Origin of the sequence: Paenibacillus cisolokensis (genome assembly GCF_018403665.1) — a bacterium.
Classification (GTDB): domain Bacteria; phylum Bacillota; class Bacilli; order Paenibacillales; family Paenibacillaceae; genus Paenibacillus_AH; species Paenibacillus_AH cisolokensis.
This window is the reverse complement of sequence record NZ_BOVJ01000019.1, coordinates 1-43,722: the sequence shown is the minus strand read 5'-3', so window position 1 is coordinate 43,722 and position 43,722 is coordinate 1. Positions and strand designations below refer to the sequence as shown.

44 protein-coding genes and 4 pseudogenes are annotated in these 43,722 nt (G+C 55.5%); 43 read left to right on the top strand and 5 right to left on the bottom strand.

Annotated elements, in window-relative coordinates; translation table 11 throughout:
- Window positions 1–204 precede the first annotated feature (204 nt).
- The 3 genes from PACILC2_RS03000 to PACILC2_RS02990 are packed head-to-tail and all read right to left on the bottom strand — an operon-like array spanning window position 205 to window position 2,520.
- Window positions 205–942, bottom strand: a complete 738-nt coding sequence (locus tag PACILC2_RS03000) for an RluA family pseudouridine synthase (protein ID WP_213527390.1) — start codon at window positions 940–942, stop codon at window positions 205–207.
- Window positions 939–1,808 carry a class I SAM-dependent methyltransferase gene (locus tag PACILC2_RS02995; protein WP_062492832.1) on the bottom strand — a complete coding sequence of 290 codons (870 nt, stop codon included), beginning with the start codon at window positions 1,806–1,808 and terminating at the stop codon, window positions 939–941. The genes PACILC2_RS03000 and PACILC2_RS02995 overlap by 4 nt, the downstream gene beginning before the upstream one ends.
- Window positions 1,795–2,520, bottom strand: a complete 726-nt coding sequence (locus PACILC2_RS02990; protein ID WP_062492833.1) for a response regulator — start codon at window positions 2,518–2,520, stop codon at window positions 1,795–1,797. Before PACILC2_RS02990 ends, PACILC2_RS02995 begins: the two co-directional genes overlap by 14 nt.
- Window positions 2,521–2,596: 76 nt before the next feature.
- Here PACILC2_RS02990 and PACILC2_RS02985 point away from each other — a divergent pair, with 76 nt between their 5' ends.
- From PACILC2_RS02985 to PACILC2_RS02975, 3 genes are all read left to right on the top strand, one after another.
- Complete coding sequence (locus PACILC2_RS02985; protein WP_213527388.1) at window positions 2,597–3,772, top strand: 7TM-DISM domain-containing protein; 1,176 nt, start codon at window positions 2,597–2,599, stop codon at window positions 3,770–3,772.
- Window positions 3,721–4,686, top strand: a complete 966-nt coding sequence (locus PACILC2_RS02980; RefSeq protein ID WP_213527386.1) for a sensor histidine kinase — start codon at window positions 3,721–3,723, stop codon at window positions 4,684–4,686. The genes PACILC2_RS02985 and PACILC2_RS02980 overlap by 52 nt, the downstream gene beginning before the upstream one ends.
- Window positions 4,687–4,759: 73 nt before the next feature.
- Window positions 4,760–4,999, top strand: a complete 240-nt coding sequence (locus PACILC2_RS02975) for a hypothetical protein (RefSeq protein ID WP_213527384.1) — start codon at window positions 4,760–4,762, stop codon at window positions 4,997–4,999.
- A 64-nt stretch (window positions 5,000–5,063) separates the two neighbouring features.
- On the opposite strand, the gene PACILC2_RS02970 is transcribed toward PACILC2_RS02975, so the two are convergent.
- Complete coding sequence (locus tag PACILC2_RS02970) at window positions 5,064–5,381, bottom strand: helix-turn-helix domain-containing protein (protein WP_307860326.1); 318 nt, start codon at window positions 5,379–5,381, stop codon at window positions 5,064–5,066.
- Window positions 5,382–5,536: 155 nt separating this feature from the next.
- Between PACILC2_RS02970 and PACILC2_RS02965 the strand changes: the two genes are divergently transcribed.
- The 35 genes and pseudogenes from PACILC2_RS02965 (at window position 5,537) to PACILC2_RS02820 (ending at window position 35,678) form a co-directional block, all read left to right on the top strand.
- Complete coding sequence (locus PACILC2_RS02965) at window positions 5,537–5,710, top strand: hypothetical protein (protein WP_213527380.1); 174 nt, start codon at window positions 5,537–5,539, stop codon at window positions 5,708–5,710.
- Window positions 5,711–5,836: 126 nt separating this feature from the next.
- Window positions 5,837–7,327 (top strand): L-arabinose isomerase, encoded by a 1,491-nt coding sequence (gene araA / locus PACILC2_RS02960; protein WP_213527378.1) that lies wholly within the window; start codon window positions 5,837–5,839, stop codon window positions 7,325–7,327.
- Between the two features lie 241 nt (window positions 7,328–7,568).
- Window positions 7,569–7,844, top strand: a complete 276-nt coding sequence (locus PACILC2_RS02955) for a GntR family transcriptional regulator (RefSeq protein ID WP_213527376.1) — start codon at window positions 7,569–7,571, stop codon at window positions 7,842–7,844.
- A complete protein-coding gene (locus tag PACILC2_RS02950; RefSeq protein ID WP_213527374.1) occupies window positions 7,832–8,320 on the top strand; it encodes a GntR family transcriptional regulator in 489 nt (162 codons plus the stop codon). Before PACILC2_RS02955 ends, PACILC2_RS02950 begins: the two co-directional genes overlap by 13 nt.
- A 99-nt stretch (window positions 8,321–8,419) precedes the next feature.
- Window positions 8,420–9,928: a xylulokinase gene (xylB, locus tag PACILC2_RS02945; protein WP_213527372.1), complete on the top strand. Its 1,509-nt coding sequence runs from the start codon at window positions 8,420–8,422 to the stop codon at window positions 9,926–9,928.
- A gap of 14 nt (window positions 9,929–9,942) precedes the next feature.
- Window positions 9,943–10,527 carry a glucose-6-phosphate isomerase family protein gene (locus PACILC2_RS02940; protein ID WP_213527370.1) on the top strand — a complete coding sequence of 195 codons (585 nt, stop codon included), beginning with the start codon at window positions 9,943–9,945 and terminating at the stop codon, window positions 10,525–10,527.
- Between the two features lie 2 nt (window positions 10,528–10,529).
- A complete protein-coding gene (locus tag PACILC2_RS02935; RefSeq protein WP_213527368.1) occupies window positions 10,530–11,216 on the top strand; it encodes an HAD family hydrolase in 687 nt (228 codons plus the stop codon).
- On the top strand, window positions 11,201–12,136 hold the full coding sequence (locus PACILC2_RS02930; RefSeq protein ID WP_213527366.1) for a phosphoglycerate dehydrogenase: 936 nt from the start codon (window positions 11,201–11,203) through the stop codon (window positions 12,134–12,136). The genes PACILC2_RS02935 and PACILC2_RS02930 overlap by 16 nt, the downstream gene beginning before the upstream one ends.
- Window positions 12,137–12,236: 100 nt before the next feature.
- Window positions 12,237–13,172 (top strand): shikimate dehydrogenase family protein, encoded by a 936-nt coding sequence (locus PACILC2_RS02925; RefSeq protein WP_213527364.1) that lies wholly within the window; start codon window positions 12,237–12,239, stop codon window positions 13,170–13,172.
- A gap of 32 nt (window positions 13,173–13,204) precedes the next feature.
- A complete protein-coding gene (locus PACILC2_RS02920) occupies window positions 13,205–14,233 on the top strand; it encodes a zinc-dependent alcohol dehydrogenase (protein ID WP_213527362.1) in 1,029 nt (342 codons plus the stop codon).
- A gap of 34 nt (window positions 14,234–14,267) precedes the next feature.
- Window positions 14,268–15,086 (top strand): substrate-binding domain-containing protein, encoded by an 819-nt coding sequence (locus tag PACILC2_RS02915; protein WP_213527360.1) that lies wholly within the window; start codon window positions 14,268–14,270, stop codon window positions 15,084–15,086.
- On the top strand, window positions 15,029–15,313 hold the full coding sequence (locus PACILC2_RS02910; RefSeq protein WP_213527358.1) for a type 1 periplasmic-binding domain-containing protein: 285 nt from the start codon (window positions 15,029–15,031) through the stop codon (window positions 15,311–15,313). The genes PACILC2_RS02915 and PACILC2_RS02910 overlap by 58 nt, the downstream gene beginning before the upstream one ends.
- A gap of 58 nt (window positions 15,314–15,371) precedes the next feature.
- Window positions 15,372–16,409 (top strand): Gfo/Idh/MocA family oxidoreductase, encoded by a 1,038-nt coding sequence (locus PACILC2_RS02905; RefSeq protein WP_280515257.1) that lies wholly within the window; start codon window positions 15,372–15,374, stop codon window positions 16,407–16,409.
- Window positions 16,409–17,902, top strand: a complete 1,494-nt coding sequence (locus PACILC2_RS02900) for a sugar ABC transporter ATP-binding protein (protein WP_213527354.1) — start codon at window positions 16,409–16,411, stop codon at window positions 17,900–17,902. Before PACILC2_RS02905 ends, PACILC2_RS02900 begins: the two co-directional genes overlap by 1 nt.
- A 1-nt stretch (window position 17,903) precedes the next feature.
- Window positions 17,904–18,032, top strand: coding sequence for a hypothetical protein (locus PACILC2_RS27775; RefSeq protein WP_280515256.1), 129 nt, complete (start codon window positions 17,904–17,906; stop codon window positions 18,030–18,032).
- Between the two features lie 64 nt (window positions 18,033–18,096).
- On the top strand, window positions 18,097–18,921 hold the full coding sequence (locus PACILC2_RS02895) for an ABC transporter permease (RefSeq protein ID WP_213527352.1): 825 nt from the start codon (window positions 18,097–18,099) through the stop codon (window positions 18,919–18,921).
- A 334-nt stretch (window positions 18,922–19,255) separates the two neighbouring features.
- The gene (locus PACILC2_RS02890) at window positions 19,256–20,311 is read left to right on the top strand and encodes a FecCD family ABC transporter permease (protein ID WP_213527350.1); all 1,056 of its coding nucleotides are present in this window, start codon (window positions 19,256–19,258) and stop codon (window positions 20,309–20,311) included.
- A gap of 59 nt (window positions 20,312–20,370) precedes the next feature.
- A pseudogene (locus PACILC2_RS02885) lies at window positions 20,371–21,338 on the top strand (FecCD family ABC transporter permease).
- A gap of 408 nt (window positions 21,339–21,746) precedes the next feature.
- Window positions 21,747–22,043: an ABC transporter permease family protein gene (locus PACILC2_RS26255; RefSeq protein ID WP_244863190.1), complete on the top strand. Its 297-nt coding sequence runs from the start codon at window positions 21,747–21,749 to the stop codon at window positions 22,041–22,043.
- Window positions 21,998–22,708: an ABC transporter permease gene (locus PACILC2_RS02880; RefSeq protein ID WP_244863189.1), complete on the top strand. Its 711-nt coding sequence runs from the start codon at window positions 21,998–22,000 to the stop codon at window positions 22,706–22,708. Before PACILC2_RS26255 ends, PACILC2_RS02880 begins: the two co-directional genes overlap by 46 nt.
- A 16-nt stretch (window positions 22,709–22,724) precedes the next feature.
- Window positions 22,725–22,949, top strand: coding sequence for a hypothetical protein (locus PACILC2_RS28390; protein ID WP_307860324.1), 225 nt, complete (start codon window positions 22,725–22,727; stop codon window positions 22,947–22,949).
- A complete protein-coding gene (locus tag PACILC2_RS28385; protein ID WP_307860322.1) occupies window positions 22,946–23,326 on the top strand; it encodes an ABC transporter permease family protein in 381 nt (126 codons plus the stop codon). The genes PACILC2_RS28390 and PACILC2_RS28385 overlap by 4 nt, the downstream gene beginning before the upstream one ends.
- Window positions 23,317–23,610 carry an ABC transporter permease family protein gene (locus PACILC2_RS28380; RefSeq protein WP_307860321.1) on the top strand — a complete coding sequence of 98 codons (294 nt, stop codon included), beginning with the start codon at window positions 23,317–23,319 and terminating at the stop codon, window positions 23,608–23,610. Before PACILC2_RS28385 ends, PACILC2_RS28380 begins: the two co-directional genes overlap by 10 nt.
- Window positions 23,611–23,661: 51 nt before the next feature.
- Window positions 23,662–25,398 carry a type 2 periplasmic-binding domain-containing protein gene (locus PACILC2_RS02870; protein ID WP_213527348.1) on the top strand — a complete coding sequence of 579 codons (1,737 nt, stop codon included), beginning with the start codon at window positions 23,662–23,664 and terminating at the stop codon, window positions 25,396–25,398.
- A gap of 102 nt (window positions 25,399–25,500) precedes the next feature.
- The gene (locus tag PACILC2_RS02865) at window positions 25,501–27,000 is read left to right on the top strand and encodes a response regulator (RefSeq protein ID WP_213527346.1); all 1,500 of its coding nucleotides are present in this window, start codon (window positions 25,501–25,503) and stop codon (window positions 26,998–27,000) included.
- Window positions 26,967–27,122: pseudogene (locus tag PACILC2_RS29135) on the top strand (helix-turn-helix domain-containing protein); the annotation flags it as partial. The gene PACILC2_RS02865 and the pseudogene PACILC2_RS29135, both read left to right, overlap by 34 nt.
- Window positions 27,100–28,478, top strand: a pseudogene (locus PACILC2_RS02855) (cache domain-containing sensor histidine kinase); the annotation flags it as partial. The pseudogenes PACILC2_RS29135 and PACILC2_RS02855, both read left to right, overlap by 23 nt.
- Entirely contained in the window at window positions 28,464–28,928 is a 465-nt protein-coding gene (locus PACILC2_RS02850; RefSeq protein WP_372447027.1) for a sensor histidine kinase, read from the top strand. The pseudogene PACILC2_RS02855 and the gene PACILC2_RS02850, both read left to right, overlap by 15 nt.
- 80 nt (window positions 28,929–29,008) lie before the next feature.
- Window positions 29,009–29,815 carry an ADP-ribosylglycohydrolase family protein gene (locus tag PACILC2_RS28375; RefSeq protein WP_307860320.1) on the top strand — a complete coding sequence of 269 codons (807 nt, stop codon included), beginning with the start codon at window positions 29,009–29,011 and terminating at the stop codon, window positions 29,813–29,815.
- On the top strand, window positions 29,776–30,417 hold the full coding sequence (locus tag PACILC2_RS28370) for an ADP-ribosylglycohydrolase family protein (RefSeq protein ID WP_307860319.1): 642 nt from the start codon (window positions 29,776–29,778) through the stop codon (window positions 30,415–30,417). The genes PACILC2_RS28375 and PACILC2_RS28370 overlap by 40 nt, the downstream gene beginning before the upstream one ends.
- 4 nt (window positions 30,418–30,421) lie before the next feature.
- Entirely contained in the window at window positions 30,422–31,312 is an 891-nt protein-coding gene (locus tag PACILC2_RS02840) for an AraC family transcriptional regulator (protein ID WP_235593141.1), read from the top strand.
- Window positions 31,313–31,344: 32 nt separating this feature from the next.
- A complete protein-coding gene (locus PACILC2_RS02835) occupies window positions 31,345–33,504 on the top strand; it encodes an ADP-ribosylglycohydrolase family protein (RefSeq protein WP_244863188.1) in 2,160 nt (719 codons plus the stop codon).
- 118 nt (window positions 33,505–33,622) lie between these two features.
- Window positions 33,623–34,198 (top strand): S-layer homology domain-containing protein, encoded by a 576-nt coding sequence (locus tag PACILC2_RS02830; protein WP_213527340.1) that lies wholly within the window; start codon window positions 33,623–33,625, stop codon window positions 34,196–34,198.
- Window positions 34,153–34,947 carry a bifunctional metallophosphatase/5'-nucleotidase gene (locus tag PACILC2_RS02825; protein ID WP_213527338.1) on the top strand — a complete coding sequence of 265 codons (795 nt, stop codon included), beginning with the start codon at window positions 34,153–34,155 and terminating at the stop codon, window positions 34,945–34,947. The genes PACILC2_RS02830 and PACILC2_RS02825 overlap by 46 nt, the downstream gene beginning before the upstream one ends.
- Window positions 34,944–35,678, top strand: coding sequence for a bifunctional metallophosphatase/5'-nucleotidase (locus PACILC2_RS02820; RefSeq protein ID WP_213527336.1), 735 nt, complete (start codon window positions 34,944–34,946; stop codon window positions 35,676–35,678). Before PACILC2_RS02825 ends, PACILC2_RS02820 begins: the two co-directional genes overlap by 4 nt.
- A 149-nt stretch (window positions 35,679–35,827) precedes the next feature.
- Here the strand turns inward: PACILC2_RS02820 and PACILC2_RS02815 are convergent, their stop codons facing one another.
- The gene (locus tag PACILC2_RS02815) at window positions 35,828–37,711 is read right to left on the bottom strand and encodes a GH39 family glycosyl hydrolase (RefSeq protein ID WP_213527334.1); all 1,884 of its coding nucleotides are present in this window, start codon (window positions 37,709–37,711) and stop codon (window positions 35,828–35,830) included.
- 220 nt (window positions 37,712–37,931) lie between these two features.
- On the opposite strand from PACILC2_RS02815, the pseudogene PACILC2_RS02810 reads away from it, so the two are divergent.
- The 5 genes and pseudogenes from PACILC2_RS02810 to PACILC2_RS02795 all read left to right on the top strand — a co-directional run.
- Window positions 37,932–39,173: pseudogene (locus PACILC2_RS02810) on the top strand (sensor histidine kinase); the annotation flags it as partial.
- 38 nt (window positions 39,174–39,211) lie between these two features.
- The gene (locus PACILC2_RS29130; protein WP_372447025.1) at window positions 39,212–39,730 is read left to right on the top strand and encodes a sensor histidine kinase; all 519 of its coding nucleotides are present in this window, start codon (window positions 39,212–39,214) and stop codon (window positions 39,728–39,730) included.
- Window positions 39,723–41,318 (top strand): response regulator, encoded by a 1,596-nt coding sequence (locus tag PACILC2_RS02805; RefSeq protein ID WP_213527330.1) that lies wholly within the window; start codon window positions 39,723–39,725, stop codon window positions 41,316–41,318. The genes PACILC2_RS29130 and PACILC2_RS02805 overlap by 8 nt, the downstream gene beginning before the upstream one ends.
- Window positions 41,319–41,360: 42 nt before the next feature.
- Complete coding sequence (locus tag PACILC2_RS02800; protein ID WP_213527328.1) at window positions 41,361–42,458, top strand: Gfo/Idh/MocA family protein; 1,098 nt, start codon at window positions 41,361–41,363, stop codon at window positions 42,456–42,458.
- A 93-nt stretch (window positions 42,459–42,551) separates the two neighbouring features.
- Window positions 42,552–43,604: a zinc-binding dehydrogenase gene (locus PACILC2_RS02795; protein WP_213527326.1), complete on the top strand. Its 1,053-nt coding sequence runs from the start codon at window positions 42,552–42,554 to the stop codon at window positions 43,602–43,604.
- The last annotated feature ends 118 nt before the right edge of the window (window positions 43,605–43,722 follow it).

Below are 43,722 nucleotides of genomic sequence, written 5' to 3'. Positions count from 1 at the left end.
CTGCACTTTTGCAGCATTGCTTTGCCTATCCATGCGCTGTCCATGCTCTATCCATGCTCTGTCCATGCTCTGTCCATGCTCTGTCCATGCTCTGTCCATGCGCTGTCCATGCTCTGTCCATGCGCTGTCCAGGCAGCTCAGGCGGCCCAGGCGGCGATTTACTGCGCTATCACTTTCCTGGCCGTTCTTTTTTATATTCCGCGGTTATTCCGCCGCCTCCGTTTCGGCCATTGCCGCCGCTGCCGCGAGCTGCTCTTCCGGCCATAGGCGCCATGGAGCCGCATGGGCGGGAGGAAGGGAGCGAAACGTCATCCACTGCTTGGTGACCGGGTGGGCGACGGCGACCATGGCCGACCATAGCGCTATCGTCCGGCCATCCTCCGGCTTGCTGCCGCCGTACTTGACGTCGCCGGCAAGCGGGCAGCCGATGGCGGCCATCTGCGCGCGGATTTGATGCGGCCGTCCGGTATGGAGCGTGACGGCGACGAGCGTCAAGCCGTTCGCCTGACCGGCCGTCCGGTAAGTCAGGACGGCTTCCTTGGCGCCGGGCGCCGGCCCCGGGAGCGCCGTTACCCGGTTGCGCGCCGCATCCTTGAGCAAATAATGGGTCAGCCTGGCGGATGCCGGCTTTGGCGAGCCGTGGACAACGGCGATGTACGATTTGCCGAACGCCCGTGTCCGTACGGCGTCGGAGAGCCGCGAAGCGGCTTTCGACGTTTTCGCGAACAGCATGGCGCCGCCGGCCGGGCGGTCGAGACGGTGGACGAGTCCGAGATACACGTTGCCCGGCTTGTTGTAGCGACGTTTCAGGTCTTCGCGAAGCAGGGTAAGCATGTCGGGATCGCCGGAATCGTCCCCTTGCGACGGAATGCCGGGAGGCTTGACGACCGCCAGCAAATGGTTGTCCTCGTATAGAATAGGAATTTCCGGCCGCATCGTCATCGCTTTGCTTCCCAACGCCCGAGAATGCCGCACGGAAGCGTCAGGCCGGAGGCTGTCACCGGCAAGCCGATTTCGCCCGCGGTAATGCTGCCGCCGAATCTCCGCTGCATCGTAAGGTGCAGCATATTGTGCAGGACGATCGGCGACAGGCCGGTCGTATACGAATTGATGAGCACGAACAGCGGACGGTCCGATATAATGGACATGCACGATTGCAAAAACGGGTACAGGCTCTGCTCCAGCTTCCACATTTCGCCGCCCGGGCCGCGTCCGTACGAGGGAGGGTCCATAATGAGCGCGTCGTATTTGTTGCCGCGGCGCTGTTCCCGTTGTACGAACTTGAATACATCGTCCGTAATGAAGCGGACGGGGCGGGATTCGAGCCCGGACAGCCGGACGTTGTCTTTCGCCCACTGCACCATTCCTTTGGCGGCGTCGACATGGCATACTTCCGCGCCTGCGGCGGCGGCCGCAACGGTAGCGCCGCCGGTGTAGGCGAACAGATTGAGCAGGCGGATCGGCCTGCCTGCGTTCCGGATCTTGTCCATCATCCATTGCCAATTAACGGCCTGTTCCGGGAACAGGCCGGTATGCTTGAAGTTGGTCGGCTTGATGTAAAATTTCAAGTCGCCGTAAGAGATGGTCCAGCGCTCGGGCAAGGCGGTCCGGAACTGCCACCTGCCTCCTCCCGAGGAGCTGCGGTGGTAATGGCCGTCAGCCTGTTTCCAGCGTTCCGTCTCGCGTTCGATCGGCCAGATGATTTGCGGATCGGGGCGGCGCAAAATGTAGCTGCCCCACCGTTCCAGCTTTTCCCCTCCTCCGGTGTCGAGCAATTCGTAGTCGTTCCAGTCTTTAGCGATGTACATGCGATGCGATTCCTTCCTTGGCGTTAAATTTGTATCCGACACCCCGCACATTGACGATCCACTTCGGATTTGCCGGGTTGTTTTCGATTTTTTTGCGCAGATTGCTGATATGAACCATCAACGTCCGAGTATCGCCCATACTGTCAGTTCCCCAGACTTCCCGGTAAAGCAGATCCAATTCGAATACGCGGTTCGGGGTTTTGGCCAGAAAAGCGAGCAGGTCGAATTCCTTGGCCGACAGGGCGACCGGTTTGCCGTTCACTTCGACTGTCCGGCCCGCCAGATCGATGACCAGCCCGTCGAACCGAATCGTTTCTTCTTCATCCGGCTGCATGCCGGAAAGCCTCGCGCTTCGGCGCAAATGGGCCTTAACCCGCGCCACAAGCTGACTCGGGCTGAACGGCTTCGTAATATAATCGTCGCCTCCGACCGACAAACCGTGTATAATGTCGGTATCGTCGCTTTTGCAGCTGAGAAACAGGATGGGAACGTCCGAGTAACGGCGAAGTTGCTGACAGACTTCGATGCCGTCGATCCCTTTGAGCAGAATATCCAACAGGATCAGATCCGGACGGACGGCGCTTGCCATGGCCAGGGCGTCTGAACCGTTGTCTGCCGTATGGACGTGATATCCTTCACGTTGGAGATATAGACTGATGAGTTCCGTCATTTCCGGTTCGTCGTCGACAACCAGAATTTTGCAACCGTTCATCTTCCATCCTCCTTGCTTTCTCGACTATTATAACGAAGCGCGAATGTTGAATCAATGAGCACGTGGAGGGATACCGGTGCGCAGGATCGTGTGGGCAGCCGTCTGCTCCGTTATGATCGGGTTATGCTTCGCCGGATACGCAGCGCCGGCCGGCGCCGCCGCGCCCCGGGCCGAAGGGGGAACGCTGGATCTGAGCGGCTGGAACTTTGAACGCGACGGAACGGTGCCGTTGGCGGGAGAATGGATGTTCTACGGCGGCCGTCTGCTTCCTCCGGATACGGATTGGCAGCGGGTTGCCGGCTTGCCCGTGCAGGTGCCGGGGACATGGAATTACTATCCGGAAGAAAGCGGAATGAAGGGCGGCCAGGGCTACGCGACATACCGGCTGAACATCCGGCTGCCGGATGGGGACGAGCCGTTCGCGCTTCATATCCCGAATATTCTGACCGCATACAAGCTGTGGGCGAACGGGCGCGAGCTGGCGTCGGCCGGAAGGGTGGCTATCGAAGCGTCGCAATCGCGAGCGGAACAAACGCCTCGCATCGTCATCCTGCAGCGCGGCGCCCGAACGGTGGAATTGGTGTTGCAGGTTTCCAACTACGAGCACCGCAAGGGCGGTATTCGCCAAAATCTGACTGTCGGGACGAGCCAGACGCTAATCGCCGCTCAGATGAAAAAAACGGCCATTACGATGATCGTTTTGGGCAGCCTGCTCATTATCGGCTTTTATCATATCGGCTTGTACGCGCTGCGCAGACAGGAAGGGTTTACTTTATATTTCGGATTGCTGTGCCTGTTCGTAGCCGCGCGGATCAGCGTGACCGGCGAAGCGATTTTGCTGCAATGGCTCCCGCTCGGCTGGGAGATTGGCATGAAGATCGATTACATCTCGTTCGCGCTGAGCGGTGTCGCAGGATACGCTTATATTTACCGGCTGTTTCCGGGCGAAGCCTCCAAAGCCTTTATGCGGGCGGCGCTCATAAGCGGCGGAGCGCTGGCGCTGCTTGCGCTGTCGACGCCGTCCATCGTCTACACGAAGCTGCTGGGAGGATATCAACTGTACATTTTCGTCGTTTGCGTCTATTCGCTGTATGTTATGGCGCTGGCTTGCTGGCGCAAACGGGAAAGCGCGGCGTTCGCCATGACCGGCATACTCGCGTTCGCGGTTACGGTTGTCCATGACATGCTGATGTACAACGAATGGCTGCAATCGACGGAACTGGTGCCGTTCGGACTTTATTTTTCATTCTGATGCAGGCGCTTATTATATCCGGCCGGTTTTCCGGCGCGCTGCGGCGCGTCGGTCAAGTAACCGGCGAGCTTCGCGAGCTGAACGCCCACTTGGAAGAGCGGATTGCGCAGCGGACGGAAGAGTTGAGGCGTTCCAACGAAACGCTGGAGCGTACGAACCGGGAACTGGAGCGGATGGAGCGTTCGAGACGACATCTGATCACGAATATTTCGCATGATTTGCGGACGCCGCTGACGCTTGTCCGAGGTTATCTGGAAGCGATGAAGGACGGTGTGGTGAAAGATCCGAAGCAGCAGGACAAATATATCGGCATGATGCTGAACAAGCTGGGAGCGCTGAACGGACTGATTCAGGACTTGTTCGAGCTGTCGAAGCTGGAAGCGGGGCAAATCCCGTTCCAGTTCGGCGATGTGAAGCTGGCGGATTGGGCGGCGCGGCTGTGCGAGCATTACGAAATCGATGCGGGAACGAGAGGGATCAAGCTGGACTGCAGCTTCCGCTCCGGCGGCGCGCCGTGGAATCCGGAGCATGCGGTCATCCGCATCGATACGGCGCGTATGGACCAGGTGATGGCGAATTTGATCTACAACGCTCTCGATCATATGGAAAGCGGCGGCCGCATCCATATCGTGTTCGATTACCGTCCCCGCGACAACCGGCTGGAAATCGCCGTGCATGATACGGGACCGGGGATCGATCCGGAGGACATGCCGTTCCTGTTCGATCGTTTCTATAAGAAGGACAAGTCGCGAAATTCCGCGAAATGCAGCGGCAGCGGACTTGGGCTTGCGATCGCCAAAGAAATCGTGGAAACGCACGGCGGCACGATCGAGGCCGACAGCGTTCCCGGCGAAGGCAGCGTATTCCGGATCAGGCTGCCGGCAAAGGAAGTGAAAGGAAGCGGAGGCTGGTGAACAGAAGGCAGGGCGGAGCGTCTTAGTCTTATCGGCCGCTTCCCTTCCGCTGTACGCGCCTACGGCGCCCGTTATGCCGGCGTCGGTTCCTGCCTGCGTTCGATCGCTTTGGCCGAAAGGGTGGCAACGGCCGCCCGAGGAAGCGGCGCCATGCCGGAAGGCGGTGGCGGCCGCCGGTTCGCCATTCGCCGTCATCTTGCCGTCGCCTCTGCTCACGGCGGCCATAGGCTTGTCCGAGCGGTTCCGGGACGCGTTCCGGCTCATGGTCGAAAGGGCGGCGGCCAATGCGCGAAAGCGGCCTGACCGGGCGTAGGCGGCGGGGCAGAGTCCCGGCGCGCAGCGGGGGTTCGAGGGCGCCTGGCGGTCGGCCGGGGCTTCTAGTCGGCTTGCCGGATCGCATCCCTGATTTTGTCGAGTGACTTTTGGCGCTTTTCCTGATCCATGTCGTCGAGCAGACGGATGATTTCGATTGCTTCCGGCGTCACTTGGGGAGCGCCGCGGCTGTGCCCGCCCCCGATCATGTAATCGACCGATACGCCGAAAAAGTCGGACAGTTTGATCAGCGTTTCATAAACGGGCTGCCGGTTGTTGATTTCGTAATGACTGTATGCCGAGCGGGTAATGCCGAGTTGTCTGGCCACTTCTTCTTGTGATAAATTTCTTTTCAGACGCAGTTCCTTTAAACGTTCTCCCATCGTCATCGTATTACTCCTCGCCAGACCGGGCTTCCGGAAAAAGGAAGTACCGGTGTACTCTTACCTGCTACTAGTACTTTATGATACAAAATGTATCAATGTCAAGTATTATCGAAAAAGCGGAAAGGAGAAAGCATGATGGTTTTGACCTTCGTATGCGATTGCGGCAACCGGGTGGATTTTTCGATACGGCGGATACGGACGAGCACGGCAGAGCGATTCTAGAGCCGGAAGACGACGACAGGCTCAAGCTGATGCAAGGCGAGGACGGCATGGTGTTTCGCTGCTCGTTCTGCAACCGTTCATACCGTGTGCTGGCGGTAAAATAATTCGCGAATGGCGGCTTCAGGCATATTGAATCGGCAGGAGAATCCGGCTACAATGGAGAGGTAACTTGTACGTACAAGATGAATCGAGGTTGTGCCATTTTAAGTTGCCGAAGGAGGCGTTTTCTTATGCTGCATACGAAGCCGTATACATTTTGGTTCGTAACGGGAAGCCAGCACTTGTACGGACCGGAGACGCTGGAGCAGGTCGAGAAGCATTCCCGCTACATAGCGGAACGATTGGATGCCGAAGATGCGCTGCCGTTTGCGGTCGCGTTCAAGCAGGTGTTGACGTCGCCGGAGAGCATCCGGCGGCTCTGTCTGGAAGCCAATGCCGACGAACGCTGCGCAGGCGTAATCACGTGGATGCACACGTTCTCGCCGGCGAAAATGTGGATTGCCGGCCTGTCGGAGCTGCGCAAGCCGCTGCTGCATCTTCATACGCAATTTAACCGGGATATTCCATGGGACAGCATCGATATGGACTTCATGAATTTGAATCAATCGGCGCACGGCGACCGCGAATACGGATTTATCGGAGCAAGGCTCGGCATCGCCCGCAAAGTGGTCGTCGGATACTGGGAGGATGCGCGGGTGCGGGAGCGCATAGCCGCCTGGATGCGAACGGCCGTCGCTTATACCGCCAGCCGCGGGTTAAAGGTCGCGCGGTTCGGCGACAATATGCGCCAGGTCGCGGTGACCGAGGGCGACAAGGTCGAGGCTCAGGTGAAATTCGGCTGGGCGGTCGACGGCTACGGGATCGGCGATCTCGCCGACCGGATGAAAGCGGTTTCCGAAGCGGATGTGAGACGGCTGCTGGACGAATACGCCGAAACGTACGACATATCCGCCGATACGCGCGGCAATCCGGCGCTGTGGGACGCCGTCGCCGAACAGGCCCGTATCGAGCTTGGCCTGAAGTCGTTTCTCGAGGAAGGAGGCTTCCAGGCGTTTACGACGACATTCGAAGATTTGCACGGGATGAAGCAGCTGCCGGGACTTGCGGTCCAGCGGCTGATGGCGGCCGGTTACGGTTTCGGAGGAGAAGGGGACTGGAAGACGGCGGCGCTGACGCGAGTGATGAAAGTGATGGCCGGCAACGAATCGACGTCGTTTATGGAGGACTATACGTACCACCTCGAACCGGGTAACGAAATGATACTGGGCGCTCATATGCTGGAGGTATGTCCGACCATTGCCGCGACTAAGCCGCGAATCGAAGTCCATCCGCTCGGCATCGGCGGCAAGAGCGATCCGGCGCGGATGATATTCGACGGACGGTCGGGCTCCGCCGTCAACGCATCGCTCATCGATCTCGGACACCGGTTCCGTCTCATCGTGAACGAGGTGGAGGCGGTGCAGCCGGACCGGAGGATGCCGAAGCTGCCGGTGGCCCGTGTGCTGTGGAAGCCGCAGCCTTCGCTGGCCGAGTCGGCCGAAGCATGGATATACGCCGGCGGCGCGCATCATACGGTGCTGTCGTACAAGGTGACGACGGAGCAGCTGGAGGATTGGGCGGAACTGGCCGGCATCGAATGCGCCGTCATTCGCCAAGGAACCGATGTTCGCCAATTCCGCAAGGAACTGCTGTGGAACGAAGCCGCCCTGCGGCTGCGCTGAAGCGAATCGGCGGCCGGGCAAGCGGCCGGATGGAATGGCCGCTTGCCCGGGGGTTCCGTTTCGTCTTCGGGTCGGCTCGGGCGTCGCCGCTTTGACCTCGGTAAATGCCTATTGACAACGATGTCATCGTGTGCTTTAATTTTCTCAACTGGTAATTACGTCGTTATAAGATAGGTGTCGTACGATGGACGTTGATAACCGTAACGGGCAAACCAAAAAATTTTAACAGGAGTCTAAGTGAATGGAGTTTGATATCAAAGAGATTGAGAAAGACGCTCCGCTTCCGCTGTACTATCAGTTGAAGGCGATAATCAAAAATCAGATCGAAGAAGGGAAATTAAAACCGGACGAACCGATTCCTTCCGAACGAGACTTGATGGACATGTACAATATAAGCCGAACACCGGTCAGGCAGGCGATCAACGAGTTGGTTGTCGAGGGACTGCTGAGAAGGGAACACGGCAAAGGCACGTTTGTCGCCAGCAAAAAAATCAGCCAATCTTTTTGGAGAATTTGAGCAGCTTCGGCGAGGAAATGAGCCAGAAGGGGCTGTCTTACAAAACCAAAGTGCTGGAGCAGATCGTGCTAAGCAAAAATTCGACCCTGGAGAAAATATTCGGACCGGACGTTCACGATTTCTATCGTTTGGAACGGCTTCGCTACATTAAAGATACGCCGTATGTTTTGCTGACTACGTATATACCTTGCTCCATCGCGCCGCGTTTGTTCGATACCGACTTCGAGCAGCACTCGCTTTACAAGACGCTCAGCGAGCAATACGGTTTTGAGATCAAATACGCCGAACGCGATATCGAAGCGGTGACGGTATCGGAGGAAGACGCCAGCCTGCTGGAAATTTCGAGCAGTTCCGCGATCCAATTGACGCGCACGGTGGCCTATTTGAGCAACGACAAGCCGTTCGAATACTCCATCGCAAGGTACCGGGGAGATTTGAGCAAGTTCACCGTAAGAGTCGATTATAAAAAAATATAGCTGTCTCCGTTGCTCCCAAAATTTTTTACGTCAACTGGTAGTTATAACATTATGTCATGATGTACGCCTCACGTCATACTATCCAAGGGAGAGGATTGAATGGCACAATACGTGATCGCGCACGATATCGGGACGACAGGCAACAAAGCCACGCTGTATTCGCAGGACGGGGAGCTGGTTGCCAGCGCTTTTCACGGGTATGAAACCTACTATCCGCAATCGGGATGGGCGGAGCAAGATTCGCATGATTGGTGGCGGGCCGTCTGCGAAACGTCGAAGTCGCTCATGGAGAAGACGGGAGTTGCCAAAAGTGATATTGCGGCCGTCAGCTTCAGCGGGCAAATGCTCGGCTGCTTGCTGGTCGACCGGAACGGCGAACCGCTGCAGCGCGCCATTATCTGGGCCGACATGCGGGCCGGGAAGCAAGCCGCGGAGCTGGAGGAGCTGCTGGGCATGCGCGATGTGTACGGGATTACCGGACATCGCATCAGCTCCTCGTATTCGGGAGCGAAATTGAAATGGGTGAAGGAAAACCAGCCTGAGATCTACGCGAAGGCCTTCAAAATGCTGCAGGCCAAAGACTATCTCGTCTATCGTCTGACGGGCGCTCTGGCCACGGACTATACCGATGCTTGCGGAACGAACTGCTTTGACCTCGTCGCTAAAACCTGGTCCGGATACATATTGAGCGCATGGGGGCTGGACGCCGGACTATTCCCCGAGCTGCACGCATCCACCGATATGGTCGGGAAGGTCCATAAGCAGGCGGCCGAACAGACCGGACTGCTGGAAGGAACGCCGGTCGTGATCGGCGGCGGAGACGGTGTGTGCGCGGCGGCCGGCGTAGGCGTGATGGCCGAGGGCGAGGCGTTCAACTACATCGGTTCATCTTCATGGGTTGCGACAGCCTCCAAGCAGCCGATCTTTGATTCGGAAATGAAAACGTATACATGGGTTCATTTGGACCCGGACCTGTATTCGCCGAACGGAACGATGCAATGCGGCGGCGGCTCCATGCAGTGGGCGACCAGGCTGCTGTTTCCGAATCCGGGCGGCAGGTCGATTTACGATCTGATGAATGAGGAGGCCCGGAAATCCCCGATCACGGCCAATAAGCTTCTCTTTCTGCCTTACCTGATGGGTGAGCGGTCGCCCAGGTGGAACCCGCACGCGCGCGGCGCTTTTGTCGGTCTCCAGATCACGCATAACCGGGGCGATATGGCAAGAGCCGTCATGGAAGGCGTGGCGCTCAACCTGAAGATCGTGCTGGACACCTTCCGCAAGGAAGGCGCGCCGATCGATCATATGTGGGTCCTGGGAGGAGGAGCGAAAAGCACGCTCTGGCGGCAAATTTTGGCCGATGTTTACGGGCTTGACATTTATGTGCCTGCCTATCTGGATGAGGCGACCTCCATGGGAGCCGCAATGGCGGGGGCCGTTGGCGTCGGCCTGATAAGCGATTTTCATCAAGCGAAAAAGTGGGTCAAGCGGGTAAGCGTGCACTCGCCCGATCCGGCAAGCAGCGAAACGTACAGCCGCTACTTTGAACTTTTTGATGAAACGTACCGTCAGCTGACGCCCGTTTACGATAAATTAAACCAATTTTGAGGAGTGCTGGAGAGATGACAGAAAAATTTATGCCGTTTGTTACCGAACTGGACTTTGCCACAGGCAAATTGAATCCCGAAGGCCATGTGATCACCCGCAATCTGTCCCATATGAAAGACATGTACTACGATCAGGAAGCCGTACGGCAGCTGCTCGGGCAAAATCCGCTTATCTACGTGGTCTACAACGTCGTCGTGCCGGAAACGGCCGCCCATATCCAGCATTGTGTGACGATTCTGTATCCCGGAAAGGTCGGCAATGAATATTTCATGACGAAAGGCCACTATCATGAGGTGCTGGATCGGGCCGAAATCTACTTTTGCCTCAAAGGCAAAGGGCAGCTGCTGATGCAGACGCAGGACGGCGCGTTCGCGTCGATCGACATGGTGCCCGGCTCCGTCGCCTATGTCGCTCCGGAATGGGCGCACCGCACCGTCAATACCGGCGACGAGCCGTTCGTCTTCTTCGCCGCCTATCCGGGCGACGCGGGACACAATTACGGCGATATCGAAACCGAAGGCTTCGCGAAGCTCTCGGTCGAGCAGAACGGCGAAGCGGTGCTGGTCGACAATCCACGTTACGGCAAAGCGGGCAAATAATTATGGCACAAATCGCACTCATTTTCGATATGGACGGCACGCTGTTGGACAGCGGCAGAATGTCGCAGCTTACATACAAGGAGACGCTGGCAAGACTGCATGCGAGACGGCTCGCTATGGATGTCGAATGGTCGGATGCGGATATTCTTTCCGTTATCGGCATGACGACGACGGAAATTTTTCGCAAGCTCTTGCCTGATGTTCCGGAAGCGGTGCGCGATACGGCATTGACTGTTCTGGAAGAAGTCGAAGCAGAATATTTGCCCATTTATTCCGCCTTGTACCCGGGCGTCCGGGAGGTATTGCCGCTGCTCCGCAGCCAGGGCTACCGGTTGTTCGTCGCTTCCAACGGCGGTGCAAAATATGTTGCGACGGCAGCGCAGATACACGGCATCGAGGAAGTCTTCGAAAAACTTTATTGCGCCGGGCTGCAGAAGACAAAATCCAAAGTCGATCTGGTCGCTATGCTGCTCGAGGAATCGAAAGCAGAGGCGGCGGTCATGATCGGAGATCGCGTTTCCGATATCGAGGCCGGCAAGGCTAACAGGATATTGACGGTTGGCTGCCGCTACGGCATTGGCGGCAACGCCGAACTGCAGGATGCGGATGCTTGGATCGATCATCTGGCCGAGCTTCCGGACCTGCTTCAAAAATGGATTAAAGAGGGTTCGTTATGCCGAAGGTACTAATTACCCCTAGATCATATGGCATGTACAACGAGGATATTGACCGGCTGTGGGAGCAGGCAGGCTTTGAAACGGTCCGCGAAATCGGTCCGCTGCCGGACGACCGCATGCGGGAGCTGTTGAGCGATGCGGACGCGCTCATCATTGGAACCGACAAGCTGAGCGAGGCGGCGATCGATGCGGCGTCCAAATTGAAGGTGATCGCCAAATACGGCGTCGGCATCGACAATATTCCGGTCGGCTATGCGGAAAGCAAAGGCATTAAAGTCTTCAATACGCCTGGCGTCAATACCGAGTCGGTCGCCGACTATACGCTGGCTCTGATATTGGCGGTTGCCCGGAAAATTCCGCAAAATCACGCCAATCTGGTCGCAGGACGATGGTCCAAAACGACAGGGATGGAAGTGTATCGGAAGACGATCGGCATTCTCGGATTCGGCGCGATCGGTCGGGCGGTGGCCAGACGCGCCAAAGGCTTCGATATGAATATTCTCGCTTACGACCCTTATGTGAGTGAAGCTGTTTTTGACGAGCTGGGCGCCGACAAGGTCACGTTTGATGAGCTGATCCGGCAAAGCGATATCGTATCCGTACATATGCCGCTGACGGCAGAGACGAAGCATCTGCTGAATGAAAACGTATTCCGGCGCATGAAACGGGAAGCCATCGTGGTCAATACGTCGCGGGGCGGCGTCGTGAGCGAACAGGATCTGTATACAGCGCTGAAGGAAGGGCTGATCCGCGGCGCAGGGCTGGATGTGTTCAGCGAGGAACCGGTGAAGCATTCGCCGCTCTTCGAGCTCGGCAACGTCGTGCTGACGCCGCACAATGCGGCGGCGACGATTGAAGCGGCGCAGCGCATGACGACAGAGTCGACGCAAAATATTCTGTCGTTTTTCAGCAGCAAGGGGGATAAGCCGTGAGCAGGGACAACGAGCCGAAGACGATCGGCCGCTTGCCGACGTACAATCCGCGGCAGGCTGCGGGCAGTAGAACGATTGCGAGAAAGGAGCGATTCGTCAAGTGAATCTGGTCAAAGCGCATGAGCCCACGTTTTATTTTATCGGTGTCACGACATCTCAATCTTCCATTATGAAGCTGTTCCCTTTGTGGGCGAAAGCGCTGAATTTGAATGCTGTCATTAAAGGGATCGATATCGAGCTGAACGCCGACCCGGAAGTATACCGCGAGGTCGTGTCGTTCATCAAGCAGGATGAGCTGTCGCTCGGGGCGCTTGTCACGACCCATAAAATCAATGTTTACAAGGCCGCAGCCGATTTGTTCGACGAACTCGATGAAAGCGCGCGTCTGTTCGGCGAGCTGTCCTGCATCTCCAAGCGAGGAGGCAAGCTCGTCGGGCATGCGAAGGATCCGCTCACCAGCCGGCTCGCGATGGAAGCTTTTATCCCGGCCGGATTCTGGTCGGAGCACCGCGGCGAAGCGCTAATTCTTGGAGCGGGCGGCAGCGGCATTGCGATTGCGTCCAATCTGGTTCATGACAGCAAAGGAAGCGATCGCCCTTCGAAAGTCTACGTTGTCGATCGGGACGAGAAACGGCTGCTCGAAATGAAAACGGTGATCGAAAACGTATCGACTTCGGTTCCGGTTGACTATACGGTCGTGACTAAAACGGAGCAAAGCGATCGCATACTGGGCAGCCTGAAGCCGTATTCGGCGGTGATCAACGCAACAGGGCTGGGGAAAGACCGGCCGGGCTCCCCGCTGACCGACAATGCCGTATTTCCATCCCACAGCGTCGTGTGGGAACTGAATTACCGCGGCGATCTGCTGTTCATGCATCAGGCGCTGAAGCAGAAGGATAAAGCCAATCTTCATGTGGCAGACGGCTGGATGTATTTTATCCATGGCTGGACGCAAGTCATCGCGGAAGTCTTTCATCTGGAAATCGACAGTGGGACGTTTGCCAAACTGGAACAAATCGCGTCCGACTTTCGATAATAGGAGGCCGCTTGGGAAAGGGGGTGACGATATTGCTTCAAGCCAGATTGGCCGGGAAACAGAGATTCGAGCTGATTCAGACGGAAAAGCCGGTTCCCGGTCCCGGCGAAGCGCTCATCAAAGTGGCGGTTGCCGGCATATGCGGAACGGACCTTCACGCTTTCCACGACAGCCATCCGTTCATTACGCTGCCGGTTGTGCCCGGTCACGAGTTTTCAGGCGTGGTCGAGGCTCTTGGCAACGGCGTCCCGGAAGGCCGATTGGCGCCGGGGGACAAGGTTTGCGTGGAGCCCTCGCTCGTGTGCGGCCAATGCTTCCATTGCCGCGAAGGCCGCTACAACATATGCGAGGAACTGAAAGTGATCGGCTGCCAGACGGACGGCGCTTTCGGCGAGTACATTGCCGTGCCGTGGGAGAAGGTGATTCCGCTCGATGACAAGATGCCGTTCGAGGATGCGGCGATGCTGGAGCCGCTGGCGGTAGCGGTTCACGCCGTCAAGAAAGGGTTGACGTCAGCCGGCAAGCGCGTTTTGGTCATTGGCGGAGGCGTGATCGGGCTGCTGTTGGCGCAGGCGGCCAAGGCTGCCGGCGCTGTCGTGGCGGTAGCGGATATATTGGAATATCGTCTGCAGGTGGCGCGGACACTGGGCATACCGCATACGATCCACACCGCGACGCGCAGCTTGAAGGATGCGATTCATGCCATTCATCCGGACGGAATGGACATCATCTACGAATGCGTCGGGCTGCCGTCGACCGTTCGCCAGTCCGTGGAAATCGCCAGGAAGGGCAGCCGGATTGTCATTGTCGGCGTCGTCAACGACGACGTGCTGCTTCCTGTCAATCTCATTCAGGATAGAGAACTGGAGCTGATCGGCGACCTGATGTACACCAAAGAGGACTTTGCTGACGCGCTTGCGCTGGTTAACAGCAACAAGGTGCAATTGCAACCGTTAAAAACGAAAGCGTTTACTATCGATAAGGTTCAGCAAGCGTTCGAATATTTGGACGACAACAAGGATAAAGCGTTCAAGGTTTTTATCACGATCGCGTCGGAATGATCCGATCCCGATTACTATTGGAGGCGAAAAGCGCATGAGCAAGATTCGTAAACCGAAATTAGCCGCATTGATTCTGATTCTGGCCATTATCCTTTCCGGATGTTCCTTCGAAGGCAACGAGTCTGCCGGCTCGTCCGGCCAAGCGGCGCAAGGGAATGCGGCCGGCACGAAAATCGACAAGGAGCGCAGCGAGATCAAGATCGGCTTTTCCATCAAAAATCAGAACGCGCCTTATTTCGTCGCCATGATGAATGCGGCCAAGAGCTATGCGGAAGAACTGGGTATCAAGCTGATTACCGCCGATGCGCAGGGTGATATGACCAAGCAGATCAACGACGTGAACGACATGCTGGTGCAAGGCATCGATCTGCTGCTGCTTGACCCGGCGGACCCGGACGGCCTGGTGCCGGCAACCAAATCGGCCAGCAGCAAAGGGGTGCCGGTAGTCATTGTCGACAGCACCATTTCCGAGAAAGCGGATTATGTGACCACCATCCAGTCGAACAACATGGAAAACGGCGTGAAGGTAGGCGAATGGGTTGCGGCGCAATTTGGCAGCAAAGAGATTAAAGCCGCCATCATCAGCGGCGAGCAGGGCAATCCGGCCGGTCTCGAACGCCGCCAGGGCGTCATTCGGGGAATTATCGAAGCGCAGCTCCGAAATCGCGGCGACAGCAAAATCGAAATTGTCGCGCAGGGCTGGGGCAACTGGGCTACGGAAGGCGGCCTGAGCGCCATGGAAGATATTCTTGTCGCGCATCCCGATATCAATCTGCTCATTACCGAAATGACAGCATGGCGATCGGCGCGCGCAAGGCGATTATCGAAGCCGGCAAGGAAAACCAAATTTTGATCGCGGCGGCTGCTGATGGGCAGAAGGAAGCGCTTGAACTGATCAAAGACGGAAAATATGGCGCAACGGGGTTGAACGATCCGGTGCTGATCATCAAAACGGGTCTGGATGCGGCGCTTCAAATTTTGGAGGAAGGCGCGACGTTCCCGAAAACCTCGTATACGCCTGCCGTGGCGATTACGAAAGAAAATGTGGACGAGTACTACAATCCGGACGCCGAATTCTAATAAAAGAAGACAATATAGCCAGTGAATCTGGCTATACTGTCGTTTTGGGGGACTGACTGTGAACAAGATCGGAATTGCTGTTATTGGCGCAGGCCGAATGGGTCGGCTGCATGCCTGGAACTTTTACCGCTATGTTGCGGACTGCAAAGTGGCGGCGGTATGCGATGCGAATGCGCAAGCCGCCAAGGCGCTGGCCGGCGAGCTGGGCGCAAAGGCGTATGCCGATACGGCGGAGCTGCTGCAATCGGAAGAAGTGGATGCGGTCGTCATTACGACACCGGTTTTGACGCATAAAGCGATTGCCGTTCAAGCGCTGGAGGCGGGCAAGCATGTGTTCTGCGAAAAGCCGTTGACGCTGCAGCTTGAAGATGCGCAAGAGATCGTCCGCAAGGTCGAAGAGACCGGTAAAGTGTTTCAGCTCGGTTTTATGCGGCGGTTTGACCGTGGATACGAGGCTGCGTGGCAAAAGGTGCGGGAAGGCGCGATCGGAACGCCGGTCTTTATCCGCTCGACAAGCAGGGACCCGGGTCTGCCCCCGGTTCCGGGCTGGGGCTGTTATCCGGAAAAGTCGGGAGACATATCGTTCGAGCTGTGCTCGCACGACTACGATTCCATCCGCTGGTTGATGAACGACGAGGTGGACACGGTGTTCGCGCAGGCAGCCGTCCTGTCCTCACAGAAGGAACTGCGTCTGTGCGGCGGACAGATGATGAACGATACGATCGCCGCCACGCTTCGTTTCAAGAGAGGCGCGCTCGGGACAGTGGAAGGCTTGCTCAATATTAAATACGGATACGACGCAAGAACGGAAATTATTGGCGATGAGGGCGTGATCTCCATCGGGCAAATGAATTATATCGACATCGCAACCGCCACGAGCGACCGTCAAATCAAGCTTCCGGCCGCGCCATCCTTTACCGACCGGTTTGCAGAGGCTTATGTCAAGGAAGCCCGCCACTTTGTCGACTGCATCAGATCCGGCTCCGCGCCTCTTGTCGGCGCGTGCGACGGGCTGAAAGCGGTAAAAATCGCGCATGCGGCCAATTTGTCCGTTCAGCAGGGGATGCCTGTCCAGGTGAATGGAGCGATGGCGTAATGGCGGCCGAATATCAACTCGAAATGAACCAAATCAAGAAGTCGTTCGGCAGCGTAAAGGTGCTGGAGAACGTCACCTTCAAGGTGCGGCCCGGGGAAATTCACGCCTTGCTGGGCGAAAACGGCGCCGGCAAATCGACACTGATGAAGGTGCTTTCCGGCGTGTACCAGAAGGACGGCGGCGAGATCAAGCTGAACGGCAAGCCGGTGGAGATCAAAAATCCGAACCAGGGCAAGCAGCTTGGCATCGGCATCATTTACCAGGAATTTGCGCTGGCGCCCGATCTGACGGTGGCCGAAAATATTTTTCTCGGGAATCTGATCCGGAAGCACGGCATGATCCGGTGGTCCGACATGAACGCGAAAGCCAGGGAACTGCTCAATCGGATCGGTTTTGACATTCATCCGCAGCAGTTGGTGGGAGAGCTCAGCGTCGCCTACCAGCAGGTCGTGGAAATCTGCAAGTCGCTGTCGCAAAACGCGAAGGTGCTCATTCTGGACGAGCCGACGGCGGTGCTTGCTCCGAAGGATGTCAGGCAGCTGTTCCTGGTGTTGAAGAAGCTAAGGGATCAAGGCGTCAGCATCGTTTATATTTCGCACCGGCTGGAAGAAATTTTCGAAATCGCCGACAGGATCACCGTCATCAAGGACGGTGCGGTAACCGGCACGGTACGGCCGTCCGAAGTGACCAAGGAAGAGCTGATCGGCATGATGATCGGCCGCAAGCTGACGACGCTGTTCCCCGAACGGAATGTTGAGCCTGGGCCGGAGCGGTTGCGGGTCAAGCAGGTGTCGACGAAGGAGAAGCTGAAGGATGTCAGCTTCACGGTACGGGCGGGCGAAGTCGTCGGTCTGGCCGGTCTCGTCGGAAGCGGCAGAACCGAAGTCGCGAGAGCGCTGTTCGGTATCGACAAGATCGAGCGGGGAGAAGTCGAGCTGGACGGCCGTCCGCTCAAGCTTCGCTCGCCGCGGGAGGCGATCCGCCAAGGCATCGGCCTGGTGCCGGAAAGCCGGAAAGAAGACGGTCTTGTGCTGGAGATGCCGATCGGCGAGAACATGACGATGACGAATACGAAGATGATCCGGCGGTTCGGCAACGTGATTATGAAAGGCAAAGAGCGTCAAATTGCGGAAAGCCTGATCGAACGGTTGCGCATCAAGACCGACAGCTACAAAAAAGAAGCCGGCAACTTGAGCGGCGGCAATCAGCAAAAAATCGTATTGGCCAAATGGTATCATACCGACACGAAAGTGCTCATTCTGGACGAGCCGACCCGCGGCGTAGATGTCGGGGCGAAAGTCGAAATCTATCAGCTGATCAACGAGCTTGCGGCCAAAGGGATGGCGATCGTGATGATTTCGTCTGAACTTCTGGAGATTATCGGCATGTGCGACCGGGTATACGTCATGAATGAGGGCGAAATCAAAGGTTCTTTGACGCGAGAGGAATTATCGGAAGATCGAATCATGAGCTTGGCCGTGGGAGGAGTATGACATGAATCAGGTGAAATCTGCCGAACAAGCCGCGCAGTCCGAAGCAACCCCGTCTGCGCCGCTCATCGTGCGCAACGAGCAAAGCGCCGAAAAAAAGTGCTGGATTTCTTTATCAAGTACAATACCGTGATCATTTTCATCATCCTCGTCATGGTGGCGAGCATGCTGTCCGACGTATTTTTACACAGCAAAATATGTTCAACCTGCTTCGCCAGCTTGCGGCGATCGGCATCATCAGCATGGGCATGCTGCTCGTCATTCTGACCGGGGGGATCGACTTGTCGGTCGGCGCGTTCGCGGCGCTGGGCTGTGTCATTTCGGCGGTGCTGCTGGCCGACTATTCGTTCCCGGTTGCAGTCATCCTGACGATTCTGACCGGTCTGGCGCTGGGCTGCCTGTCCGGCTATCTCGTAGCGAAGCGCAATATTGCGCCGTTCATTTCCACGCTGGCGATGATGACGATTGCGAACGGTCTCGCGTTCATCATCTCCAAAGGCTCGCCGATCATGGTGAACAACCGGGCGATGGAATTGTTTGACCGTGGATATTTCCTTGGCATTCCGCTGCATGTATGCGTGATGTTCATCGTGTTTCTGATCACGGTGTTCGTACTCAGAAGCACAGTGTTCGGCCGCATGATCAAAGCGATCGGCAGCAACGAGTCGGCTGTGACGCTCTCCGGGGTCAAGACGGATTTCTACAAAATGGCGGTATACTGCATTGCCGGCGGCCTGTCCGTCATCGGCGGCATCATTATTACTTCCCGTACGGGGGTCGGTTCGCCGCTCATCGGCTCCGGGCTTGAGCTGGACGCGATTGCCGCGGTGGTCATCGGCGGCGCGTCTCTGAACGGCGGGCGCGGCACAGCGCTCAACACGCTGCTGGGCGTATTCATCCTGGGCCTGATCGGCAACATCATGAACCTTATGAACGTTCCGGCTTACCCGCAACAAGTCATCAAGGGACTGATTATTATTGCAGCGGTCATGTTCCAAGTCGTAAACAAAAAGCGGGCATAAGGGCGGTTGCCGGAAAAGCATAAATGAAAAAGCAATAAAAGAAAGCGATAAGTGAATAGAGATATGAAAAGAGATATGAAGATGTGAAAAGAGATGAATCAGAGGACTGATTGATCTCTTTTTTTTCGCGTATGGAAGCCGATCGCACGATATATTTTTTGCCGAAAGTTATAGACAGGGAAAGCAAATCGATATAATATACGATAATGAGTATCATTATCACGACATACGAACGGAGGAAAGACCCGAAATCCAAGATTTTAGCTTTACATTGCGGCATTGCCGGAAACGAACAACATGCAAAACCGTAACATCGAAGTAAAGGAGAACAGATATGCAAGCTGTATCCGACATGACGAATGATGCGGCTCAGCCGTCCGCGCCGGTCATCCGGTCCAGGCCGCTGGCCGCCGCCATTATTCTGTTCGGCGGCTTCATCGCCCTCGTCGTTTTCGTCGCCGTATCCGTAATGTTCGGCGCGGCGGATATCGATTGGATGACAGTGTGGGAAGCGATATTTCGTTTCAATCCGGACTTGACCGCGCATCAGATCATACGGGAACTTCGCCTTCCCCGCGTGCTGGGCGGGGCGATGGTCGGCGCGAGCTTAGCCGTCGCGGGGGCGATGATGCAAGGGATGACGCGCAACCCGATGGCGGATTCCGGCCTTTTGGGCCTGAATGCCGGAGCGGGCCTCATGATGGCGATATGCTTCGCCTTTTTTCCCGGACTGTCGTTTATGACGCTTATTTTGTACGCTTTCGTCGGCGCGGGTATCGGCGCCGGGCTCGTTTACGGCATCGGCTCGCTGGCGCGGGGAGGATTGACGCCGCTTCGCCTTGTGCTCGCCGGAGCCGCGGTGAGCGCCCTGATGACGGCGCTCAGCGAAGGCATCGCGCTATATTTCCACATCGGCCAGGACCTGGCGTTCTGGTTTGCGGGCGGCGTGGCGGGGACGACATGGGAGCAGCTCGGATTGATGGCGCCGTGGGTCGCCGGCGCGCTGCTCGCCGCGATCATGCTGTCCCGTTCGATCACGCTGCTCAGTCTGGGAGAAGAAGTCGCGGCAGGTCTCGGACAGCGGACCGGACTCGTCAAGCTCGCGGGGATGGTCGTCGTGCTTGTGCTGGCCGGCTCCGCCGTCGCGGTCGTCGGGGCCGTCGGATTTGTCGGCCTGATCATTCCCCACCTTACACGCTACCTTGTCGGCGTCGATTACCGCTGGATCATTCCGTGCTCGGCGATACTCGGCAGCCTGCTCGTCATTCTCTCCGATCTGGCGGCGAGAACGATCAATCCTCCCAGCGAAATTCCGCTCGGGGCGCTGATCGCGCTGCTTGGCGTGCCGTTCTTTCTTTATCTGGCGCGTAAAGAGAGGAGAGGATTGTAGTGGAAACGTACCAGGTGTTAACCGGCCAACGCCGCAGAATAAGGCGGGGCATTGCGGTGATGGCGATCATCGGCGCCCTCGTCGTCGCCGCATTTGTGTTCAGCATGAACGTCGGCTATACGCCGTTGACGCCGGTTGAAGTCATCACGACATTGTTCGGCATGGGAACGGACAAGCAGTCGCTCGTATTGTTCGAGTTCCGGCTGCCGCGCATCGTCATCGCCATTTTGGCGGGCGCCGGATTGGCCGTGTCCGGCTGCATTCTGCAGGGCGTTTCCCGCAATGCGCTGGCCGACCCCGGCATTCTCGGCATCAATGCCGGCGCCGGGCTGTTCGTCATGCTCGTTGTCTCGCTATTCCCGTCATTGCCGATCGGTTCGATCTTTTTGCTCCCGCTGCTCGCCCTGCTCGGGTCGGGGCTGGCGGCGCTGCTCGTCTATGCATTTGCGTACAAGCGGCATGAAGGTATCTCGCCGACCAGACTTGTGCTCGCCGGCATTGCGGTTGCCGCGGGCATCAATGCGGCGATGATCGTGCTGACGCTGCGGCTGAATCCGGAAAATATCAGTTCGTCGCGACATGGCTCGCCGGGAGCATATGGGGATCGAACTGGAAATACGTGCTTGCGCTTCTTCCGTGGATCTGTCTGCTTCTTCCGTACGTTTACAGCAAGGCGCGCGCGCTCGACGTGTTGAACCTCGGCGAACAGACGGCCGCGGGATTGGGCGCGCCCGTCGAGAAGGAGCGGCTCGCCCTGCTGGCGTCCGCTGTGGGCCTGGCCGGCACATCCGTCGCGGTAAGCGGCGGCATCGGCTTCATCGGCCTGATCGGCCCCCATCTGGCGCGCCGTCTCGTCGGTCCGCAGCATCGGCTGCTTCTGCCGACATCCGCGCTGACCGGCTCGCTTCTGCTCATAGTGGCCGATACGATCGGCCGCTGGATTCTCGAGCCGTCCGAAATTCCCGCCGGCATCGTCGCCGCGGTGATCGGCGCGCCGTATTTTCTGTATTTGCTGGCCCGCAGATGATGCGCCGCATCGTCGCGGCATAGCCGCCCCCGATCCGAATCGAACCGGGACTCGCCGCCCGGTTCGAAATCGGCATCGGACTGCCACGGTCCATGCTCTCCGCCGCTTCCCGGCGGAAGGCGACGCCAAGCCGGGTTTCTCTCCAACTCTTACCCTAACCTCGCGATTCGTGCCCACTACGTTTTTCGCAATCGTCCGTAATCCGGACAGCCCCAAAAAGATCGTTTACAAATATGAATGTCCAGTAATTTGGATATTCTCCTATTGCCTCCTGCTGTATGATAGCATCATAAGATGTATACGCTTTCACCAAAACTTGAAGACGGGAGTGGTAACTGAAGTCCATGGAGCCTTACCGGAAAGAACAGTGATGACGACGGGGCTTGTATACGGAGAGGATGTATCGAAATGAATGATGCGCAAAGCGGGTCCGTTCCGGATCTGACCGCTGCCTTGCAGCGGGGACGGCTGTGGAGGAAGATCAGGAAGCAGAAAATACTGCTCTGCTTCAGTATTCCGTTTGTCATTTGGGCGATTGTATTTTGTTACGCGCCGATATGGGGCTGGATTATGGCTTTCCAGGATTATAATCCGGGAAAAGGGATTATGGGCAGCGCGTGGGTCGGGTTCAAGCATTTCCAGACGTTTTCCAGGATGAAATGTTATTTGCGCTGCTCCGCAACACATTGGCGATCAGCGTGCTGAATATCGTATTCGGCACATTGGGAGCCGTTATTCTGGCGCTATTGCTGAATGAAGTGAAAGGCGTCTTCTTCAAACGTACGGTCCAAACGGTATCGTATCTCCCTCATTTCATCTCGTATGTGGTCGTCGCCAACCTTTTTCTGACGCTCCTGTCGCCATCCGCCGGGCTGGTGAACCGGATGCTGATGAAGCTGGGGATCATCGACGAGCCGATCTTTTTCTTCGCCGAACCTCATTTGTTCTGGATACTGGTCGTCGGCATCAATGTATGGAAGTCCATTGGCTGGGACGCCATCATCTACATTGCCGCCATGTCTGCCGTAGACACCGAATTGTACGATGCGGCAAGCGTGGACGGCGCGGGACGATTGCGCAAAATGTGGCATATCACGCTGCCCTGCATTCGTCCGACGATCGTCGTATTGCTCATCCTGAGCGTCAGCGGCATCTTGAACGCCGGATTCGATCCTTCCTATTTGCTGGGCAATCCGATGGTTCGCGAGTACTCCGAAGTCATCGATACGTATGTGTACAGAATGGGGCTTGGAAACGCCATGTATTCCTTTGCGACGGCAGTCGGCCTGTTCCGCCTGGTTGTATCTCTGGTCCTGTTGTTTATTGTGAACCATATCGCCAAGAGATTGGGCGAGGACAACATTCTGTAAGAAGAGAGGTAACCGGATGAGACACAGATGGAAAGATATCGCTTTTGATACGGTCAATACTTGCGCCCTCGTTTGCTTGATGATCGTGACGCTGTATCCGTTTTTGCATGTGCTCGCTTACTCGTTGAATGATGCGGTCGATTCCATGCGCGGAGACCTGACGTTTTTCCCCGCAAATTTACGCTGTCCAACTACGCGGTCATCTTCCGGTATGACGCATTGGTTGACGCCGCGGTTATGAGCGTGCTCCGCACCGTAATCGGAACCGTAACATCCGTATTATGCACGGCGATGCTGGCCTATGCGCTGACGAAGCGGGATCTTGTAGGCTACAAGTTTTGGAATACGCTGTTCATCTTGACCATGTTCGTGTCAGGCGGCTTGATCCCGACCTTTATTTTGTTCAAAGCGATTCATATCTACAATACGTTCTGGGTTTATATTTTACCGGGGCTGATCAGCGCCTTTCATATGATTCTGATTCGCACCAACTTCAAGACGATTCCCGACTCGTTGATCGAATCGGCGTATATCGACGGCGCAAACGATCTGTACGTTTTTTCCGGATCATGCTGCCGCTGTCCACGCCGGTCATGGCGACAATCGGCTTGTTCGTAGCGGTGGGCCAATGGAATTCGTGGCAGGATACGCTTTTCTTCACCATCGGCAACGACCTGCAGACGCTTCAATACGTACTGATGAAAATATTGAATCAAACCGAAGCGGGGGCGATGATCAATCAGATGAAAGCGAGCATGGCCCGCCGCGGGATGATCAGGGTGACGCCGGAAGCGGTCAAGATGGCGATCACGATGGTGGCGACCGTTCCGATTCTCTGCGTATATCCGTTTGTCCAGAAATATTTCGTGAAAGGCATGCTGCTGGGATCGATCAAAGGGTAGACCAATCAAGGTCTAAAATGAATTCGCTTTCAAACAAGGAGGGGGCTGCAAATGGAAAAAATGAAATTTCAGAAACCGCTTGTCGTCATGTTGGCCGCTGTACTCGCCATCTCGTTGTTCGCCGGCTGTTCCGGGAGCGAAGAAGCAAGCAACGAAGGCGCAAATGAGCCGGCGGGGACAGAAGGAACGGCTGTGCTCGAAGGCGATATGTCGACGTGGCCGGATGCGGAGTTCAGCGTTCTTCTCGGTTGGCCCGATCACCAGACAGCCGCTGACGACGCGCCGATCTTGAAGCAAGTATACGATTTGACAAAGGTGCGCCTGAAGCTGGAAGTGCCGCCGACCAATGTGGATGAGAAGCTCAATATTTTGCTGGCCAGCGGAGAGTATCCGGACGTCATGGTGATCGCGAACCCGACGATTGCGCAGAAATTTATCGACGGCGGACACGTCATTCCGTTGGATGATCTGATCGACAAGTATGGCGGCCAACTAAAGGCGAACCTGGGTGAAGACCTGGATAAGCTCCGCAGCGAAGACGGGAAAATATACAAAATCCCGCCGGGGTATATTATGCCGGGTGCGGAACGGATGCTGGAAGCGGGCAACAGCTTTCAGTTTCTGACGAATGTTCTGGAAGAGAAAGGCTGGTACAAGCCGACGACATTTGACGATATATACGCATTATTGAAAGAAGTGAAAGAAACGTATCCGCAGTATGTGCCCATGTCGCTGGCGCTTGGGGACGAGAACTTCTTCAATACGATGGTGGCTACGCTCGGCGGCGCCGAAGGCGTCAGAGTACTGGGAGACTATGTATGGACGAAGGATGACAAGCTGATTTACAAATTCAAGGATGAAAGCATCCGGCACGCTCTTCAGTGGCTCAATCGGTTGTACCAGGAAGGATTGATCGACAAGGAATCCCCGGTCCAAAACAAGGATGCGCTGCAGGCGAAGATGGCTTCGGAGAAAGTATTCTCTTCTATCGGACACTGGTTCGATACGATGTACGAGGCGAACAGCATTTTCAACCAGAACGGCAAACCTTTCCGCTTCAAATATTTCCTGCCGAAGGCGGGCGACCACGTCGAGAAAACGACGTATATCGGTTATGGCACGAGCTACGATGCCGGCACTTATATCACCAAGAAGATGGCTGATCCGGTAAGGTTCATGCAGTTCGTCAACTGGCTGAACACGTATGACGGCAATCTGGCCCAGCTCGGCATTATTAATTATGACGGCGAAGATAAAGAAGGGTACGATTTCTATATCGGCGAAGATAACGGGCAGCAAACGCTCGAAATTACGACGTATCAAATCAACGGCTGGCAGACGGACGAACTGTTTGCCGCCAAGCGGGGGTACGGTCATTTCGGTTACTTGACGTTCAGCACCGATATGAACGAGCATCCGAGCTATCGCTATAAAACAGCCCGGGCGCAGCTGGACTTCTCGATATGGTGGGACGAGGAGCAGAAGCGGATCAACGAGGGATTCGGCGAGTCGGGAACAGACTGGATCGAGGAAGGAAGGAGCACCAGCTGGGATTTCTCGGATGTGGCGGGACTTGTCCTGAAGCCGGAAAGCGATGAATTTGTAGCGATGACCAAAATCAATCAACTGGCTTACAACGAAATGGTCAAGCTGATCGTATCTTCGTCCGATGACCAGTTCAATCAAGGGTATGACGCTTTCCTTGCGAAAATCGAGGGAATGGGAATCGGCCAGGCGGAGGCGACGATCAATCGGATGTACGAGGACCGCAAGAAGCTGTGGAATTAAGCGGAAATCCGATATCATTCCGGAATGGCTCCGGTTCGTATGACGGGAGCCATTCCGGATTTCTTCTGATATACTGTTATACTGCCGGAAAGGGGGATTGTCATGCTGAAGATGTTTATCGTGGATGACGAGGACATGGAGCGGGAAGGCATTCGTTCGCTCTATGCATGGGAGGAACTGGGGCTCTCGGTGATCGGCGAGGCATGGAACGGACAATCCGCTTTGGAAGCGCTTACCGACATAGAACCGGACCTGGTCATTACCGACGTGCGGATGCCGGGCATGAACGGCCTCGAATTTGCCGCTCGATTGAAGAAACGGTATGCGAACGTCAAATTTATATTCATCAGCGGCTATGAAGATTTCGATGCGGCCCGCAATGCGGTAGACGTAAATGCGATCGCTTATCTCATGAAGCCGATCAACAAGGACGCGTTGATCCGAACCATAGAGGAAGCGATAGGGCGAATTACCGAGGAGAAGCACCGCGAAGAGGAGGGGATTCGTCTTAAGCATCAGGTGGAAGCGAGCTTGCCTGTGCTTCGGGAACAGTTCCTGCGGGATATGCTGCTCGGCATCGACAAGGCCGATGGAGACAGAACGATTCAGCAAGCCCGGACATACGGCTTGGCATTGCCTGCCGGCAAAACGGCAGTCATGGTCGTCAAGCTGGAAGCTTCGGCGGCTCAGGCAGAACGGAATGATCCGGATCAACCGCACATGAAAGCGATCCAGGTGTACCGTCAGCTCAGCCAAATTATCAAAGCGGAAACGCCCCTGCCTCCCGTTATGACCCGGGAAGGGGAATATACCGTCCTCATTCCCTGTTCATCTATGATGGCTCCGGAAGATATGGAAGAACATTTGGAAACGACGGCCGAATCGTGGATCGCGCAAATTTCGAAGGCAACGGGATTGACCTTGACGATCGGCCTTGCCCTGGCGGAGGACGGCATGTCGAGCGTTCATCCGTGTTACCGGAAAGCCCGGATGGCCGTGAACCGGAAGTTTTACCTCGGAGCTCGCAACGTGCTCTGGTATGTGGAGGACGAGGAGGCGCAGGAAGAGATTACGGTGGTCGTTCACCGGATGAAAGAGGAATTGGCGGATGCGGTTCTGATGTCGGAGCTCGACAAGATCAAATCGATTGTCATGAGCTGCTTTCAAGGAAAGCAGATGAAGAGAGAGCAGGCCTGGTTCGTGGCCGCCGATCTGATCAATACGGCGCTGCAAACGATGTCCGAGAAGAAAAATCTGTTGAAATCCGTGTTCGAGCAAGCGGGAACGCCCTGGGAAAACATGATGCGGAAGGAGACGATCGACACGCTTGCCGTATGGGTTGTTTCGTATATCGAACGGATTGCCGAGCTGGCGAGGACACACCGCGGAAGCAAAAACGAGCAGGTTGTGCATACGATCAAGCAATGCGTCCAGGATGAGTATATGCTGGATTTGAGCGTCGAGTATATAGCGGGAAAAGTGTTTCTCGCTCCGGGTTATGTGCGGAAGCTGTTCAAGAACGAAACGGGCGTGACGCTGAAAGATTATATCGTGCAGACCAGAATGAAAAAGCTTGCGAGCTGCTGCGGCGCCCGGAATTGAAAGTGAATGAAGTCGCGCATGCCGTCGGGTATGAGAATGTTTCCTATTTCTGCTCGGTATTCAAAAATTTCTACGGCACGACTCCGGGTGAATTTAAAGATGCGTATCAAATTCTGGCTTGAGCGGCTGCCGGATGCGCTATTCAACAATGCCAAATTAAGGCCCAAACTCATTATTTCGTATTTGGTTGCCGTGTTTTTGCCGTTGCTGCTTACGGGTATTTTTCTCGTGCTTAAAGCCAACCGCATGATCGAAGACCAAACGAACCGAACATTCGGCGTTTCCATGCAGCAGCTGCTCTACAATATGGAAACCCGGTTGTCTACTTACGAGGAGCTGGCCAACCATTTTTACTTCGATACCGCCTTGAATACGGATCTTCAGAAGGATTACAGTCAAAGCTCCGCGCTGGAGATCGTGACCGTGGAAGAGGCTTTTATCCAGCGTGTGAAAGTGCTGCTGAAATTCAAAAACGATTTGCGCGCCGTCAGCATTTATTTTCTGAATCCGACCTTGTACAATGCGGCGCCGTACTTGGCCTTTGCCGACAAGGACATGGCAGCCCGTCCGTCCTTTCGGCAAGCGATGGCTTCGGGATACAAAGGCTACTGGGGCAAGACCGTTCCGGTTCCGAACGGCAGCTTGTACTGGGATGTGAACATGAAGCCCAATGCGGCGGCGACCCGAGTGTTCAGCTACAACCGGCCATTGGAATTTTACAGCGAGCGGCAGCCGGTCGGACTGTTAACGCTGGAAATCAAGGAATCGGAGCTTTATCAATTGCTGTCCAAGGAAAGCGGGGACAAAAACATTTTCCTTGTGGAGCCCGGCGGGGAAATTATTACCTCGAATGTGCGGGAGCGTCTCGGGACCGCTTTGGATCAGCCCGTTTTTCAGCGGATAGCACCGCATTCCGCAGGAGAATTTCTATGGCGGCAGGCCGACGGCCATTACAAGGTCATGTACAGCCAACTGAAAAACGGGTGGAAAATGGTATACATGATCCCGGTCAACCGGCTGCTGGAGGAAACCCGCGACATGCGGAATCACGGGCTGCTGTTTATTCTCGTCAGCATGATCTTTTCCGTCGTTCTGATCGCGATCTTTTCGAATCTGATCATGTCTCGCATGACCGTTTTGCTGAAGCGCATCCAAAGAATGAAGAACGGGGAGATCGAGGTCGGCCAATTCGTGCGCGGGAATGACGAGATTGCCGTTCTGGACCGCAGCTTCAACCAGATGGCGGAGCAAATGAAATATTTGATCGATGAAGTCTATACGCTGAATATCAAGAAAAAGGAAGCCGAGCTTACCGCGCTGCAGAGCCAGATCAATCCGCATTTCCTGTACAATACGCTGTCCACGGTCAGCTGGCTCGGACGGAAAACGGGAACCTCGAAGTGTGCGAAATTGTGGAGAGCCTCGCCACGTTCTACCGCATTTCCTTGAGCAAGGGCAAAGAGATGATTACGATCCGGGAAGAGTTCGAATGTATAAAAGCCTACATCGATATTCAGCAATACCGCTTGAAAAACCGTGTCCGGCCGATTTATAAAGCGGACGAAGCGATTATGGACGCCGTTACGCTGAAGCTGATTTTGCAGCCTATCGTGGAGAACGCCATTTTGCACGGTCTGAGCAACGAGAAGGAGCAAATTACGATTTTAATTAAAGGCAGCTTCATTCAAGGCAGCATCTTGCTGGAGGTGACGGACGACGGCGTCGGCATCGCGCCGGAGGTTGCGGACGCTTTGCTGAAAGAAGAGGGGAACGGCGAGCGGAAGAGCGGCTACGGGTTGCGGAATGTGAATGAGCGGATCAAGCTGCATTTCGGAAAGGAATACGGGTTGTCCGTGAGAAGCTCCCCAGGTTCGGGCACTTCGGTTTATATTACGCTGCCTTACAGAAACAATGAAAAGGAATTATAGCCGTTTTTCGAAATTTTTCAGCTGATTATAGCAAGACGATCGTCCTCATAATTATATAAGATGAAGATGAGAATGGTATCTTGAATTGTAGCGGGGTGGCGGATATGGAGTACTACGATCAATTGCCGAATCTGATCAGGCTGGAGTTGATTCAGAAGAAAGAGGAAGGCAGCGATGTGGCCGAATTTGAGAGTAAGGTCGCGAACTTGCCGGCGGATGAGCTTAAGCAGCAGCAGCTGTATGACGAGCTGCAGGCGCTGCCGGTCGCCCATGACTTTCCGTTCGCGGAACCTTCGGATTTGGCAGGAATCCGCAATCTCCGGCCGGAAGGACCGAGGAAAATCACGCGCGACTGGCCGGAGGAGCGATGGAAGGACAAATTTTATGGCGCGTGGTTGGGGCGATGCGCCGGCTGCGCCTTGGGCAAGCCGCTGGAATACGAGCCGTTCGTTGCGGGAGCGATGGGAAACCCGGGATGGAAAAACATTATGCTCTGGTTCCAGGGCGCGGACGCCTGGCCGATTCGCGATTATACGCCGGGCCGCTCCCGCGCCGAAGAGCTGGGCCTGCGTCTGCAGCCGTGGGGCTCCGAACCGAGCTATCGGGAAAATATCCGGTACATGGAGACGGATGACGATCTCCGGTATACGATTATCGGCTTGATTATGCTGGAACGCAAAGGTCTGAATTGGAGCACGCCGGATATCGGGAAGCTCTGGCACGAATACCTGGACTGCGGGGAGGTCTTTACGGCGGAGAGACAAGCGTATGTCAATTTTCACCGTTTGTTTGACCGGCCGGGGATATCGGCGAGGAGCAATGGCAGGCGGCGAAGGATAAAGTCCGCATGCATCTCAATCCGTACCGGGAATGGATCGGAGCGATGATTCGCGCCGACGGCTGGGCCTATGGGGCGGCGGGCAATCCGGAGCTGGCCGCGGAGCTGGCATGGCGGGACGCTTCGTTCTCCCATGTGAAAAACGGGATTTACGGCGAGATGTTCGCCGCGGCGATGATATCCGCCGCATTCGTCACCGATGACATCGACGAGGCTGTCGAAATCGGCTTGAGCGAAATTCCCGGCACGTCCAGGCTTGCCGCCGATGTGCGGGCCGCGATCGAAATTGCCCGGTCCTCGACAAGCCAGGAGGAATTGGTCGGCCGGATATGGGACCGGTTCAATCACTACCACTGGGTTCATACGAACAACAATGCCGCGCTGGTCGCCGCCGCCCTGATCTATGCCCGGGGAGATTTCGAGAAAGCGATTACGACCGCTGTACTCGGCGGCTGGGATACGGACTGCAACGGCGCGACGGCGGGGTCCGTTATGGGCGCGATGCTCGGGGCGAGCCGTCTGCCGCAGCGATGGACCGGCCGATTTCATGATACGCTGTATGCGGGAATAAAAGGCTTTAACCCGATCGCGATTTCGGAATGCGCGAATCGGAGCTATAGCGTATTTCGCAACATCGGGGCGCAAGGGTGAGAAGGTGGAAGAAAAGTACCGTTACGATCATGAGATGCCGCTTCGAGTCGACGAGTGGTCTCCCCGCACCTACGTCGAGCCGTTCCACTGGCACGCATCCCTGGAGATCGGCCTGTGCCTTTCCGGGAAAGGCTGGTTTTATTTCGGCGATAAAACGTACGAGGTGACCGCAGGGGATATTTTTGTCGTCAACAATTTGGAGCGTCATATCGCGCAATCGGATGCCGCAGATCCGAGCAACTATTTGTTTGTCAACTTCAGGCCCGAGCTGTTCGGCGACGGCGACAAGGAGCTGCTGCTGCCATTCGTCTATAATCCGAAGAAGTTTACGAATAAAATGGCCAAGGAGCTGCCGGCCGCCCGGCAAATCGGGGAATTGATCCGTCAAATGCGAACCGAACAGTTGAACAAGCAGGCGGGACACCGCCAGATCATGAAAGGCCTTTTGCTGCAAATATGCGCCTTGCTCTTCCGTCACTACAGCAATCATCCGGGCTATAAGGAACAATTTAACCAAATATATGAGCAATATATGCGGCTGCAGCCTGCGCTCGCTTTTTTGCGGGACCGCTTCCGCGAAAATATCGGCCTGGAAGATATGGCGAAGCAGCTCAAGCTGAGCTGTTCCAGAGCCCGGCATTTGTTTAAGCACATTATGGGCGAGGGTTTTAAAGAATATTTGACGCAATTGCGCATCAATGAAGCGAAGAAGCTGCTGTCAGGGACGGAACGGACCGTAACGGAAATTTGCATGAGCTGCGGCTTTCAAAATATTAGCCCGTTTTATCGCGCATTCCGCCAGATTGTAGGGATGACGCCGCAAGCGTATCGCGAGCAGTCCGCTTTGTTCATTTTGCGCACGGAACAGGACGAAGAGCCGGTATTTCCCGAATAGCGGCAAAATCGATTGCAAAGGAGTGGAAACGTTTGTCAACCATCGAATCGAGTGTCAAGACGATTCATACGAATCATCCGATACCGGAGAATTATATCGAGAAGGTGTATGCCGGTTGGGTCGGCAAGGTAATCGGCGTCCGTCACGGCGGCAATGTGGAAGGCTGGACGTATGAGCAGCTGCAGCGCACCTTCGGTGAAATTACGACGTATTTGCATCATTTTAAAAATTTTGCGGCGGACGACGATACGAACGGCCCGCTGTTCTTCCTGAGAGCGCTGGAGGATTATACGCATACGCCGGATATTACCGCGGAGCAGATGGGGCTGACCTGGCTCAATTACGCGCCTGACGGCCACGGCTTCTTTTGGTGGGGCGGTTACGGCAAGTCTACGGAGCATACGGCATACCTGAATTTGAGGAACGGGATACCGGCTCCGCGCTCAGGGTCCATCGAGCAGAACGGCGCCGCCGTCGCCGAGCAGATCGGAGGGCAAATCTTCATCGATGTGTGGGGGCTTATCGCGCCCGGGAACGCTCCGCTTGCCGCTCATTATGCGGAGAAGATCGCAAGCGTATCGCATGACGGCAACGGCAAATACGGCGGCATGTTTATCGCGGCCTGCATTGCGGCGGCGTTCACGGAGCGGGATGTACACAGCATTATCGAGGCGGGGCTGTCCGTCATCCCGTCCGATTGCGAATATGCCCGAATGGCCCGGGCCGTCATCGACTTTCACCGCAAGCATCCCGACAACTGGCGCGATTGCTTCCGGTTCGTATACGATCATTTCGGATATGACCGCTACCCGGGCGTGTGCCATATTATTCCGAATGCCGCGGTAATCATCTTGTCGTTATTGTACTCCGGCGGCGATTTTTCGCGGGCCATCAATATTTGCAATATGTGCGGCTGGGATACGGATTGCAATGTCGGGAACGTCGGCACGATTATGGGGGTGCTGGTAGGACTGGAGGGGATCAATCCGTCCTGGCGGAAACCGATCAACGACTTTCTGTGCTGCTCCAGCGTTATCGGCTCGCTGAACGCGCTCGATCTGCCATGGTGCGCGGAATATATCGCGAAGCTCGGCTATAAAATCGCCGGCGCGGAGCCTCGCGGCAAGTGGAAGCCGATCTTGAACGGCGAAAGTCCGCAATATCATTTCGAGTTTCCCGGTTCTACGCATGCGTTCCGCACCGATTGGGACAACAAGGACCAGCACGTTACAAGCTTTGTGGAAAATACGGCCGAAGAAGCGGCAAGCGGAGAACGGTCGCTCAAAGCGGTATTTGACCGGTCAAGCGGCGGTTTCGGCTATCGCGTCTACCTCCAGACGTATTACCGTCCTGAAGACTTCAACGACAGCAGGTACGATCCGAGCTTCTCGCCGAAACTTTATCCGGGGCAAACGATCAAGGCGAAGGTTAAGGTGCCCGCGTCGGAGAGCAGAAGCATGCAGTGCAGACTGTATGTGCGGGACCGGAATGCGGACACCCGCCATTATGCGGAGAAATTAACGGTTGTGCCGGGTCAATGGCTCGATTTGAGCTACCGCATTCCGGCGCTCGACAACGCGTGCTTGCTGGAAGCCGGCATAGAGTTTATCCCGGAGGGCGGATGGGGACCGCTCGTCGTGTACGTGGATGACGTAGATTTCACGGGCAGCCCGGATTATGCCATCGACTTCGCGCATGAGCGGCTGGAAAAGTGGCACGGTACGCATATCGAAGTCAGCCAATTCACGTATTTGCGGGGTAAATGGACGCTCGACGAAGGAAAGCTGAGCGGAAGCTATTACGGGGAAACGGCGGAATGCTACACCGGAGATTTGAACTGGCGGGATTATGAATTCACCGCAACGGTTATTCCGAAGCTCGGCGGTTATCACAATATCCAATTCCGTGTGCAGGGCGGGATTCGTTCCTATGCCGCCGGATTGGCCGAGGGCAACCGGCTTTGTCTGTATAAAAACGACAACGGCTATCGAGAACTGGCAAGCGTCGATTTGAACTGGTCGGCTGACCAAGAGTACCGGATCGGGGTCAAGGCTCAGGGCAACCGGTTTGAAATCGCCGTAGACGGCGAGGTCAAACTGGTGTATGTGGATCGGGACCGCCCGTACTTGAACGGCATGATCGGTTTTCCAACTCCAAGGGAAGCCATACGCATTACGCGTCATTTCGTCTGAAAGGACTGGAATAGCTCGTGCCCTGTTTTCAAAATATTAATCTCCGCGCAATACTCGCTTTACATTGATCCTTTACGTTGTAATAGGTACATACAACGATGGGAAGAGATGAACACAGATGAAAAAAGGCCTGGCAAGCATGTCCGTTATTCTGCTCATGATCGCCTTCTTGGGCACAACGTTTCCGGTTCAGGCAAAGTCCGGAATTTCCGACATCGGCTCGTCGGCGTACAAGGAGCAAATCGAAGCATTGTATAGCAGGGGAGTGATTACCGGATCATCGGACGGCCGGTTTTATCCTCAACGTTTGCTTACGAAGGCTGAAGCCGCGGCATTGCTGGTGCGGGGGTTCCACTTAAGCCCGATTCAACCGATCGAGCGCAAAAATCCCGAAATGAAAAAGACGTTCACCTACACCGATCCGCTCGGCGTCATCGACGATTCTTTTTCCATTCCGTCGGCGGCGGATATTGAGCGTCACTGGGGATTGCCGTACATCGAAGGCGTGCTGAAAGTGAAGTCCGATGAGGTCGCGAACGATCGTTATCGCCCTAACTACACCGTGACGAAGGCGCAGTGGGTCGAGATGCTGGGCAAAACCATTTTGGCGCCGAGCAGCCGATCGACTTCAAAAGGAAAATGGTGGATTTGGGACTGGCCAGTGCGGAAATGGCGCAGTCCGGCGATGCGATAACAAGGGAAGAAGCGGCAGGGAGCCTGCATGCTATTCTGTTCCATCCCGAATTTAAAATCGTAACGGTGTTTGCAACATCCGACATCCATTCGCACCTCGAGCCTTACAAGCCGAATGGCGCAGAAAGCGAGATCGGCGGTTTGGCCAAAATGAGTCAAGCCATCAACCGCATCCGCAGCGTTCAACCGAACACATTGCTGGTGGACGCGGGCGACGCGCCGTATAATACGAACATCGGCAATCTGACCGAGGGAGCTTCCACGATTGCTGTCATGAATGAAATGAAATATGACGCCATGGTACTCGGCAATCACGACTTCGATTTTCCGTTCGAAGTATTAAAGCGCAATGCAGGCAACGCCAAATTCCCGTTTCTGTCGGCCAATACGCTTTATCATGGAGAGCGGCCGGATTTCCTGAAACCGTCCGTCATCAAGGAAGTGGACGGCATTAAGATCGGCATCGTAGGCGTCACCGATGACCAGAGCGCCTTCTATACGCATCCGAAGAACGTCGAGGGAATCACCTTCGAGGATCATTTCGAAGCGGCCCAAAAGGCGGTGGACGAAATAAAGGAGCGGACGGATCTGATCATCGGACTGGCCCACCTGCACGGCGACAATAAAGTATTGCCGACTCGGGTGAACGGGATCGATATCGAGATCGGCGGCGGACAAGATATCGTCGCCTTTCCTCAAAAATCGGAGACACCTGGCTCATATCTCCCGGCAAGCATGCGGAAACTTTGAACCAAATCAATATTCAATTTCTGAACGGCCAAATGATCGGCTTGAACTTCGCCCATATTTTTATGACGGACAATCTGGAGGAAGATCCCGCAGTCGCCAATCTGATTCAACATTACAGCGATCAAATCGACGACAAAATGAAAGAAGTCGTCGGACATACGCTGACGGACCTTGACGGCGAAAGACAAACCGTTCGTCTGAAGGAATCCAACCTCGCGAACGCGATCGCGGACAGCCTGATCGAATTGACCGGAGCGGATATCGCGCTTCAGAACGGCGGCGGCGTACGGGCCAGTATCGCCAAAGGGGACGTGACCCTTGAGGATATATACGCGGTTTTGCCATTTGACAATACCGTCGTAATGGTGGAAGCGAGCGGCCAGACGATTTGGGACGCGCTCGAGCATGGGGTCTCCTCTTATCCGGAAGCGGCCGGCGGATTCCTGCAAGTATCGGGACTCCAATATACGTTCGATGCCGCCAAACCGAGCGGTTCTAGAATTGTCGAAGTTCTGGTGGACGGCCAGCCGATCGATAAAACCAAAAAGTACAAGGTGGCGACCAACGACTTTCTTACCGGCGGCGGAGATAAATTCGACATGCTGAAAAATGAGACGACGCAGCTGCTGAAAACGAAACACTTTTTGCGGGACGCTTTTACGGAATATCTCGAAAATCACAACACGATCAACCCGCAATTGGAGAAGCGGATTCAAATCCTGAATCCTTGATTAACGGGAACATCGAAATATGGACATGCGGAACAGTCCCTGTTATGTCGGGACTGTTTTCCGCTATAAAAAGAACGGACATTATCGCCTTGAGTCAAGCAATCGATCGAAGGAGGCGCGCAGCGAATGCGCGCCCCCCTGGATGCGAACTACCAGGAAATGCTGTCTACATATACGGAACCGTTCCACGAAGAGCTGGTCTTCACCTCCACGCCGAGCCGCGACATCGGCGTTGCCGCGCCGGAAGGCACTTGAACGGCGATCGTATTCCAGCCGTTTTTGACCAAGCCGGCATAGGTCCGGTAATTGCCGTACCACGTCCAGTTTTGGCTCATCACGTAAGGCTGAATCGACGCCAGATTCGCGCCGTCGGGCACCCACACCCGGAACGTAACGGTCGAACCGGCAGGCACGGCGGGCGTGTCTCTGCTGGCCATATACGTTCCGTTTCCGTTAATGCCGATCTTGAGCGACCGGTTGCCGGCGAAACTGCGGTCCGTACTGCTGGACACCGCAGCGCCGCCTTCCTGGTAGAAGCCGTGAAGCTGGCCGTCTTCGAAATGGTAGTGTGCCGGATCGAAAGAGCCTCCGCCGGAGGCGGTAAAGTCAAACAAGGTAATGGAGTAGGCCGGAACGCTGCGGCTGTAGCTGGCGCCGCTGACGGCGAAGGAATACGGCGCCGGCAGGCTTCCGCTCGTTACGCTTGGATTTAACACGCCGTTATAATACACGTCCCTGTCCCATGCGCCGCCGCCGCTCGGTCTGAGCTCGTATATCTTGACATTGCCGCCTTGAATCGTCATGCCGTTAAAGCTCAGATTGACCGTTCGCGAGGCGCCGGTTTTGTTAATGACAAGCACCTGCGAGCTGGTGGACGACTTCTTGGAAGCATATGCGACAAGCGTGTTGCTTGGATCGACCAATCCGTCGACGTCAATGACCGTATTGCCGGACTGGGTCCAGATCGGGAAGATAAAGTAAGTCGGCGTCGGCGTGTCGGCCGGCCTCGATTCGTTCTGGCCGTACAACAGGCCGTAATTGTCATCTACGTTGTGAATCGCACCGAACAACGACACATGTTGGACGCCGGAGTTGCGCATCGCGCCGAGCAAGTCCGCGTTGGCAAGCGCGGAAGCCATTCGTTGGCTGACTTCTCCGGCCGGGACGAACGGCGGCGTCGCGGCATTCGTCTCGGTGATGAAGACAGGCAAATTCCGGGTGTCGTTGGCCTGGATTCTGCCCCGGATGAAGTTGTAGCTGGACTGCCACGTTTGCGGCAGCGCTTTGATTTGATCATAGCCGGTCGTCGGTTCCCCTGGCCCGGGATACCAATGGAGGGATACGCCGTCTACGAGTCCCGTTCCGAACCGGTTGCCGGTTTTGTTCAGGAACATATCCAGCGTGTTGAGGCCCCACCAATACCAGGCGTTCGTCCCGACGGGTCCGAATACTTTGATCGCGCTGTTTTGCGCCTTCATGGCTGCGGCATGCTCGTTAAATTTATCGATATAAGGCTGGAAGTTTGTCCAATCGTTCGGCGTTTCGATTTCAATATCGGGCTCGTTGCCCACTTCCCAGAACGGGACGTCTATATCGTTGTTGACCGTATATGCCACCCAATTGGCGGCGTGCGTACCGGAAGGGTTATTGTTGTGGTTGCTTGTGGGGTTGGTTTGAAGAAGCAATTTGGCAGGAATGTCTTTTGCAAAGTTCCATAAATCGGCAGTGCCGGTGCTGCTCCAGCCGTCCGCATACGGATCGGACCAGTCGTACCATTCGGCAGGCGCGCCGCCCGGAAAACGTATAACTTGAATACCGGACCTCTTCAAAGCTTCTTTGCTGGCGTTACTTCCCTGGATCGAGTCCCAGAAAGCCACATAATTGACGCCGAAGAACGGATACTCGATTTCACTGACGACTTCATTCATGTTGACGGTCAGGTCTTCCGCGGCGGCGATGCCTGCCCAGGCGAATAAAAGCGTCAACGACAGGGCAAGCGCAACCCATAATTTTCTCGATCGTTTAAGGCTCATCCGTAATTCCACCTCCAATAGACTTAGATAGAGTTCACGATGCGCTTCGATTCGATTGTACTGCAGCGGAGGACGGTTTCCTTCATGCAAAATGAATAAAATATCCCGGCAAATTATATAAGTTTGGAACGGCGGGTACAGGACGAGCGATTTCGATGATAGAATAGGGAAGCATATATCATGAAAGGAAACGACGAAACGACGCTTTGGGGGACGGGGCATGAAACTGCGGCACAAGCTGATTCTCATCCTGTTGATGTTCATTATCGCGCCGTTAACCGTGCTGGGCTATTATTTTACGAACGAGATGTACAATATGGTGCTGGATCATACGATCAAGACGACGCGGGCTTCGCAGCAGCAAATAAGAGAAAATTTGCGGGAACGTCTGCTGACGTATATTCAGATGTCGAACCTGATCATTTCCCATCAGGAATTAAAAATGTTTCTCGGAGAACCTCCGGACGACTGGCAGGAGCAGCTGGACGGGCACACCAAGATCATTGCCAACGAGATCGGCCGATACTCGGTAGTCAACCCGTATTTGAAGGCTACGGTGTACGTGGAAAACAACAGCCTGCTGCTCGATCACACCCATATCGCATACGCGGATGAAGCGGTTCGCTCCGCCGAATGGTACCAGGAAGTCAAGCGGCATGGCAAAGGCCTCGTATGGCAAGGATTGGTCGACAAGTCGAAGGATGCCGCTATTCCGATCACTCCCGTCTTCTCTTTTGCCCGGCCGTTGCTTGTGAACAATTCGATCGTCGGCGTGTTGTTGATGGAAATTAACGAGAAGCATCTCTATTCCTTGATTTCGGAGGAGAGCCATCATGAAAAGTTTATTTTCATCGTCAATCCGGGCGGCGAGATCATTTCTTCGAACCGGAGAGAGCTGCTCGGAACTCCGCTGTATCAATATATCGATAAAGCGCTGCTCGAGGCGGACGAGAGTTACGTGCAGGCCGAGTTCGACGGCAGGAACTCCCTTTTGTTCGTCGAACCTATACATTCGACAAGCGATCTGCTGGACTGGAAAGTGTATACGGTTATACCGGATTCTTATCTGTTGAACGAGGCCAAGCGTAAACGGAATTGGGGCATTGCGGTTACCATGCTGCTATTGATATGGTCGGTCGGGGCGGTGCTGCTCGTCACCTGGCAATTGACCAAGAGAATCCGCTTGCTTGCGAAGAAAATGAACGCCATTCGCCACGGACGGTTTGGAGACGTCGTCGAAATCGAAGGCAAAGATGAAATCGCCGAGCTGGGCCATACCTTCAACCTGATGTCCACAAGATTGAGAGAGTTTGTCGAAGAAGTATACGAAAGTCAGATCAAGCGGAAAGATCTGGAGCTCAAGCAAAAACAAACAGAGTTGAAAGCGCTTCAAAGCCAGATCAATCCTCATTTTTTGTTTAATACGCTCGATTCGATCCGTACCGGCGCGCTCCGAAGCAGGGACGACGAAACGGTTGAAAAATCGAGCTGCTGGCCCAGTTGTTCCGGAGAACCATCAGCTGGCAGGACGATTTCATTCCGGTCGAAACGGAACTGGGGTTTGTCCGGGACTATATCCGGCTGCAGCAGCTGCGGTTCAAAGAGAAAATCAGGTTCGTGCTGGAAGTCGATCCGGCGGCGGAAGGGCTGCGGATTCCCAAGTTCATTATTCAGCCGATTGTGGAGAATGCGATTATTCACAGTATTGAGAAAAGCGCGACGAATTGCCTGCTGCATCTGTCGGTCCGGACGGACGAACGGACGCTGCGAATCGCGGTCGAGGATAACGGCGCCGGATTTGCGCCCGAGAAGCTGGAGGAAGTACGACAATCCCTGCAAAATAACGGTCCGGAGAGCGGGACGAAAAGCATCGGACTGCGCAATGTTCATGACCGGATCGTGTCTCTGTACGGGGAGCCGTTCGGCGTCGAACTGGAGCGCATCGCTCCGAGAGGCGCGAAAGTGACGCTGCTGCTGCCATTACAGATTCGCAATGGAGGAGGCCGTGCCGATGTATAGAGCCATTATCGTGGACGACGAAGCCGATGTCAGAGAAGGGCTGCAATTGCTCGTGAATTGGCAGGAATGCGGTTTCCGCATCGTCGGGGAAGCGGCGAACGGAGCGGAAGCTTTGGCGTACATGCCGATCTGGCGCCCGGATTTCGTCATCACGGACATCCGTATGCCGGTGCTGGACGGCTTGGAATACATTCGTAAAGTGAGGCGGCAATTTCCGGAAATCGCCGTTGTAGTCATGAGCGCATACGGTGAATTCCATTACGCGCAAGAAGCGATTCAGCTGGGCGTGCTCGATTTTCTGCTGAAACCGTTAACGAGGCAGTCGTTGGCGCAGTGCATGGACAAAGCGAAAGCGCTGCTCGACGAACGTGATCAGCTTCGCGGCCGAGAACGGGCAGAACGCCAGTTTATACAGGAAAAGTGGCTTCAGGAATTATGCCGCGGCAAGCTCGTCAAGCCGGACGAACTGAAATTGATCGGAGATATGCTGCACTGCGAAGATGATGAATGTTTCCAGGTTCTGCTTCTGGAGATGGACGATTATGAGCGGTATGTGGCCGAATGCTCGGAATCGGAGCTGGACCTGAAGCGGTTCATGATCCGGAACATTGCGGCCGAAATCGGGTACAAGCGCGGATGGTTGCAAACGTACGAGGATTCGCAGGAGCGCATAGGCATGCTGCTGCGGCATGACCCGCGGAAGCGGCCGGAATTGGAGACGTTATGCTCGGAGATCAGAGATTCGCTGAGACGCTTTGTCAAAATTTCGGTTTCGATCGGCATCGGCAAGCCTTACCGAAGCTGGCAATCGATCCGCCAATCCCGTCACGAAGCGCTTCAGGCCCTGGAATATATGCTGCTCGAAGGGAAAGGAGGGGTGTTCCATTATGGCCAGTTGGAACGGTATTATCATTCGGGCGATCGGCCTTCCGCCGGGCAGGCTCCGTTCAATATCGACACGATTATCCGCTCGCTGGACGATACGGACCCGGTCCGGCTGAACCGGGAGCTCGACTTGTTTTTTGAGAAGATCCGGACCAGTGCGAAAACGCCGGAATTGGTCAGAGGACTTTGCCTTGAACTGATTATGGGCATGGTTCGTCTGGTGCGGGAATATAACGGAGACGTAAGCCGAATATTCGGTGAACGGCTGCAGGAATACGAAACGGTATTCGTCAAGCGTTCCTTGGACGCTTTGCGGCAACGGATCGGGGAACTGAGCCGGCGCACCGCGCAATATTTATCCGAACTGAGAGCTGCGAGGCTTCCGGATGTGATGCAGGAGGTGAAAGCGTTTATCGACGAGCATTATTCGGATGACATCAGCCTGAAAATGATATCCGCGCATGTCTACAAAAACCCGGCTTACCTGGGCCAATTGTTCAAAGCTACGTTCGGCGAGTCGTTCAGCCAGTACGTCACGAGACTGAGAATCGAGAAGGCGAAAGAGCTTCTTCGGAAGGATCAGCTTCGGGTTTACGAAATCGCCGAGAAGGTCGGATATGTGACGCTCGATACGTTCTATCAGCGCTTCAAGCAGATGACCGGCATGAATCCGACGGAATACAAGCATAAAATTTCTTCCTGATTTTTTGCAGCCCGATTCTATAATGTCAGGAGCGTGCCAAGGATGAACCGTAAACGATTGAATGTCGGACTTGTCGGTCTCGGAGAAGTGGCGCAGGTCATCCATCTGCCTGTGCTGCAGTCGCTTCCCGAACAATTCCGGATTGCCGCCTTATGCGATATTTCGCCGGGGCTCGTCGAGCGGCTCGGCAGACAATATCAGGTGGCGGATCTGTATACGGATATGAACGAGCTGGTGAAGCAGGAGGATCTGGACGTCGTATTCGTGCTGAACAGCGACGAATATCACGCGGAATGCGCGATCGCCGCTGCCAATCAGGGCAAGCATGTGTTCATTGAAAAGCCGATGTGTCTCACGCACTCCGAAGCGGATGCGATCATGGAAGCGAGAGACCGCAACAACGTCAAGATCATGGTCGGCTATATGCGGCGTTATGCGGCTTCGTTCGCGGAAGCCGTCAAGGAAATCGGCGGTTTCGATCGGATCACCTATGCGCGAGTGCGGGATATAATCGGACCGAACAGCTATTTTATCAGGCAGACCAGCCGTACCGTTTCGTTCGACGACATACCGGAGGCCGCCATGGCGGACCGTAAAGCAAGAGCGGAACGGCTCGGAGCGGAGGCGACCGGCCTCAAGCCGGACTCGCCATTGATCCCGGTGTACCGTTTGTTGTGCGGTCTGGGAAGCCACGATCTGTCCGCGATGCGGGAAGCATTGGGCATGCCCGAAGGCGTAATCGGGGCGAAGGTGTCCCGGAACGACGGCTGCATCTTCCTGAATGCGATTCTCGATTACGGCGATTTCTCCGTCACCTATGAGACCGGCATCGATCGGCAGGGCCGCTTTGACGCGCATGTGGAAGTGTATTCGAGCCGCAAATCGGTGAAGGTGCAGTACGATACGCCTTACATCCGCCATCTCCCTACTATGCTGCACATACATGAGACCGAAGGCGAAGCATACAAGGAAACCGTGATCCGGCCGACCTTCACCGATCCTTATACGCTCGAGTTGAAATATTTGCATGACGTCATTACCGGAGATCGTGAGCCGAAGACGACGCCGGAAGATTACAAGCAGGATCTTGTCATTTTCAACATGATTATCGATGCGCTGAAGCGGCAAGGGGATGTCTGAAGGCGCGGCCGCACTGTGCGGAGATGAAAAAAGCCTTTGAACCGGAATGTCGATCGTCTGGTTATGGAGACGTAACGAAGAGAGGGATGAAACATGGGAGAAACGTTGGTATTCACCGCGCCCCGAACGATACAAGCCGAAGCGTACGACGAGAAGCCTTTGCAGCCGGATGAAGTCCGCTTGGCGACGCTGTATTCCGGGATCAGCGCCGGCACCCAGCTGACGGCTTACCGGGGCACCAACCCGATGGTAAGCAAGCGGCGCAATCCGGAGTCGAATCTGTTCGAAGCCCGCACCGACTACGCTCCTTTGTATCCGATCAAAGGCTGCTGGGCCTACGAGGAAGTGGGCAAGGTCGTCGAAGCGGGAAGCGGCGTGACGACGATCCGGATCGGAGATATCGTCTACGGTGCGTGGGGTCATAAATCGACCCATGTCACGAACGAAGCGTATGCCCGGGAACACAGGCTGCCCGAGGGCCTCGATCCCGTCGTAGGCATCTATTCGCAGATGGGCGCCATCGCCCTCAATGCCGTATTGGACGCCAATATTCATGTCGGAGAGACGGTTGCGGTATTCGGCCAGGGCGTTCCGGGACAAATTGCCGCCCAACTGGTCAGACTGAACGGCGGGTCCGTCATTGTTGTAGATGTGGACGATTACCGGTTGGATGTTGCGCGGAAGCTGGGAGCGGATATTGTCCTGAACAGCGGCAGCTGCGATGCGGCCAAGGAAATCAAAAAGCTGACCGGGAACAGGGGGGCCGATGTCGCGATCGATTTTTCGGGATTTTATCCTGCCCTTCACGAGGCGATACGCAGCTGCGCTTACAACGGACGGGTAGTCAGCGCCGGATTTTACCAGGGAGAGGGGGCCGGCTTGTATCTCGGCGAGGAATTCCATCATAACCGGATACAGGTCATCTGCTCCCAGATCGGCGGCATCGCGCCGGAGCTGAGCCATCGCTGGGATCGATTGCGTTTGGAGAAAACGGTCTTTCGGCTGGTGCAAGAGGGGAAGCTGCGGCTGCAGGAGCTGATTACGCATGTCGTGCCGTTTCGCGACGGCAAGAGAGCTTATCAGATGCTGGATCAGCGGACGGAACCGGGACTGCAGGTTGTCCTTGCGTTCGATCAAGCAACGTGAAGAACGTGAAGGCGAGCAGCCGGAAGAGCCCGGAATAGCTGGCAAGGACGGCGGCAATAGCCGAGAACGGGGCTGTCCCAAAAGGTCTTGAATGACCTTGAACTGCACCCTGTCAAGT

Bases quoted from the DNA above. Each gene is read 5' to 3' on its own strand.
- PACILC2_RS03000 (WP_213527390.1), bottom strand. From the start codon at position 942: ATGACGATGCGGCCGGAAATTCCTATTCTATACGAGGACAACCATTTG.
- PACILC2_RS02995 (WP_062492832.1), bottom strand. From the start codon at position 1,808: ATGTACATCGCTAAAGACTGGAACGACTACGAATTGCTCGACACCGGA.
- PACILC2_RS02990 (WP_062492833.1), bottom strand. From the start codon at position 2,520: ATGAACGGTTGCAAAATTCTGGTTGTCGACGACGAACCGGAAATGACG.
- PACILC2_RS02980 (WP_213527386.1), top strand. From the start codon at position 3,721: ATGGCTGCAATCGACGGAACTGGTGCCGTTCGGACTTTATTTTTCATT.
- PACILC2_RS02975 (WP_213527384.1), top strand. From the start codon at position 4,760: ATGCCGGCGTCGGTTCCTGCCTGCGTTCGATCGCTTTGGCCGAAAGGG.
- PACILC2_RS02970 (WP_307860326.1), bottom strand. From the start codon at position 5,381: ATGGGAGAACGTTTAAAGGAACTGCGTCTGAAAAGAAATTTATCACAA.
- PACILC2_RS02965 (WP_213527380.1), top strand. From the start codon at position 5,537: ATGCGATTGCGGCAACCGGGTGGATTTTTCGATACGGCGGATACGGAC.
- araA (WP_213527378.1), top strand. From the start codon at position 5,837: ATGCTGCATACGAAGCCGTATACATTTTGGTTCGTAACGGGAAGCCAG.
- PACILC2_RS02955 (WP_213527376.1), top strand. From the start codon at position 7,569: ATGGAGTTTGATATCAAAGAGATTGAGAAAGACGCTCCGCTTCCGCTG.
- xylB (WP_213527372.1), top strand. From the start codon at position 8,420: ATGGCACAATACGTGATCGCGCACGATATCGGGACGACAGGCAACAAA.
- PACILC2_RS02940 (WP_213527370.1), top strand. From the start codon at position 9,943: ATGACAGAAAAATTTATGCCGTTTGTTACCGAACTGGACTTTGCCACA.
- PACILC2_RS02935 (WP_213527368.1), top strand. From the start codon at position 10,530: ATGGCACAAATCGCACTCATTTTCGATATGGACGGCACGCTGTTGGAC.
- PACILC2_RS02930 (WP_213527366.1), top strand. From the start codon at position 11,201: ATGCCGAAGGTACTAATTACCCCTAGATCATATGGCATGTACAACGAG.
- PACILC2_RS02915 (WP_213527360.1), top strand. From the start codon at position 14,268: ATGAGCAAGATTCGTAAACCGAAATTAGCCGCATTGATTCTGATTCTG.
- PACILC2_RS02910 (WP_213527358.1), top strand. From the start codon at position 15,029: ATGGCGATCGGCGCGCGCAAGGCGATTATCGAAGCCGGCAAGGAAAAC.
- PACILC2_RS02900 (WP_213527354.1), top strand. From the start codon at position 16,409: ATGGCGGCCGAATATCAACTCGAAATGAACCAAATCAAGAAGTCGTTC.
- PACILC2_RS27775 (WP_280515256.1), top strand. From the start codon at position 17,904: ATGAATCAGGTGAAATCTGCCGAACAAGCCGCGCAGTCCGAAGCAACC.
- PACILC2_RS02895 (WP_213527352.1), top strand. From the start codon at position 18,097: ATGTTCAACCTGCTTCGCCAGCTTGCGGCGATCGGCATCATCAGCATG.
- PACILC2_RS02890 (WP_213527350.1), top strand. From the start codon at position 19,256: ATGCAAGCTGTATCCGACATGACGAATGATGCGGCTCAGCCGTCCGCG.
- PACILC2_RS26255 (WP_244863190.1), top strand. From the start codon at position 21,747: ATGAATGATGCGCAAAGCGGGTCCGTTCCGGATCTGACCGCTGCCTTG.
- PACILC2_RS02880 (WP_244863189.1), top strand. From the start codon at position 21,998: ATGTTATTTGCGCTGCTCCGCAACACATTGGCGATCAGCGTGCTGAAT.
- PACILC2_RS28390 (WP_307860324.1), top strand. From the start codon at position 22,725: ATGAGACACAGATGGAAAGATATCGCTTTTGATACGGTCAATACTTGC.
- PACILC2_RS28385 (WP_307860322.1), top strand. From the start codon at position 22,946: ATGAGCGTGCTCCGCACCGTAATCGGAACCGTAACATCCGTATTATGC.
- PACILC2_RS02870 (WP_213527348.1), top strand. From the start codon at position 23,662: ATGGAAAAAATGAAATTTCAGAAACCGCTTGTCGTCATGTTGGCCGCT.
- PACILC2_RS02865 (WP_213527346.1), top strand. From the start codon at position 25,501: ATGCTGAAGATGTTTATCGTGGATGACGAGGACATGGAGCGGGAAGGC.
- PACILC2_RS02850 (WP_372447027.1), top strand. From the start codon at position 28,464: ATGATTACGATCCGGGAAGAGTTCGAATGTATAAAAGCCTACATCGAT.
- PACILC2_RS28370 (WP_307860319.1), top strand. From the start codon at position 29,776: ATGCATCTCAATCCGTACCGGGAATGGATCGGAGCGATGATTCGCGCC.
- PACILC2_RS02830 (WP_213527340.1), top strand. From the start codon at position 33,623: ATGAAAAAAGGCCTGGCAAGCATGTCCGTTATTCTGCTCATGATCGCC.
- PACILC2_RS02815 (WP_213527334.1), bottom strand. From the start codon at position 37,711: ATGAGCCTTAAACGATCGAGAAAATTATGGGTTGCGCTTGCCCTGTCG.
- PACILC2_RS02805 (WP_213527330.1), top strand. From the start codon at position 39,723: ATGTATAGAGCCATTATCGTGGACGACGAAGCCGATGTCAGAGAAGGG.
- PACILC2_RS02800 (WP_213527328.1), top strand. From the start codon at position 41,361: ATGAACCGTAAACGATTGAATGTCGGACTTGTCGGTCTCGGAGAAGTG.
- PACILC2_RS02795 (WP_213527326.1), top strand. From the start codon at position 42,552: ATGGGAGAAACGTTGGTATTCACCGCGCCCCGAACGATACAAGCCGAA.